The sequence below is a fragment of the Dyella sp. 01L423 genome (assembly GCF_056399945.1).
In genome coordinates, this window is record NZ_JBFTSI010000012.1 from 1 (window position 1) to 41,498 (window position 41,498).

The window sequence follows — 41,498 nt, forward strand, 5'->3', positions numbered from 1 at the left end:
GCGCTTGCATTTATTGGACATTCAATCGTCCGTCGCAAGACGCCCACACAAGTCACCTGCGCACACTGTCAAAGATCTCAATCACTTACCGAACGTTGCCGTTTCGGCGTTGGAACATTTCGTTCCGAGTGAGCCGCTCATCTTACATCGTTTTCCCTGTCCGTCAACACCTTCAGCGAAGAATTTTTGCTGTCGTTGTTGCCGTTGGAAGACGCTGCCAGCGGCGGGGAGGCGAATAATAGGCAGGCACCCCACCTTTGACAAGCAATTTTTGAAATTATTTTTGATGTTTCGCGTAAGACGTTGTTCTCACGCGAAACTCTGTTGATCGACGCATCGCGATGACGTTGCGTCACCGCGATCAACTCACGCTTGCGTCAACAACACGCGAGCGAAGTTGCGCTTGCCGATCTGCAAAACCCCTTCAAAACCCGGCAAAAACACGCGTTGCGCATCTTCGACAACTTCTGCATCGATGCGCACGGCGCGTTCCTTGAGTTTGCGATTCGCTTCGCCGTTGCTTGGCGTGAGGCCCGCAGCAGTAAGTAGTGCTGGCAAGCGCAGGCCTTCCGCAGGCACTGCAATTTCAGTGAGCGGCAACAGGCTGGTATCGCCCTCGCCGCGCACGACCGCGTGCCATCCGGCGATCGCCTGTTCCGCGGCGGCGGCGCCGTGGAATCGCGTCGCCAATTCGCGTGCCAATTGCAGCTTAGCGTCACGCGGATTGAGCACGCCGGTTTCCACCTCGTGCTTCATGCGTTTGAGGTCCTCCAGCGAGGTGTCGAAGCTCAGCAGCTCGAACCATCGCCACATCAGCTCGTCGCCGATCTTCAGCGTCTTGGTGACCATGTCGATGGCCGGCTCATTGATGCCGATGTAGTTGCCCAGCGACTTGGACATCTTGTTGACGCCGTCCAGGCCCTCCAGCAGCGGCATCGTGAGCACGATCTGCGGAGGCTGGCCGTGATGCTCCTGCAGCGCGCGGCCCATCAACAGATTGAACTTCTGGTCGGTGCCGCCCAGCTCGACGTCGCATTTGAGAGCGACCGAGTCATAACCCTGCACCAGCGGATACAGGAATTCGTGGATGGCGATGGGCTGCTGGCCGGCGAAGCGCTTGGAGAAGTCGTCGCGCTCGAGCATGCGCGCCACGGTGTGCTGGGCGGCGAGCTTGATCATGTCGGCCGCGGTCATCTGGCCGAACCATTCGGAATTGAAGCGCAGCTCGGTGCGCTCCTTGTCCAGCACCTTAAAGACCTGGTCGGCATAGGTCCGGGCATTGGCCAGCACGTCGTCGCGGGAAAGCGGCTTGCGCGTGACGTTCTTGCCGGTCGGATCGCCGATCATGCCGGTGAAGTCGCCGATCAGGAAAATGACCTGGTGCCCCAGGTCCTGGAACTGGCGCATCTTGTTGAGCAGCACGGTGTGCCCCAGGTGCAGGTCCGGCGCGGTCGGGTCGAAACCGGCCTTGATGCGCAGGGGACGACCGAGCTTCAGGCGGGCGACCAGCTCTTCCTGCTTGATGATTTCGTCGGCGCCGCGCGCGATGGTGGCCAGCGCCTGCTCAAGCTCGTTCATGTATTCCTCAAATTTTCGTTGTCTGGGCGGCACCGGAAAGCTTAGCTTCCCGGCCGGTTCCGTTAAGTGTGCGTTAACCGAAAAGTTATCGCAACCCATTGATGGAAAAGGCGTTGACGCCCTTTACACAGGGCCGCTATGGTACGCGGCAATTAGAAATGTAGTACCTGGGGAACACCGGGCATGGGTGAGAGAAACGAGAACGCGCGCGCTGCGCGCAAACAGGCTATGCGTCGAAAGGCGCAGCAGCGTCATTCTCATTTTTACGAGCGGTGTTCCCATTGGTCCTTCGGTTGCCACGGTGAGGCCGAGCCCATCCGCTGGCATCGCGAACGCTGGATCCTCGCTGGCACCGCCCTCCTTATTACGGCCGTTTCCGGCTTCCTGATTCCTGCCTGGGCCAGCGCCATGCGCCCGGACACCATTTCGACCGCGCACGCCGTGCTGCCGCTGGAACTGCCCAAGGCCGTCCCGGTCACCGCCCAGGCACCGACTGTGGAAGATTGGCACATCGTGCAGGTCCAGCCCGGCCAGACCTTGTCGGATCTGTTCCAGAGCCAGGGCCTGAGCCTTACCGATGTACAGCATGTGGTGGATCAGTCGGGCGATGCCAAGGCGCTGCATCACATCAGCCCCGGCCAGGAATTCGACTTTCTGCTCGACAGCGACGGCAGCCTCAAGGGCATCCGCTTCGACAAGGACGAATCCAACCGCACCACCATGCGCTTCGAGGCCGACAAGGCCACCATCACCGCGGAAGCGCGCGAAGTGGAACATCGCGAGCACGTGGCCCACGGCAGCATCGACAGCTCGCTGTTTGCCGCCGGCTCCAAGGCGGGCATGAGCAACCAGATGGTGCTCAAGCTGGCCGAGCTCTTCAAATACGACATCGACTTCGTGCAGGACCTGCGCGAAGGCGACAGCTTTACCGTAATTTACGACGACGTGTACCGCGACGGCGCCTATCTGCATGAAGGCGACATCGTGGCGGCGGAGTTCGTGAACCAGGGCGAGCGCTACACCGCCTACCGCTTCAAGAAGGAAGACGGCAGCTACGGCTGGTTCAGTGAGGACGGCCGCCCGATCCAGAAGTCGTTCCTGCGCATTCCGGTGGACTTCACCCGTATCTCCTCGCAGTTCAGCGCGGCTCGCATGCATCCGGTCCTCGGCCTGATGCGCGCCCACCAGGGCGTGGACTATGCCGCGCCCACTGGCACGCCGATCCATGCGGCCGGCGACGGCGTGATCAAGTTCAAGGGCTGGATGAACGGCTACGGCAATTTCGTGATCGTGCAGCACAACGGCTCGATCAGCACGGCCTACGGACACATGTCGAAGTTCGCCAATGAAAAGGTGGGCCAGCATGTGGGCCAGGGCGAAGTGATCGGCTATGTGGGCATGACCGGTCTGGCCACCGGGCCGCATCTGCACTACGAATTCCGCGTCAATAATGTGCAGCGCGATCCGCAGAAGGTCACCCTGCCCAAGCCGGAACCGCTGCCGGGCGCGCAGCTGGCCAAGTTCAAGTCGCAGGTGGTGCAGCCGCAGCTGGCCCGCCTGAAGACGCTGGACGCCAATATGAAGCTGGCCAAGGCCAGCGGCACCAAGCGCAACGACGACTGATCCCGTGGATGACTCGAAGGCGCTTTACCTTGGCCTGATCTCGGGCACCAGCGCCGACGGCATCGATGCCGCGCTGGTGAGTTTCGACAACGACAGGCCGCAGCTGGTCGATGCGCTGGCCCATCCGTGGCCGGACGAATTACGCACGCGACTGCTGGCTGTAGCGCAGGACGAAACACGGCTCGACCTGGATGCCTATGGGCGCCTCGATGTCGCGATCGGACAATGTTTCGCCGAGGCGGCTCAACAGCTCTTGGCCCGCAACGCCACGCATGCTCCGCGGGTGCGCGCCATCGGTTCGCACGGGCAGACTTTGCGGCATCGCCCGGCCGGCGAGTTTCCTTTCACGCTCCAGGCGGGTGATCCGTCGGTGATCGCCGAACGCTGCGGCATCGATGTGGTGGCCGATTTCCGCCGTGCCGACGTGGCTGCCGGCGGACAGGGCGCGCCGCTATTGCCCGCGGTCCACGCCATGCTGCTGGGTCGCGCTGATGGCGTGCGCGTGGTGCTCAATCTGGGTGGCATCGCCAACATCACCGTGCTCGATCCAGCCGGCAAGGTGTTCGGTTTCGATACCGGCCCGGCCAACGGACTGATGGACGCCTGGCATCAGCGCCATCGCGGCACGGCGTACGACGCCAACGGCGCTTTCGCGGCTTCGGGTCGCGTGGACGAGGCGCTGCTCGGTGCATTGGTCGCCGATCCTTATTTCGCGCTGCCGCCGCCCAAGAGCACCGGACGCGAACACTTCCATCTCGCCTGGCTGGAACAACATGCCGGCGTGACGGCGCTACCGCCTGCCGATGTGCAGGCCACGCTGCTGGAGCTTTCGGCCCGCAGCATCGCCGAGGCCATCGAACGCCATGCGCCAGCCGCCGTCGACGTGCTGGCCTGCGGCGGTGGCGTGCACAACGCCGTACTGATGGGGCGGCTGGGGCAGCTGCTGGGTACGCGCATGCTGGCCAGCACCGCCGTTCATGGCGTGGATCCGGACTATCTGGAAGCCACGGCGTTTGCGTGGCTCGCGCGCCAACGTCTGCTGGGCTTGCCGGGGAATCTTCCCGCGGTCACCGGGGCGCGGGGTCCACGCGTGCTCGGTGCGGTCTATCCCGCACCGCGCTGATCAGAAGCTGTCGTCGCCCAATACGCTGTGCGCCTGCGCCAACGCTGCCGTTGGAGCGCGGGAAAGGGCTTGCACGGCTTCCTGGAAGGCGGCCTTTTCCTTGGCGTCCCACTGACCGCCCAGGGTGGTCAGGTCGCCGGGATCGAGCATGGTTTCGGCGAACACATTGGATGAGGCCATGCCAAGGCCATGGCGCAGTGCATGCAGCACCACGTCATTGATCGACCACTGCCTTTCCTTGGCGAGCGTCTTGATGCGCTCGGCCATAAGGTTGTCGATATGGCGTATGACGAGGTCCGGCACGGACGCTTCCTCCGACAGTCATAAGCCCCCTGTGACTTCATCTTGTCACAGGGTCAAGGGCGAGACTATCGACCGCTTGGCTGATTCACACGCTGGCTTTCTCTTCCAGCGCGGGCGCCTGATCGCCGGGGCGATCCTTGCTGTAGCGCGGCCACAGGTAGGTGAACAGCAGCGTGGCAGGAACGATGGAGATCACGGTCAACACGAAATACCCGCCATAACCCGTGGTCATGGCGATGCCGCCGGCGAAGAAGCCCAGCACCTTGCCGGGTAGATTGACCATGGAACTGAGCAGGGCGTACTGCGTCGCCGTGTGTTCGCGGCTCACCAGCGAGGAAAGATAGGCCACGATCGGCGGACCCAGCACGCCGAGAGTGAAGTTCTCCACCGAAATGACGACCGTCAGCACCGCCAGGTTGCCGGGGTGCGCGATCAGCCACAGATAGCCCAGGTTGCTGGCGCCCGCCAACACCATCGACACCCCCAGGCTACGCCACGCGCCCCAGCGCGCCACGGCTGCACCGCCGACGAAGACACCCACGATGCCAATCCACACGCCCCACAGCTTGGTGATCGTGCCGATCTGCGTCTGGGTGAACCCCATGTCCAGATAGAACGGGCCCATCACGCCGCCCACCGTCGCCTGTTCGGGGATCTTGAACAGCAGGATGAAAAGCAAAGTGATGCTCGCCAACGCCCAGCCATAGCGTCGGAAGAAATCCGCGAAGGGATCGATCACGCTCAGCTGCATCGCTGCACGCCAGCTGGGCGGCGTTGTCCGCACCACATCGGGTTCGCGCGCAAACAGCGTGGCCAAAATAGGGATCAGCATGGCCAACGCGAACACGCTATAGATGACGGGCCAATCCAGATGGTCGGCCAGAATCAGCGCGCCGGCGCCGGTGACGATGAGCGCGATGCGGTAGCCCAGCGAATAGGTAGCCACCAACGCACCCTGGGTGGCCGTTGGCGCGATCTCGATGCGATAGGCATCGACCGCGATGTCCTGGGTGGCGCCGAAGAATGCGACGACCAGGGTCGCCGCCACGAACAAAGGCAATTGCGACGGCGTCAACTGGGCCATCGCCAGCAGACCGCCCATCACGGCGAACTGAGCCAGCAACAGCCAGCTGCGCCGCTGGCCCAGACGCCCCAATGCGCCAGGCAGTCTTACGTGGTCCAGCAACGGAGCCCACAGGAACTTGAGCGCGTAGAACATCCCCGCGCTCGCGATCATGGTGATTTCCTTCAGCACGATGCCATGCTTTCGCAGCCAGATGGCAACGGTGTAGGACACCAGCAGGAACGGCAGGCCCGAGGAAAAGCCCAGCAGGAACATCGTCCACGCAGCGGGCTGGGTAAACGCATGCCATACCGCGAGCTTCTGCTTTTTGGGCGGCGCCGCCTCAGTCGGCATAGTCGACCGTATACGGCGCGTGGTCCGAGAACCAGGAATCACGGTACACCGAGCAGTGCTTCAGGCGATCGCGCAGGCCGGGCGTGACCAGCTGGTAGTCGATGCGCCAACCCACGTTGTTGGCCCGCGCGTTGCCGCGGTTGGACCACCACGTATAGTCCTCGCCCTTGGGATGCAGCGTGCGGTAGCTGTCGACCCAGCCGTGCTTGTCGACCAGGTCGTTGAGCCATGCGCGCTCTTCGGGCAGGCAGCCGGAATTCTTCTGGTTGGACTTCCAGTTCTTGATGTCCAACTCGCTGCGCACGATATTCCAGTCACCGCACAGCACGTAGTCGCGGCCGCTCTTCATCCATTTGTCGAAGATCGGTGCGATCCACTCCATCGCCTTGAACTTGAACTGCTGGCGCTCGTCGCCCGACGAACCCGATGGCACGTAAAGCGACACCACGCTCAGGTTGCCGAAGCGAGCTTCGATGTAGCGCCCTTCGTTGTCGAAGGCGTCCCAGCCCAGCTCGGTGAGCACCGCATCGGGTTCGCGCTTGGCGTAGATGGCCACGCCGCTATAGCCCTTCTTGCTGCTGGCATCGCGATAAAAGCAATGGTGGCCGTCGGGACGGAACATGGCATCGGAGAGCTGGTCTTCCTGCGCCTTGGTCTCCTGCAGGCAGACCACATCGGCCTTTTGCTTGCGTAGCCATTCGAACACGCCCTTGGTACCGGCGGAACGGATGCCGTTGGCGTTGAGACTGATGATGCGCATATAAGGTGCCCGGGCTCGCGAGGGATGCGCCATCATAGCAACCATGTCCGATCGTCCCGATATCCGCGTCGTGCCTGCCGACGCTACGCGCTACCCGACGTTGCTGCAGCTTCAGGTGCACGAGCCGCAGCGCGATTTCGTCGGCCCTATTGCCGTGTCGCTGGCCGATGCGCTGCTGTGCGAAGGCAGCGAAGCCATGGCGATCCTGCACAACGACGAGCCGATCGGCTTTTATCGCATCGAGAAGAAGGCCCGGAGCATCGCGGACATGGATTTCGATGAGCCCACCCTGGGCCTGCGCTCGTTCTTCATCGACGCCCGGTGGCAGGGCCAGGGCCTGGGCACGCTCGCGCTGGCTGCGGTGATGCGCGATCTCGCGCAACGCCATCCTGGGACACGCAACCTCGTGCTCACCGTCAACGTCCGCAACACATCGGCGCTTGCACTGTATCGTCGCGCCGGCTTCCGGGAGACCGGCGGGCTGTACCATGGCGGGCGTTCCGGGCCTCAGCACGTGATGCTGGGCGCCCTGCCCCTTTGAATCCGAACGAGAGAAAGCTGCCGTGCACGACTACCAGCGCGAATTCATCGAACTCACCCTGCAGCGCGACGTGCTGCGCTTCGGCGAGTTCACCCTGAAGTCCGGCCGCCAGAGCCCGTATTTCTTCAATATGGGCCGCATCGATTCGGGCGCCGCGCTGGCCCAGCTGGGTCGCGCCTACGCTGCCGCGGTGGTGAATTCCGGCATCGAGGTGGACATGCTGTTTGGTCCGGCCTACAAGGGCATTGCGCTGGCCGCAGCCACCGCGATCGCCCTGGCCGACCAGCACGGTCGCGACCTGCCCTGGGCGTACAACCGCAAGGAAGCCAAGGATCACGGCGAAGGCGGAGTGCTGGTCGGCGCTCCGCTGAAGGGGCGTGTGCTGATCGTGGACGACGTGATGACGGCGGGCACCGCCGTACGCGAGTCCTTGGCACTGATCCGGGCGCAGGGCGCCACGCCGGCGGGCGTGCTGATCGCGCTCGACCGCCAGGAGCGCGGCCAGGGCGAGCTGTCTGCCGCGCAGGAAGTCACGGCCGACTACGGCATTCCGGTGATTGCCATCACCAGTCTCGGCGACGTACTGGCCTACGCTGGCGGCCACCCGGACCTGGCCGCGGAGCACGCCCGCCTGGTGTCTTATCGCGAACGCTACGGCGTGAACGCCTGAATCGCGGGCAGTTGGCGAAGCCGGTCACACCGCATGCAGGGACATCGTGCCAACGTCATGGTGTCACGATGTCGCCCGCTATACTTCCGCCTACAAGGGGGAATTCCATGCGTAAAATAGCTTTCGTCATCGCGTTGCTCGCGCTGACCACCGTCGTGCAGGCACAGAACAAGGCGCAAACCTATCGCTATCGCTGGAAGGACGCGGCCGGGCTGCCGCACTACAGCGACAGCCTCACTGCCGATGCCATGAAGTTCGGCTACGAATTGGTCAACGATCGCGGCCTCGTCGTGCAGCACGTCGACCGCCAGCTCACCCCAGAGGAGCGTGCCGCCGCCCAGAAGGTCGCGGAACAGCAGGCGGCGGTGGATCGCGCCGCCGAACAACGCAAACGCAGCGACGCGCAGATGCTCGCGGCCTACCCCACCGAGGCGGCCTACAAGACATCCCAGCAGGAAAACCTCGACAGCATGGATCAGCAGATCGCGACCACGCGCTCCAATCTGCGCAGCCAGGAAAAGGCGCTGACCGATCTGTTGACGCGAGCAGGCGATGCCGAGCGCGCCAAGCAGCCGGTGCCAAAATATCTTGGCGACAGTATTGCCAAGCAGCGCGACGTGGTGGCACATCAACGCGATACGCTGGAACACCAGCAGAACGCCCGCGATGCCCAAGTGCAGAAGAACGCGCAGGATCTGGTGCATTACCGCGAACTCAAGGCCGCCGAGGCCAAGGGCCTGTAATCCCCGATCTGCCAAAAAGCCCCGGGCATGCCGGGGCTTTTTTTTCTCAGAACGGCAGCTTGAGTGACGGATCGACCGCCAGCAGCTGCGCGCGAAAGACTTTCTTGATGCGTGCGAGCGCGGCCTCGTTGTCCGCGTCGAAGCGCAGCACGAGGGTCGGCGTGGTGTTGGAGGCACGCACCAGGCCCCAGCCATCGGACCAGTCCGCACGCACCCCATCGATGGTGGTGAGCGTGGCGTCGCCCATCAATGCCTTCTGGCGGAAAGCATCGATGAAGCGGTAGTTCTCGCCTTCGCCCATCTCCACCTTCAGCTCCGGCGTGGACACGCCCTTGGGGCAGGTGGCAAACAGCTCCTCCGGCGTGCGCTCTTCCAGATCGCCGGCAAGGATTTCCATCAGGCGCGCGCCGGCATAAATGCCATCGTCAAAGCCGTACCAGCGCTCCTTGAAGAAGAAGTGGCCGCTCATTTCGCCAGCCAGCTCCGCGCCCGTGTCGCGCATCTTGGCCTTGATCAGCGAATGGCCGCTGCGCCACATCATCGGACTGCCGCCGGCGTCCAGGATCACGCCCTTGAGATGGCCGGTGCACTTCACGTCGTAGATGACCGTGGCCCCCGGCTGGCGGGACAGCACGTCGCGTGCGAACAGCATCAGCGTGCGGTCGGGGAAGATGATCTCGCCATCCTTGGTGACCACGCCAAGACGGTCGCCGTCACCATCGAATGCGATGCCCAGATCCGCGCCGGTCTGCTTCACCGCGAAGATCAGGTCTTCCAGGTTGTGCGGATCGGACGGGTCGGGATGATGATTGGGGAACGTGCCGTCGACGTCGCAGTAGAGCGGAATGACCTCGCAGCCAATGCCCTCCAGCACCTGCGGCGCCACCGCGCCGGCGATGCCGTTGCCGCTGTCGATCACTACCTTCAGGCGGCGCTCGGCTTGCACGTCTGAAGTGATCCGGTCGATGTAGTCGGGGATCACATCGATATGGCGAAGATTGCCCTTGCCGCCGCGCTCCAGCTGGTTGCCGACGATGCGCTGATAGAGATCCTGGATGGCGCCTTCGGACAAGGTCTCGCCACCGACCACAATCTTGAAGCCGTTGTAGTCGGGCGGGTTGTGGCTCCCGGTCACTGCCACACCGCAACCCGTGTTGAAGCGGTAGGCGGCGTAATAAACCACCGGCGTCGGGACTGTGCCCAGCTCGATGACGTCGATGCCCGCTTCGCGCAAGCCGTCGCACAGGGCACTCGCCAGTTCCGGGCCCGACAGGCGGCCATCGCGCCCGACCACGATTTCCGGCAGACCTTTCTCGTGCATCACCGTGCCGATGGCCTGGCCCAGCAGACGAGCCACTTCCTTGGTCAGCGACTTGCCGACCACGCCACGCACGTCGTACGCACGGAAGATCACTGGGTCGACGGTGACCGGCGCGGGCTGGGCGGGCTTGGGCGCTGCGATGCGTGCGGGTGCCACAGGCGTTTCCGCGGCCTGTTCGGCTTCAAGCAGATCCGACAACACCGGCTCCGATGTGTCGTTGCGGACGCGGCGAGTCCCGAGTCGATCGCGCATCCAGATCAAATAGACGCCACCGGCCAGGCACAGCAGTCCGAGCAGGGCTGCCAGCGGCCATACACGGGGCATCACGATAAAAGCCGAGGGCAAGGCAGCAAGCACGCTGAAGGTGCTTCCTTCGACTGGTCTGCCACTCGCTTCGCGTTCGGCCGAGCCGTTGCCCGCAGCCAGCAGACGCAGGTCACCGCGGTCATCGCCTTGGCGCAATTCCAGTCGTCCGCTCCCCGTGGGGATAGATTCAAAGCGCTCCTGCAGCGGAGCGAACGGCAGTGCCACCCAGGTCCACGCCTGCGGGTGCGCCGCCGGCCCCACCGGAACCACCAGCGCTAGTACGCGCATGCCTTGGGCATCAGGCACCGACTGGGCCAGGGGCTTGCCGTCGGCGGTTTGCGCCGTCATCAGTTGAGCTGCCTTGCCGTAGCCGAACACGCGATAGTTCGCGTGCACCACTTCGTCGAGGCCGCCGCTGTAAACATCCACCGCCAGCGCGTGGGGAATGAGCTGACGCAGTTCAGTGGCGGCCTGCGCTGGATCGGCCACGATCGCAGCCGGGTCCAGCGAGTGGACCGCCGCTTCCACGCGACCGCGCTCGCTGGCGATGTCCGCTGCCAGGGCGTCCGCTGCCTGCTTCTGGGCAGCGTGCACGCGCTCGACGACATTGCCTTCGTCGAAGATCTGCCAACCCTGCCAGAGGCAGAACAAACCGCCGAGCACCAGCAAGGTGCCCGCGGCGAATGGCAGCAGCCGGCGTCCGTCGATGGATCCGGCAAAACTTCGGCTACCGACGTTGAAAATGTTGGCCATGTCCTGTCCCCGCACAGGCGATCTGGTCGCTTCCCATGCGAGCGCAAGCGCCCGCACCACTTTGCACTCAGTTGACCCCGGTCGAACCGAACCCACCCTCGCCACGCTGCGACGGCGCAAACTCCTGCACCACCTTCAGCCGTGCCTGCGCCACCGGCACCAGCAACAGTTGAGCGATGCGATCGCCCACCTCGATGGTGTAAGGCTGCGTGCCGCGGTTCCAGCATGAAATCATCAGCGGGCCCTGGTAATCGGCGTCGATCACGCCCACCAGGTTGCCCATCACCAAGCCGTGCTTATGGCCCAGGCCCGAGCGCGGCACGATCAGCGCGCACCAGCCCGGATCACCGATATGGATGGCCATGCCGCTGGGCACCAGCACGCTGTCGCCCGGCTGCAGGGTCAGCGGTGCCTCGATGGCGGCGCGCAAGTCCATGCCGGCGCTGCCGATGGTTGCGGCTTGCGGCAAGGGAATGGAATCTCCCAGGCGCGGATCGAGGATCTTCAGCTCGACGTCGACTCCGTTGCCGCCCGTCACTGGCGCACCGCCCGGTAACGCTCGGCCACCTTGGCCACCAGCTGGCGTGCCAGTTCCGTCTTGGAAGCGCGCGGCAGTTCGATGGCCCCGTCGGGACCGTAGAGCATAAGGGCGTTGTCGGCGGCTTCGAATCCGAGGCCACCGCCCACCTGGTTGGCGGCAATCATGTCCAATCCTTTGCGCTTGAGTTTGTCTTGCGCGTATCGCTCCACATCATGCGTTTCCGCGGCGAATCCGACCAAGAAGGGGCGCACGGTTTGCGCAGCCAGCGTGGCGAGGATGTCCGGATTCTCGGCCAGACGCAGTTCCAGGGGCGCGCCGTCGTGCTTTTTCAGCTTGTGATCGGCCACCTCGGCCGGCCGGTAGTCACCCACCGCCGCAGCGGCGATATAGATGTCCGCGCCGGCGCAGGCAGTCACCACCGCGTCGCGCATCTGCTCGGCGCTGCGCACGTCGATACGGCGCGTCATGCCAGGCGGCGTCGCCATGCTCACGGGGCCGGCCACCAGGGTCACCGCCGCACCGGCTTGCGCGGCCGCTTCGGCCACGGCGAAGCCCATGCGGCCGGAACTGCGGTTGCCGATGAAACGCACCGGATCGATGTCTTCATACGTAGGACCGGCGCTCACCACCACTTTCAGCCCGCGCAGAACTTGTGCGCTGAAGGAGCTGACGATCGCTTCGCGCAGCTCCAACGGTTCCAGCATGCGACCCGAGCCTATGTCACCGCAGGCCTGGTCGCCCGATGCGGGGCCGAGGATATGCACGCCGCGCTGGCGCAGTATTTCCACATTGGCCTGCACCGCCGGATGCGCCCACATCTGCTGGTTCATGGCGGGCGCGACATACAGCGGCGCGGCGCTGGCCAGGCAGACGGTGGTGAGCAGATCGTTCGCCATGCCATGGGCGAGGCGGGCAATCAGGTCGGCGCTCGCCGGCGCGATGATGATGCGCTCGGCCCAGCGGGCCAGCTCGATATGGCCCATCGCTGCTTCGGCCGCGGCATCCCACAGGCTGGTGCGCACCGGCTGGCCGGACAGCGCCTGAAAGGTGGTTGCACTGACGAAGTGTGCCGCGTTCTCGGTCATCACCACGCGGACCTCGGCGTCGAGGTCGCCCAGGCGACGGACCAGCTCGCAGGATTTATAGGCAGCGATGCCGCCGGACACGCCCAGCAGGATGCGGCGTTGGGCAAGACTCATGTGATTGGGCCTGACTACCGTTTGGGGCGGTAGCTTACCGGAATCATTCGTCCTGCTCGGTAAAAGTGAAGCGGGCGGCTGATCACCGCCCGCCATGCGCTCAAGCCGTCACGCGCGGATGGAGGATGTCATCCAGACCGATGCGGCGCAGCAGCTCCGCACGGACACGATCGGCCACGCCGTTGACGATCTCGGCGCCATCCTCTGAGGGATCGATGTGTACGCGGAACGGGCGCTTGCCGAAGGGCTTGTCCACCACCTCGACGATGGCCCGGGCGACGGCTTCCGGGTCGGCATCGGCAGGTTCCAGCGAGGCGAGTCCCTTGAAGGCGACTTCGCTGAAATCGGCGGTGGGACCTTCCGCGTAGATCCTGGCAACCGCCTCATCCGCCGGCGCGCCGGCATGGGCGAAGTGGTTGGTGCCCTTGGTAAAGGCGCCGGGCACGACGATGGACGTCTCGATGCCCCAGCGCGCCAGCTCGCCGGCATAGCTCACCGCCAACGAATCCATGCCCGCTTTCGCGGCAAAATAAGGTGCCAGATACGGCGGCGTGCCGCCGCGTACGCTACTGGAAGACACCCACACCACCAGCCCGCGCCCCTGCTTGCGCAATTGCGGGAGGGCGGCGCGGTTCACACGCTGCGTGCTCAGCACATTGGTGTCGTAGAGCTGGGCGAACTGTTCCGGCAGGAAGGCTTCGGCCGGACCGTAGGACATGTGCCCCGCATTGTGGATCACCACGTCGAGTTGCTGATGCTCAGCCACGATCTGGGCGATGGCGGCATCCACCGAGGGTTGTGAGGCCACGTCCATCTCGATGGCGCGCAAGTCCACGCCCTGTTCCTGCGCATAGCGCCGCATGTCGGCTACGCGATCCGCGTTGCGACCAGCCGTTTCGCGCATGCCGGCGTAGACGGTGTGACCCGCATGGGCCAGCGCGCGGGCGCTCATCAGGCCGAAACCGCTCGACGCGCCGGTGATGACAATGACGTACTTCATGATGCGTTCTCCAGAAGGGTGGCGATGCGATTAAGCGGAATCAGACAAGACCGCCGTTGGCACGCAGTACCTGGCCGTTGACCCAGCTGCCGTCGGGGCCGGCGAGGAAGGACACGACGCTGGCGATGTCATCGGGCGTGCCCAGGCGCTCTAGCGGCGCGGCCTTGGCGAGCTGGTCGATCTGTTCCTGCGTCTTGCCCTTGAGGAACAAATCAGTGGCCGTCGGACCCGGCGCTACCGCATTGACGGTGATGGCCCGGCCGCGCAGCTCTTTGGACAGCACGTGCGTCATCGCTTCCACGGCGGCCTTGGTGGCCACATAGACGCCGTAGTTGGGGAAATTGAGCCCCACCACGCTGGTGGAGAAATTGACGATGCGACCACCCTGGCGCAGGCGCTTGCCCGCTTCGCGCAGCGTGTTGAAGCTGCCCTTGAGGTTGATCGCAATGGTGCGATCGAACAGCGCGTCGTCGGTATCGCTGAGCGGCGCCAGCTGCATGATGCCGGCGTTGTTGACCAGCACATCGACGCCGCCGAACGCGGTCTCGGCCGCATCGAACATCCGGCGCACCGCCACCGGATCGGCCACATCGGCCTGTGCGGTCAGCGCATGGCCGCCGGCATTTTCGATCTTGCGGGCCAGCGCCTCGGCGGAAGCGGCATCGCCGGCGTAGTTGATGACGACCGTAAAGCCGTCGCGGGCCAGACGTTCGGCCACGGCCGCGCCGATACCACGGGAAGCGCCAGTGACGATGGCGACTTTGGAAGCTTGTGCAGACATGGGGAGCATCCTTTGGAAGGGGCCGACTGCTTGTCGGGGTGAGCAAAGGATGGTCTTTTCCGTCCGCCGGATAATCTGCTTAAATCCGTCATCATCATTCGGATAGAGCGAACAGTGGACAAGGTCGACGCCATGCGCCTGTTCGCCCGCATCGTGGAGCGCCGCAGCTTCACCTTGGCCGCGCAGGACCTGGAACTGCCGCGCTCGACCGTCACCGAGGTGGTCAAACGGCTGGAAACCCGGCTGGGCGTGCGACTGCTCGAACGCACCACCCGGCAGGTGCGGGCCACACTGGACGGCGAGGCCTATTACCAGCGCTGCCTGAGCATCCTGGCCGAGATCGAGGAAGCCGAAGCCGCCTTTACGGGGGCACGTCCGAGCGGCCTGTTGCGGGTGGATGTGCACAGCGTGCTGGCCCGGCATTTCATGCTCCCGGGACTGCCCAGGTTTCTCGAGCGCTATCCGGACATCCAGCTGCGCATCGGCGAGGGCGACCGCTACGTCGACCTCGTCCGTGAAGGGGTGGATTGCGTCCTGCGCGTGGGCAAGCCCACCGACAGCAGCATGATCGGCCGTCAGATCGCCACCCTAGTGGAAGGCACCTACGCGAGCCCGGAATATCTGGAACGCCATGGCACGCCGACATCGCCCGATGATCTGGACGGGCACCAGATGGTGGCCTTCGTGTCCTCCGCCTCCGGTAGTGCGCTGCCGCTGGAATTCTGCGTGGATGGCGCCGTGCGCGAACGCCTGTTGCCCCATGCCGTGAGCGTGGCGGGCGCGGAAATGTACGTGGCCACCGCCAGACTTGGCCTGGGCCTGATCCAGGTGCCCTGCTATCGCGTCCAGGACGACCTCGCCCGCGGCACCCTGGTGGAAGTGCTGGCGCGATGCCCGCCCACACCGTCGCCGGTCTATGTGCTGTATCCGCAGAACCGCCAGCTCTCACCGCGCGTGCGGGTCTTCATCGACTGGTTGAGCGGCGAATTCGCAGCCCGGTTTCCACCAGCAATCTGACGCGCCGTCGGCGCGCATGCCCACGTGCGCTCCGCTGGGCGCTGATGTCCACGCTTGTTATCGGGCGGCAGGCTGACCCGATGAGCATCCATCAATGGCCTGAGGGCGAACGCCCACGAGAAAAACTCCTGGCGCGCGGCTGCGGCGCCTTGTCCGACGCCGAGCTGATCGCCGTACTGCTGGGCAGCGGCGTGGTCGGCAAAGATGCCATCGCACTGGCCCGAGAACTGCTGGTGGTCAGCGGAGGCTTGGCTGCCTGCTCACCGATCCGGGCGACACCTTGCGCCTGCGCGGTATCGGCCCAGCCAAGCGTGCCCGCCTGATCGCAGCCCTCGAACTGGCAAGGCGCACGCTGGCGGAGCAGCTCACCGATCGCCGGCCGCTGGGCAACCCACGCGAAAGCGGCAGCTACCTCAGCGCCAAGCTGCGGCACCTACCTTACGAGGTATTTGGCTGCCTGTTCCTGGACAATCGCCACCGAGTGCTGGCATTCGAAGAACTTTTCCGCGGCACTATCGACAGCGCCAACGTGCATCCACGAGAGGTAGTGCGCGCCTGCCTGCGCCACAACGCCTCGGCCGTGATCCTTGCCCACAACCATCCCAGCGGCGTCGCCGAACCGAGCGCGGCCGATCGCACCATTACCCGGCAACTGCGGGACGCGCTCGAGCTGGTCGGCGTGCGGGTGCTTGATCATCTGGTGATCGGCAGTGGCGAGCCGGTGTCGATGGCGATGCTGGGGTTGATCTAGCCGCGGAGGCGCCGCGCCGACTTAGGTCAAAACTTTCCCGACGCTCAAAAAAAACAACGGCGCGGGGGGAGATCCGCGCCGTATGGCCGTCTTGTGGGGAGAAAGGAGAGTAACGGCGTGCTCCTGCCCCTGTCGGCGGGGAGGTGCCTGAGGGACGAGAGATAGTGTGGCGCCGCCGCATGACAGGGCCGTTACGTGGATCGAGACAAATGCATGAGACCGGCACGAATGATTCGTCCTGTGACTTATGCACATTTGGCCTGAGACGGCACTTTCCGTTCACATTCTCTTGAACCCCGCAGAAGTGCATTGCAATAATCTGATTTAGTTGAATATTTTTTGTGACGGTGACATTTCTGTCGGGAAAACCCTGCGATAGCTCTTGCGCCAGCGAACATTCCCCACAGAGTTATCCACAGACTTCCCCACCGCATCGCAGCACGGCGGCGCGCGACGCGGGAGCCGGCTCGACCGGCCCTGGTCTGATAGGATTAGGGGTTCCATCGCCGTCAGACACTTACCGTGAAAGAACAGCTGCGCGAACTGCTGCTGCAGGCCATCCGTACCCTGCAGAATGAGGCCACCCTGCCCGCCGACCTCGAAGTGCCCCACTTCGTGATCGAGCGTACGCGCAGCCGCGATCATGGTGACTTTGCCGCCAACGCGGCGATGCTGCTGGCCAAGCCGGCCCGCACCAAGCCGCGCGAGCTAGCCGAAAAGCTGGTCGCGGCGCTGCCGGCCAATGGGCTGGTGGGCAAGGTCGAGATTGCCGGCCCGGGCTTCATCAATTTCTTCCTGGCGCCGGGCGCCTACCACGCCGAAGTGGGCCAAGTGCTCGCCGAGGGCAACGCCTACGGCCGCAGCAACACCGGCAAGGGCGTGACGGCCGGCGTGGAATTCGTCTCCGCCAATCCGACCGGCCCGCTGCACGTGGGCCACGGCCGTAACGCCGTGCTGGGCGACTGCATCGCCCGCGTGCTCGACGCCACCGGCTGGAAGGTGAGGCGGGAGTTCTACTACAACGACGCCGGCGTGCAGATCCACAATCTGGCCGTGTCGACCCAGGCGCGCGTGCGCGGCCTGACGCCGGACGACGCCGGCTGGCCGGAAGACGGCTACCGCGGCGACTACATCGCCGACGTGGCGAAGTCCTACCTCAACGGCGACACGGTCGAAGTGGAAGGCCATGCGGTCACCGGCGCCAAGGATCCTGACGATCTAGAAGCGATCCGTCACTTTGCCGTGGCCTACCTGCGCCGCGAGCAGAACCTGGACCTTGCGGCGTTCGGCGTCGGCTTCGACGTCTACTACCTCGAGTCCTCGCTCTACAACGACGGCAAGGTCGAAGAGACCGTGCGCGAGCTGGTCGCCCACGGCCATACCTACGAGGACGGCGGCGCGCTGTGGCTGCGCTCCACCGACTACGGTGACGACAAAGACCGCGTGATGCGCAAGTCCGACGGCACCTACACCTATTTCGTGCCGGACGTGGCCTACCACATGACCAAGTGGCAGCGCGGCTACGTGAACGCGGTAACCGTGCTGGGTTCCGATCACCACGGCTCGCTGGCGCGCGTGAAGGCGGGCCTGCAGGCGCTGGACACCGGTATTCCCAAGGGTTACCCGAACTACGTGCTGTACCAGATGGTGACAGTGATGCGCGGCGGCGAAGAGGTGAAACTCTCCAAGCGCGCCGGCAGCTACCTCACCCTGCGCGACCTCATCGAAGAAGCCGGCCGCGACGCGACCCGCTACTTCCTGATCGCGCGCAAGGCCGATTCGCAGCTGGTGTTCGACATTGACCTGGCCCGCTCGCAGAGCAACGACAACCCGGTGTACTACATCCAGTACGCCCACGCCCGCGTCTGCCGCGTGCTGGAAGAGCTGGCCGAGCGTGGCCTGCCGCCGGTGGACGCGAAGGCCAGCGTCGCCCAGCTGTCGCGGCTGGACACCGAACACGAGCAGGCGCTGTTCACCGAGCTGTCGCGCTACGCCGAAGTGGTGGAGGCGGCTGCGGCCAATCTGGAACCTCACCTGATCGCGCAATATCTGCGCGAACTCGCCGGCTCGCTTCACAGTTACTATCACGAGCACAAATGGATCGTGGACGACGCCGAGTTGCGCAATGCGCGCATCACGCTGGTGCTCGCCACGCGCCAGGTCATACGCAACGGTTTGGATTTGCTGGGACTCAGTGCCCCGGAGAAGATGTAAATGGCAGCACGCAAGGGCAAGGGTCGACAGGCCGTCCGCAATAACAGCGGTGGCATGCCGGGCTGGGGTTGGGCGGTTATCGGCATCCTGATCGGTGCCGTGCTGATGTTCGCCATGCGCGGCCATCTGCCGATGGCGCCGCGCGCCGGCGACGGCCCGCAACCCAATGCCCAGGCCACGGCGCAGCGCGGCAGCGATGCCGGCGCCGCCGGCACGGAATCCACCTCCGCCACCGATGCCGCGCCCGCCGCGAAGAAGCCGCAATACGACTTCTACTCGGTGTTGTCGGAGAAGGAAGTGCGCATCCCCGATGCGGTGATCAGCGCGCAGGCCAAGGCCGAACAGCAGCAGAAGCAGCAAGCTGCCCAGCAGGCGGCCGCGCAGCAGCAGGCTCAGGCCGCTGCGCAGAAGCCGGCGCCGGGTCCGGCCGCCGTCGCCGAAGCCATCACGCCTGCGCCGGAATCCGCGGTGCATGCACCGGCGCCCGCGCCGACTGCGGCAGCTGCTCCAGCCGCCAGTGGTTACCTGCTGCAGGTCGGCGCCTTCCCCAGCCCGTCCGATGCCGAAACGCTGAAGGCCAAGCTCGCCATGCAGGGCTTCGTCGCCAACGTGTCGCCGGTGAACGTCAACGGCCAGACCTACAACCGGGTACGCCTGGGTCCGTTCCATTCGGCCACCGAGTTGGAATCGGCCAAGCAGCGTTTGACCTCGGCGGGGATCAACGCGATTGCGCTGAAGGAAGGCAGATAAGCCTGATCTTGCAACGCAGCCAAAAAAAGCCGCGCAATGAGCGGCTTTTTTTATGTGCGTGTATTTGTGGGAGCGCACCCAGTGCGCGACGGTCTCGATACAACGTGGCGCCGTCGCGCACAGGGTGCGCTCCCACAGTCGTCCTAATCAGCCCTTACGCTTGAGCCTGATCAAACCAGAAATGTCGTCATCGCCATGGCCCTGCTTCATCAGCTCGGCATAGTCGGCGAGCGAGCGTTCGATCACGCTGCGGTTGGTGCCGGCTTTCTCGGCGATACCGCGGACGATGCCCAGGTCCTTGTGCAACAGGCCCAGCTTGAAGCCGACACTGAATTCGTTGCGCAGCATGGTGGCGCCGCGCTTTTCGAGGAACCAGTTGCCGGCCGCGCCTGCGCCTAGCGTGGGAAGCAGACGCTCCGGATCGAGACCGAGCGCTTCGGCCAGGGCGAGGCCTTCGCAGACGCCCTGGGCAATGCCTGCCACGAGCACCTGGTTGACTGCCTTGGTGGCTTGGCCGGCGCCAACGTCGCCCAGGTGGGTGACGCGCAAGGCATACGCTTCCAGCACCGGGCGCGCACGTTCGAGCACGTCGGCCGCGCCGCCGACCATCACGGAAAGCTTGCCGTTCTTTGCACCTTCCACGCCGCCCGATACCGGTGCGTCGAGGAATTGCGCGCCAACGGTGGCCAGCTTGGCGGCGGCTTGCTTGGCCGTATCGGGCGCCACGGTGGAGTGATCCACCACGATTGCGCCCTTCCTCAGATGCGGCAGGAGTGCATCGACCGTGGAGAGCACGTCGGCATCGGCGGTGACGCATAGCGCGATCACATCGCACTGTGCCGCGATCTCCGCCAGCGACGGCGCGAGGACGCCAAGCTCCTTGGCCACCGCATCGGCATTGGCCTGGGTGCGGCTGGCGACCGCGTGCAACAGGCCGTGGGCTTTCAGATGACCGGCCATCGGCGTGCCCATGGCGCCGAGTCCGATGAATGCTGCCTTGAGACTCATGAGTGTTCCTGGGTTTTCAATCTTCGCAGTGTACGTCGTGCGTAATGAAGGGGTGTTCGGGCGTTGGTCGTTCGAACCACTCCGGTTCGTCGAGCGTGCACAACATGTCGTCCATGCCGCTGGTCCAGTGCAGCCGCATGCTGTCGACGCTGAACTCGTAATCCTTGTAGTGCCCTTCGTACGGCTTGTTTCGGTAGATGAGGTGGAACAGGTTGATCAGCGCACCACTGGCGTGGACCTCGGCCTGTTTGTAGGCGAGATGGTTGCGTTGGTCTTCCGGCACCAGCTTCATCAGATCGTGAAGTATGCGTTGTTGGCGCTGCCGCTGCGCCATGTATTCGGTGATGAGTCGCGTGCGGCTGGAATACTGGATGTCCTTGGAACGCGTGGTGACTTCGGCGAGGTCGCGCGGCAGTTCGCCGCGAGCGCTCCACAGATCCACCTGGAAAACCAGCGAATCGCGACAGGCCGGATCCGATAGCACCTTGTACAACGGCGTGTTGGACACCATGCCGCCATCCCAGTAGAACTCGCCGTCGACTTCGATGGCCGGGAACCCGGGAGGCAGCGCACCCGACGCCATGAAATGCTCGACGCGCAAACTCCCTTCGGTGTTGTCGAAGTAGGCAAAATTGCCGGTACGTATGTTGACGGCGCCCACCGAGACACGCATCGATGTCTTGTGATTGATGCGGTCGAAATCGACCAGGCGTTCCAGCGTGGTCTTCAACGGCGCCGTGTCGTACCAGCTCGCCGAGGCAGGCGATGCCCGCCACGGCATCAAGGGAAACGGGCGCGGCGTGAAGAAGCCGGGTTGTCCCTCGGTCAATGCGCGCAGCGCGGCCAGGCCGCTCAGGCCGTTTTGCCAGGGAAGTTCCCATGCGGCCGGGTCCAGCGGTGGCGTGAACCAGGCGGGGAACAACTGCGGCCGGGTAATGCTCTCCCAGAACTCGCGCAGGCGTTCCACTCGGTGTTCCGGCGCGTTGCCGGCGATGATCGCCGCGTTCAATGCACCAATGGAGATGCCCGCGACCCAGTTCGGATGCAGGCCCGCCTGGTCCAAGGCCTCATAGACACCGGCCTGATAGGCACCCAGCGCGCCACCACCCTGCAGCACCAGCGCGATCGTCTGGTACTTCTGGTGGTGCTCCTGCAGCAGGTTGAGCGCGGCAGTCTTGTCGCTCGCGGATTTCTTTCGGACGTCCATACGAATAAGCCTCGACTCACTCGGCCAGATAATCGTGTACCACGGTGCCCAGGTCGAGCGTCAGGTCCGTGATGAAGTGCAGGGCCGATTCCACCTTCAATACCGGCAGGTCGGCCACCGGCGCCAACGCATGCGGATGCAGCTCCAGCGAACCGGGCCCAGTCCATGCGCCCTTGAGCGTCACGTTGGTGGTGAAGTAGCGGACCAGTTCGCAGATGCGCGGCGTGCCGTCCACATGCGGGATGATCTTAAGCAGATAGTTGGGCGCCGCCAACGAGGCCAGCACGGCCTGATGGTCGGCCTCGCGGTGCTTGAAGCCCATGGTGGCCTTGGCTACGCGCACCTTGCCGTAATCGAGTGTGCCGACCAGCGTGTCGATCTCGGTGTCCAGCTGCGGGCTGGCCAGTTTTTTCGGAAAGCCCCACAGCTCGCGCCCGCCGGCGATCGGCGGGTGGTCATTCAAATACATCGAATGCACGTAGCCGCCATGCTGGCCCTGGAAGCTGACCGGGATCACCTGTCCCGATTCGGTGTAATCGCCGAATCCAGTGGAATCCGGCATGCGGATGAATTCGTACTTGACCAGCGGCTCGGTGACTTCCAGCGGCTCGGGCACCACCGCGCGCAAGGCGTCCAGGTCGGTGCGATAAGTGATGACAAGGAATTCGCGATTGACGAAACGATAAGGACCCACGGGAAACGCGGGGCTCGTCAACGGCATGGCGAAAGCATTGGCTTTCACGTCGGCAATCTTCATGGCAAGGCTCCGGACAGATCGCCACGCGCGGCTCTTGGCGGCGCGTGGCGCAGTATCGACCCACTGCATTGGCGCCCGCCCGGCGTAACCGGGAGGGTCACCGCGATTACTGCATGTACCAGCCGTGGCTGACCACGATCGATTGTCCCGTGAGCGCGGCCGACGGGAAGCTGGCCAGATACAGCGCGGTCTGCGCGATGTCTTCCACCGTGGTGAAGACGCCGTCGACGGTGTCCTTGAGCATCACGTTCTTGATCACCTCGCCTTCGCTGATGCCCAGCTCTTTCGCCTGCTCGGGGATCTGCTTTTCTACCAGCGGGGTGCGTACGAAGCCCGGGCAGATCACGTGCGAGCGCACGTTGTGCGAGGCGCCTTCCTTTGCCAGCGTGCGCGCCAGGCCCAGCAGGCCGTGCTTGGCGGTGACGTAGGCGGACTTGAGCTTGGAGGCTTCGTGCGAATGCACCGAGCCCATGTAGATGACGGTGCCACCGCGGTCGTCCTTGTACATGTGCTTGAGCGCGGCCTTGGTGGTGAGGAAACCGCCATCGAGATGGATGGCCAGCATCTTTTTCCAGTCGGCGAAGGCGAACTGCTCGATCGGATTGATGATCTGCACGCCAGCGTTGGAAATGAGAATGTCCAGATGGCCAAACGCAGCAACCACTTTGTCGGTGCCGGCGTTGACGGCGTCTTCGCTGGTCACGTCCATCGCAATGCCGATGGCCTTGCCGCCCGCCGCATTGATCTCGTTGGCCGCTGCATCGGCCGCTTGCTGGTTGATGTCGGCGATGCCGACCGCCGCACCATTCTTCGCGTAAAGCTCGGCGATTGCCTTGCCTAGCCCACTGGCCGCGCCAGTGATGAGTGCCACCTTGCCGTCGAGACTTGCCATAACCACTCCTGTCGATGGGGAACGGGGAAAGCAGAAACGGTTGTCAGGCTGGAAGCCTGTGCCGCTTGGAACGACACAGGCTGTCACAGCTCAAGGGTGCTCATCCATGCGACGAATGGACAGCTTGAAACGCGGATTCACCCGTTCGTCATTCCTGCGAGGAGCTTCACAACAGCGAAGCTGGTCAAGCAGGAATCCAGTGACTTGCGCGCGCCGCAGAAGAGGCGCTGGATCCCTGCTTTCGCAGGGATGACGAACGTGGAGCTGTCTGCGTCCTATCGCCTCAGCGCACACCTTCCGACAGATAGGTATAGCCGGTGAGACCTTCATTCAATGTGACAAACAACTGCTCCGCTGCAGCGCCTTCGACACCGGCCGCCGCGATACGTTCGCGATAGCTGCGTCGCAGGGCTTCCAGGTCGTAGCCGACGTAGTCGAGCATCAGGTCGGTGGTGTCCCCGCGGCGCTTGTGCGCGAAAACATACGAATCGCCATCGACGCGCACGTTCACTGCGTCGGTGTCGCCGAACAGGTTGTGAATGTCGCCCAGCGTTTCCTGGTATGCACCGACCATGAAGATGCCGAGGCGATAGCTCTCGTCTTCCTTCAGTGCGTGCAGCGGCAGGCTGACGTCTACGCCTTCGGCATCGACGTAGTCATCGATGCGGCCATCGGAATCGCAGGTGAGATCGACGATCACGCCGCGGCGCGTAGGCTCCTCGTCCAGTCGCGCGATCGGCGCGATCGGGAAGATCTGGTCGATGGCCCAGATGTCCGGTACCGATTCGAATACCGAGAAATTGGCGAAGTACTTGTCGACCAGCTTCTCGTCCAGTTCATCCATGGCCTGGCGATGCGAACGCTCCGCCGGCAGCAGGCGCGTGCGCACGGCATTGGCGATGGCGTAATACATGTCGTCCAAATGCGCGCGGTGTTCGAGGTTCAGCTGGCCCAACGCGTACAAGGTCTGGCCTTCGGCGAGATGGTGCTGGGCTTCATGGAACAGTTCCAGCGCGGGACGCGTGTCGAGCTCGGCCCAGGTTTCGCGCAGGCGGCGCAGCACGGCAGGTTCGTGGTCGTGCGCGTCAGGGATATTGCCCTCGGGCACCGGCTCCACCTCGGTCACGTTCACTACCATCACGGCATGGTGCGCGGTCATCGCGCGGCCGGCCTCAGTGATGATGTGCGGCGCGGGCAGGTTTTCTTCCGCCACCGCTTCGGCGAGCGACTGCACGATGGTGGAGGCGTACTGTTCGATCGAGTAGTTGATCGAATTGTGGCTGCGCGAACGCGAGCCTTCGTAATCCACGCCCAGGCCGCCGCCGACGTCGACGATGTCCAGCGGCACGCCCATGCGCTTCAGTTCCACGAAGTAGCGCGTGGCTTCGCGCATGCCGTTGGCGATGTCACGCACGTTGGAAATCTGCGAGCCCATGTGGAAGTGCTGCAGCTTCAGCGTGTGCTTGAGCTGGGCCTGGTCCAGGCGTTCCACCAGGGTGAGCACCTGGCTGGGCGACAGGCCGAACTTGCCCTTGTCGCCGCCGGTGTTTTGCCACTTGCCGGCGCCAATGGAAGCCAGTCGCACGCGTACGCCGAGCAGGGGCTCGACGTTGAGCGCCTTCGCTTCGGTGAACACGTGATCGAGTTCGGAAAGTTTTTCGATCACGATGTGCACGCGCAGGCCCAGCTTGAGGCCGATCAGCGCGAGACGGATGTATTCGCGATCCTTGTAGCCATTGCAGATCACGATGCTGCCCGGGCGCGCCATCGCCAGCACCGCCATCAGCTCGGGCTTGGAGCCGGCTTCGAGGCCAAAGCCATGTTCGCCCGCGGCCACCAGCTCACCGGCCACGCCGCGCTGCTGGTTCACCTTGATCGGATAGACGGCCGTATACCCGCCCGTGTAGTTCCATTCGCCGATGGCCTTGGCGAAGGCCTCCCGCAAGCGCTTCAAACGATCGGCGAGGATGTCGGGGAAACGCACGAGCAGCGGCAGGCGCAGGCCTTCCGAACGAGCGCGATCCACGATCGCCGGCAGCGAAAGCGCCGGGCCGGTGGCGCCCTTGGGACGCATCACGATATGGCCGGCTTCGTTGATGTCGACGTAGCCGTCGCCCCAGTGCGGGACGGCGTAGGTATGACGGGCAGCGTCGATGTTCCAGTGCTTCGACATGGAGGGTTCCTTATGCAACGGGCGTGTAACACCCTGAACATGTCGTCGCAGCGGCGAGCCTTGACGAAACAAAGTCAGCCGGGCCGGAAGCCTCGCACGCCGCGGGGCCGCGGCTGACTCGTAAAAAGGCCGGCCATCCAAGCCGTCATTCCAGCGAAAGCTGGAATCCAGTGCCTTTGGGCACCCTGCGAAAGTCGCTGGATCCCAGCTTTCGCTGGGATGACGACCATTCCGGTCGGCGCTTCTTTAGAACCGCCAGCAGCTTGGCGCGACGGTTCGGACGGCTATTGTAACGGGCTCTTGTGACAATGTCCGATCACCCGGGACCGCCTCTGCGACCCCGTTCGGCTACAATTACGGATTCTTTGAATCCATCTTTTCGTCAGGAACATCCCCATGTCGCAGCATCCCAGCTGGTTCACCGAAGCCCACCAGGCCTCCGGCTCCTCCATCGGCTACCGCGTGGAGAAGCTGCTGCACGCCGAGAAAACGCCGTTCCAGACCATCGAGATCTACCAGACCACCGACTGGGGCAACCTGATGGTGATCGACGGCTGCGTGATGCTGACCAGCCGCGACAATTTCCTCTATCACGAAATGATGACGCACCCGGCCCTGTTCACCCATGCGCGCGCCAAGCGCGTGGTGATCATCGGCGGCGGCGACTGCGGCACGCTGCGTGAAGTGCTCAAGCACGAGGAAGTGGAGCACGCCGTCCAGGTGGAAATCGACGAGCGCGTGACGCGCCTGGCCGAGCAGTATTTCCCGGAGCTGTGCGAGTCCAACAACGATCCGCGCGCCGAGCTGCTGTTCATCGACGGCATCAAGTACATGGCCGAAGCCGAGCCCGAATCGCTCGACCTGATCATCGTGGACTCGACCGATCCGGTCGGCCCGGCTGAGGGCCTGTTCAACGCGGCCTTCTACAGCAGCTGCTACAAGGCCCTGCGCCACGGCGGCATCCTGGTGCAGCAGTCCGAGTCGCCGATCGCGCACCTGGAACTGATCAAGTCCATGCGCTCGGCCATGCGCACCGCCGGCTTCAGCGCCGTGAAGACCCTGCCGTTCCCGCAGCCGTGCTACCCCACCGGCTGGTGGAGCTGCACCATGGTCCGCAAGGGCGGCGATCTGGCCGGCTTCCGCGAGCGCGGCGCGCTGAGCAAGAACTTCCCGACCCGCTACTACAACGCCGATATCCACAAGGCGGCGCTGGCCCAGCCGGAATTCATGCGCGAAGCGCTGGGCGAATAAGTTCTACCGGTTCCCCGAACCCGGTGCGGCAACGCACCGGGTTTTTTCGTTTCTGGGCCCTGCTCAGAACAGGGTCTGGCGCGCCTTGGGCATGAATACCAGCACCAGCGTGGCCAGCGGCCCGAGCACCAGGGACAGCAGGAACCACAGCAGGCCGCTGCGGTTCTTGCCCTGGGCGAGGCCCGCATTGATCAACGCCAGCGTGCCCCAGCCCACGAACCAGGGCGCCGCACGGCCGTCGGCCAAAAAGGAAATATCGTTCACGTGGTTTTCTCCTGTGCTGCGCAGGATGACGTATCACCCCGGGGCGTCGCGAAGCGGCCATGCTAGCAAGCTGGGACGCATTCTCCCGCCCATCGCGTCCAGCGGATCAGGCGAGCTTAATCCTTGGACGTTATCCTGATTGTTGGCTCAGTGTAAGGACTACTCGATGCTTGGACGGCGCTTTTTCACCTTTGCCCTGCTGCTGGCCGCGGCTTCCGGCCCGGTTTTGGCGGCCAAGGCCCCCGCAAAAACGCCGCCCGCCGCCACGGATGCCTCGTCGCCCGCCCGCCGCCAGGCCCTGCTGCAATACCAGAAGGACCTGGTCAGCGTGACCGCCCCGCAGGCCGACCCTATCCCGCTGATGGGCGCCGCCCTGCTTGCCCGGCCCCTGTCCGACCAGCCCGATTTCAACAGCTACCACACCCTGATCGACCGGGCTGCTGCCGCGCAGGGCGCCGGTCCGGAGATCAGCTGGGCCCGCCTGAGCGACTGCGACGCCAAGGCCTCGGACTGCCCCAATGCCGACGCGCTGGCCAAACTGGTGCAGCAGGCGCCGGACAATGCGGCCGTGTGGCTGCTCAAGCTGGGCCAGGACCTGCGCGACGGCAAGAACGACGACGCCCGCCAGGACTTGGCCAAGGCTGCCGCGGCCAAGGTTTATGACGATTACGCCGGGGCGACGCTGAAGGCGTTGTCGAGCACGGTAACCGTGCTGCCGCCGCCCACCAACGTGGTGGGACCGCTGTCGGCCACCAATGGCGCCGACGTGCAGCTGACCCTGGTATTCGGTCTGGCCGAAGGCCAGCCGCAGCCTGCCCTCCAGGCCACCGCGCGCCTTTGCGAAGAGAACGCCGACAAACCCCAGATCAAGGCGGATTGCCTGACCCTGGGCAAGCTACTGGAATGGGGCTCCAGCCCGCTGGCCCGTTCCCTGGGGCTGCACCTGCGCGAGGTATTGGCCGAGGATGCCTCCCAGCAGGAAGACGCCAAGCGCCTGCGCCGCAACCTGGTGTGGCAGGTGCAGAGCTTCTCCCAGCTCTCCGTACGCGCCAAGGGCGATACGGCCGTGGCCCAGCATCTGCTCAAGCTCGCCCGTTCTGGCGGCACCCAGATGAGCTTGGTGCTCACCGCCCTGCATGACTACAACATGCCCGTCGACGCGCCGTCCGACTGGGAGCCGGGCAAGGCCGGCTGATCGCCACGCCGATCCAGGCAACGCCAGCCCCGCCGAACGACACTCACTGCTTGCATCCGCGCCCCGGCCATCGTGTAGGCTGGGGCCCGGCTTGGACACTGGGGCGGCATCATGCTGACGGTACTGGTAGCAAGCAGCAAAGGCGGTTGTGGCAAGAGCACGCTGGTCACGCAATTGGCCTCGCACTGGGCGCAGGATGGCAAGCACACCGCCATCGTCGACGCCGACCGGCAGAAGTCGGGATTCCGCTGGGCAGCCAATCGCCCGGACAACGTCCCCGGCGTTCTGGCCGTGGAAGGCGGCCGCCGCTCGATGGAGAAACTCCCTCCCGACACGCAGCGCGTACTCATCGATACGCCGGCCGGCTCGCAGGAAAAAGACCTGGAGCCCTATCTGGAGAAAGCCGACATCGTGCTGGTGCCGGTGCTGCCGTCAACCTTTGACCTCGATGCCACGTTCGGCTTTCTCGAGGAACTCAAGCAGATCAATCGCGTCAAACGAGGCAAGTTGCCGGTCGGCCTGGTCGGCAACCGCCTCAAGCCGTGGACCAACGCCAGCCAGGACGCCATGTCGCAGCTGTCCGAGCAGGCGCCGTTTCCGCTGGTGGCGCAGTTGCGTGACAGCCAGGCCTATGTGCTGCTGACGGCGCTGGGCAAGGGGATCTTCGATTACGGGTCGGAAAACGTGCGTAGCCATCAGGAGGACTGGAAACATCTGCTCCGCTGGATCAAGCGCCAGCACTGATTGGGCTAACCGTGATCCGGTGCGGCCAAACGGTGCTCTGTTCTGCTCAGCGAGGGTGGCATGATGTCCAGCAAGTCGGCGAGGTGGGAGGCGCGGCGTGGCGCAGGCGGTTGGCCTGGGCCGGTCGAGCATCGCGACCCGCGGGCCAACGGAAGCAGTGGCCCAGTCACTGCGTAGTACAGCGTATTCCCAGGAGCCAACCATGCACGAACTCATCCTGTTGCGTCACGCCGAAGCTCAGCCGGCTCCCACCGGCGGCGACGACCACAGCCGGCGCCTGAGCGGACGCGGGGAGCAGGAAGCCAAGGCCGCCGGCAAATGGCTGGCATCGCACGGCGTGAAGCCCGACCGCGTGCTGTGTTCGCCCTCCGAACGTACGCGTGCCACGGCGGCGCTGGCGCTGTCCGCCTACCCCTACGTCCCGGTCACCGAGTTTGCCGACGACATCTACGACGCCACGCCCGGCGAACTGCTGGCCCTGCTGGACCAGCACGGCGATGCCGGCACGGTGGTCCTGGTCGGCCACAATCCCGGCATCGAACGGCTAGTGGCGCTGCTGGTCGAAGGCCGTTCCGACGAATTCCGCGGCATGCCGCCCGCGGCCCTGGCGGTGCTTCATCTCGATGGCGCACTTGAACCCGGCAACGCCCGCCTGGATGCTTTCTGGTCCCCATGAGTTTGCCGTACGTCAGCTGCTGTCTTGTGCTGTTGTTGCTCACCCTGCTGCCGGCACAAGCAGCGGATTACCGCATTGATCCCGCCCGCTCGCACGCCGATTTCGGCGTGAAGCTGTTCTGGCTGACCCAGCTCAACGGCCGCTTCCAGGAGATCGACGGCGACGTCACGCTCAGCAGCCTGCATGACACCGCCGTCGTCGACGCCCATATCACGGTGGAGAGCATCCACATGAACTCCGACCGCATCCGCCGCTGGGTGCTGGCGCCGGAGTTTTTCGATGCGTCGCGTTTTCCTTCGATCCATTTCGTGTCCGAACCGATCTCGCTCGCCATGCTGGAAAAAGGCGGCGACCTAGATGGCGAGCTGACCATGCGCGGCGTCACCAAGCCTGCGCATTTCGAGGTACTGCCCTCGCACTGCCCGCTCGACTTGCCGCAGCAATGCGTGATCTCGGTGCGCGGCACCATCCAGCGCAGCGATTTCGGCATGAGCAACCACCGCACGGCCATTTCGGACCAGGTGCAACTGGGCATGATGATTAGTCTGGATTACGCCGCGCGTTCAGCCAACACTGACTGAGTACGCCGCGGTCTCCCGTATCATCGCGGCATGCGCCAACGCTGGATCGCCGTCTCCTTTGTGCTTGTAGCGATCCTGATCCTGTCGGGATGCAGCGTCTCGCCCTCGCGCATCCGGCGCGCCGACGACGCCGTCGCCGCGGGCGTGGAGCGCCAGCTCAATTGCGGCCATCCCGATCATTGCGCCATCGCTTCGCCGCTGCTCGATGCCGCGCACCAGGCGATCAGCGATTCCACGCCTGATGAGCCGGTGCATGTGGTCACCCTGCTCAACGACAGCGAGGCGGCGATGGTGGCGCGCCTCAACCTGATCCGCGCCGCCCAGCACAGCATCGATGTGCAGACCTACATCTGGGACCAGGACGATGCCGGCCAACTGGTGCTGGACGAACTGATCAAGGCCGCGCGCCGCGGCGTGAAGGTGCGCATCCTGGCTGACCAGTTGTTCTCCTTCGGCGACCCCGTGCTGCTGGAACGGCTGGCCACGGTGCACGAGAACCTCCAGGTGCGCCTGTACAACCCGACGTTCCATGAGGCGCAGACTTCGGTCGTGGAATTCAGCGCCAGCATCGTGTGCTGCTTCATGACGTTCAACCAGCGCATGCACAACAAGCTGCTGCTGGTGGACGACGCGATCGGCATCACCGGTGGTCGCAACTACCAGGACCGCTATTTCGACTGGGACGACGACTTCGATTATGTCGATCGCGACGTGATGGTGGGCGGGCCGGCCGCACGCGAAATGGCCTCGAGCTTTGACACCTTCTGGAACCACAAGCGCTCCACGCCGCTCACTCACTTGCGCGACGTCAACCGCTACCTGCTTGACGACATCCATCCTGGCCCCCTGCCGGGCCCGCACTACGCGCATCCGCAGCGCGTGGCGCGCGTGGTGGAGGAAGCCGGCGATGCCGACTGGATCGACGACGTGCTGGTGTCCGACACCTTGCGCACTGGCCGTGTCGATTACTTCAGCGATCTCCCGGCGAAGACCGACGAACCCGGCAAGCGCAGCGCCCACGAGTTCACCACGCATCTCATGCGCATGGTCGGGTCGGCGCAGCACGAGGTGGTGTTGCAGACGCCGTACCTAGTGATGAGCGATCGGGCCAAGGCGATCTTCGAACGACTGCATCAGGGCGACTCGCCGCCGCGCATCGTGGTGTCGACCAACTCCCTCGCTTCAACCGATGCCTTCGCGGTGTATGCGCTCTCGTACAAGCACCGCAAGCGTTACCTCAAGGATTTCGGTTTCGAGATCTACGAGATGAAGCCGCATGCGGCAGGCCCGGCCGAAGACAACGCCGATGCGGCCGCCGACGAAGGCCCGCAGCCGGCCGCGCAAGGCGGCGCGCAGGTGCGCCATCGGGTCGGCACGGAGCGCGGCCTGCTCGGCAGTCGCAGCAGCGCGCGGCGCAACCGTCCGGCGCCGCTGACCACGACCGGTCGCCGCTTCGGCCTGCACGCCAAGTCGCTGGTGGTCGACGACGACTTCGCCATGGTCGGCTCGCACAATTTCGATCCCCGCTCGGACCACTACAACACCGAAGCGGGCGTGATCGTTTACGACGCCCGCTTTGCCAGCGAATTGCGCGACAGCATCCTGCGCGATACGCAGCCGGAGAATGCATGGGTGATCGCCAAGCGCGAGCAGAGCAGCCTGAGCATGGCGATCGGCGATTTCTCCGCCAGCCTACCGATCTTCGACCTGTGGCCGTACCGCTACGCCACCAGCTATGACCTCAAGGCCGGTTGCATACCGATGCGGCCGAGCGACCCGGCCTTTCTCAGCTGCTACACGCCGGTGGGCGATTTCCCCGATGTCGATGTGTCGCCGAAGTTGATCTATACGCGGCTGATTACGGCGTTTGGTGCGGGCGTGCAGGGCGTGCTGTAGCGTCGGTCTTTACCTGTGGGAGCGCACCCTGTGCGCGACAACCCCACTACGAGGCAACCATCGATGCCGCAGTCGCGCACAGGGTGCGCTCCCACAAGGGGCGGCGTTGCCTGGACTTGTCGATACACGCCCGAAAACAGCGTGCAGGGCGTGCTGCAACCCGGAACCTCTTTTTTGTAGGAGCGCACCCTGTGCGCGACAACCCCACCGCGCGGCGAACATCGAGGCCGCGGTCGCGCACAGGGTGCGCTCCTACAAGGTTGGCGATGCCGGGGTGTCGTCGAAGCGCATGACCAATTGCCCGATCAGGCCGTTGGGATGATCGCCGGGTACGGCGAAGCGCCAGTTCGTCGCCGTGCGCAGAGCTCGATCGTCGAGCCCTGCGTTGCCGCTGGATTCGGCGACCGCAGCGTGGCCCACGCGACCTTCGCCATCGATGGTGAGCTGCAACACCACGCGCCCGCTGATGAAGACAGCCCGCTTCAGCCATGGCGTCGCCAGCGGCGGCATATCGACAGGTGTGAGCGTGGGCAGATCGTCGGCGGTTCGTGCGGCGGCGGTCAGCAGACGCGTACGCGCCATGGCCGTGGGAGCTAGGGGTTCACGCGCGGCCGGTGCGCGCGCATGACGACGCAACACCCGGCGGACTTTGTCGTTGCGGGCAGACGATGCGCCCGTTGGGCCCTGCCAGTCGCCGGTGAACGTGCTGAGCCATGCCGTACCCGCCACGCCGATCGCCAGCGCGAGCAGGCTCAGGCTGACGGTGGTGCGCAGTCGAAACATCGCGATGAGCGGGCCGAGCGGATCGCTCAGCGTTCGAGGATGGCGGTGACGCCCATGCCGCCGGCGGTGCAGATGGAGATCAGACCGCGCCCCGAACCTTTTTGCTCGAGCAGCTTGGCCAGCGTGGCGACGACACGCGCACCGGTGGCCGCAAACGGATGACCGGCGGCGAGGCTGGAACCGTTGACGTTGAGCTTGGCCGGATCGATCGCGCCCAGCGGCTGGTCGAGGCCGAGACGGTTCTTGCAGTACTCCGCGCTTTCCCACGCACGCAGCGTGCACAGCACCTGGGCGGCGAACGCCTCGTGGATTTCGTAGAAGTCGAAGTCCTGCAGGCTGAGTCCATGGCGCGCCAGCATGCGCGGCACGGCCACGGTGGGCGCCATCAGCAGGCCTTCGCCATGCACGAAATCGACCGCGGCCACTTCCGCATCGCGGAACCACGCCTGTACGGTCAGGCCGCGCTTGCTTGCCCACTCCTCGGTGCCCAGCAGCACAGCGGCGGCGCCATCGGACAGACCCGTGGAATTGCCTGCGGTGAGCGTGCCATGCCCGGAGCTCTTGTCGAACGCCGGTTTGAGCGAGCCGAGTTTCTCCAGCGTGCTATCCGGACGCAGGAAACCGTCGCGCTTCAAGCCGCGGAACGGCACCACCAGATCCTCGAAGAAGCCGGCGTCATAAGCCGCGGCGAGCTTGCGGTGGCTGTCCAGCGCCAGCTGATCCTGCGCCTGGCGCGCGATGTGCCACTCCTTGGCCATCTTCTCGCAGTGGTCGCCCATCGACATGCCAGTGCGCGGCTCGGCCACGCCGGGGAACGCCGGCTTGAGTTCCTTCAGCGAAAAACCTTGCGTGGCAGTGCGCAGCTTTTCCTGCCAGGTCTTGGCGCGATTGACCGCCAGCAGCCGCTTGCGCAGGCGCTCGCCCAGCACGATGGGGACGTCGCTGGTGGTATCCGAGCCGCCCGCAATGCCCGCTTCGATCTGCCCGGTGGCGATCTTGTTGGCGATGATGATGGCGTTGTCCAGCGAGGTTCCGCAGGCGCGGGCCGTGGTAATGCCGGGCGTGGTGGGCGCCAGTCCCGAGGACAGCACCGCTTCGCGCGCCAGGTTCCATTCCGAAGCGTGCTTGATCACCGCGCCCATGGCCACTTCGCCCAGCTCCACGCCGTGCAGGCCATAGCGTTCCACCAGGGCCCCAAGCACTTTGACCGACATGCCGAAGTTGCCGACGTCGGTGTAGGCGGTGTTATTGCGGCAGAACGGGATACGTACACCGCCGATCACACCGACGCGCTTGAGCGTGTTTTCCATGGCTGGAACAGTCCGAAGAGCCGAGTCGTCAAGGCTAACCCGCCCCGGCATGCCAAGAAAGTCCAAAATGCCTCAAATGCTAGAATCCAGTTCTTTGCTGTTCGGGTTCGTCAACCGTGGAAGCACAAACACTCGTCGCCCTCCCCGTGGTCCTCGCGCTGGAGCTCTCCGCGGGTGACTCGCCCTCGCACCGTACGCTGAGCCGCGATGAGGCCGCCGAACTGGCCGCGCTGGTCGCCGCCGACCTGCATACGCTGGTACCCCAGGTGGACGAGGCCCGCCTCGCCCTGGCCGGCGCCTTGTTCGACGCGGTGGAACTGCTGCGCCCGGGCTTCCCGGTGTGGACCACGCTGGACGAGCTCGCCCGCCGCGTGCCGCGCGGTCATCTGGAGAACGTGGTGGCCTTCGGCACCCACGAGGGCCACATGCCTGCCCAGCCGCTCGAACCGGAGGCCGCCTTCGCCGATGGCCCGATGCGCCTGCTGCCGATTTCGCTGCTGGCACCCGAGGCGCTGGCCGAGAGTCTCTCGGAAAAGCTTGAAGTGGAACTGGTGGGCCGCGGTGAAGCCGGCGCCCGGACGGCGGACTGGTTGATGCGCACGTTTGGCGTGCAGCTCGAACACGCGCGCTATCTGAGCCGCAACGACCTGCTCGCGCTCACCTGCGTGCAGTACGAACACGTGAACCTCGCACCGCTATGGAGCCTGCTCGAGGCCGCCCTGCTGACGCCTTATCGCGATGAAAGCACGCTGAGTGCGCGCGGCCTGGCGCTGCGCTATCACCAGGGCAAGGTCGAAGTGCAATCGCCTGCCGACTGGTTGCGCAGCCAGCCGATGGATCCGAATCAGCGCGCCCATGATTTCGCCGGTGCGGTATTCGAACTGCGCCAATACGCCGCACTGCTCGATGCGCATCACGTGCCGCTGGTGTTTGCCGATGGCGAGCCCGGCTCGGGCTACTTGCTCGAAACCTTCGGTAGTGCCGATGCCGGTTACGACGCACCGATGCTTTATGCGCACGAAGCACCCGGTCTCGGTGTGGTGGCGGTGACGCTGGCGCAGCGTGGCGACGGCGGCCGTGCCCGCGTGCTGGCGCACGGCTATCCGCTGCATCCCAAGGCCTTGGGTCCGCTGGTGACCGAGTTGGCGCAGCGCCATAGTGTGTCCGCCGATTTGCATGCGCTGGGCTGCATCCTGCTCGACGCCGATGGCCAGCTCGGCGCTCCCGCCCAGGCCTTGCACTGAACGCTGGCGCATTGGAGTTCAGCAAGGACCCTGCACAGCCGGCCTCAGTTGGCGCATGATGCGCTGACAAGGCGCGGGGGGTGCGCCAGCGGGCCGAACCGAAGATGCGCGAAACCGATCACGAGTTCGTCCCAGCAGGAGGCGAGGCACATTGGCCCGCCCACGTGCTGGATGGCGCGCCCGCTCTGATCACCTATGTGGATCGCGATCGGCGTTTTCGATTCGTCAACGCCACCCATCGCACCTGGCTGGGTATCGATCCTGCACGCATGATGGGCCGCACCGTCGACGAAGTCATCGGCATGTGGAATCTGGAACGCGCCGGCGCCTGTCTTGAACAAGCCCTGGCCGGCGAGCCTGCCGTCTACGAAGGCGAACTGTTTGCCGGCGCCGCGCGCTGCTATGTGCACGGCAACTTCCAGCCGGACGTGGACGACGAGGGCCACGTGCGCGGCGTGTTCACCGTGTTCACCGACATCACCGCGCGACATGCGCTGGAACTGCAGCTGCGCGAAAGCGAGCAGCGCTTCTTCGGTGCGTTCCAGCATGCACCAATCGGCATGGCGCTGGTCACCACCGAAGGCCAGATGCTCCGCGTCAACGCCGCGCTGTGCGACATGCTGGGCTATAGCGAACAGGAACTGCTGACGCGCGCCCTGCCCGACCTAACCCACGTCGACGACCTGCCCGCCTCGCGCGAACTGTCCCTCTCACTACGGGAGGGCCGGCGCGAGACGTATCAATTGGAGAAGCGCTACATCCACCGCGACGGTCATGTGGTGTACGTGCTGCTCAGCGTTTCGCTGGTGCGTGCGATCAATGGCGAGCCGTATCACGCTGTCGCGCAAATCCTCGACATCAGCCAGCGCAAGTCCTATGAGGAAGCCCTGTTCCGCGAACGCGAGCTGGCCGAAGTGACCTTGCGTTCCATCGGCGACGCGGTGATCACCACGGATCTGCGGCATTGCGTGACCTCGCTCAACCCGATCGCCGAGGCGATGACCGGATGGAGCCAGGCCGAAGCGGTCGGCAAGCCGATGAGCGAAGTGTTCCGCCTGATCGACAGCCGCACGCGCGAACCACTGCACAGCCCTCTGCTCGACGCCATCACGCGCGACGCCATCGTGGAACTGAAAGGCAATGCGGTGCTGCTGCATCGCAATGGCTTCGAAACGCCGATCGAAGATTCCGCCGCATCGATCCACGACCATGCCGGCAGCGTGATCGGCGGCGTGCTGGTGTTCCACGACGTGAGCGAAACGCGCGCGCTGGCGCTGAAGATGGCGCACCTGGCGCAGCACGACACGCTCACCGGCCTGCCCAACCGCAGCCTGCTGCAGTCGCGGCTGGAACAGGTGCTGGCAGCCGCGGTGCGCCGTCATGACGAAGCCGCGCTGCTGCATATCGACATCGACCACTTCAAGCTGATCAACGACGCGCTCGGCCACACGGCCGGCGACGATCTGCTGCGTGCGTTTGCCGCGCACCTGCGCCATCACCTGCGCAACGAAGACACCGTCAGCCGCATCGGCGGCGATGAGTTCGTGGTGCTGCTTTCGCACGTGGACGGCCGCTCCGGCGCGAGCCAGCTGTGCGAGAAGCTTATGCGCCTGTGGCAGGCCTCGCCGGCCAGCAAGATGGGAGAGTTCAACATCACCTATAGCGTGGGCATCAGCGTTTATCCCGACGATGCCCTCGATGCCGAAGCGATGCTGCGCAACGCCGACATCGCCATGTACGAAGTGAAGATGAAGGGTCGCAACGACTATCGCTTCTTCACCTCGCAGATGAGCGAGCTGCCGGCGGCGCGCCTGCGCATCGAGCAGGATCTGCGCAAGGCGCTCAAGCGCGGCGACCTGCATCTGCACTACCAGCCCAAGGTCGATGCGCGCACCGGCGTCATCGTCGGCGCCGAGGCGCTGTTGCGCTGGCAGGTGGAAGGCCGCGACGTGTACATGCCGGACCAGTTCATCCCGGTGGCGGAAGAAAGCGGCCTGATCGTGCCCATCGGCGAATGGGTGATCCGCCAGGCCTGTCGCCAGGCCGGTGCGTGGCATCGCGCCGGCAGGCCCATCGTGGTGGCGGTGAACGTCGCCGCGCCGCAGTTCCAGCACCCCGGTTTTCACGCCACGCTCAAGAGCGCGCTGGAAGACGCGCAGCTGCCGCCATCGCTGATCGAGCTGGAGCTGACCGAGCGCATGGTGATGTCCGCCGGCGACCAGAGCCGGGCGCTGATGCAGGGCATCAAGGATCTTGGCGTCAGCCTGGCGCTGGACGACTTCGGCACCGGCTATTGCAGCCTGTCCTACCTGAAGTATTTCCCCATCGACGCACTGAAGATCGACCGCACCTTCGTGCGCGACATCGCCACCGATGCGGACAATGCCGCCATCACCGACGCCATCATCACCATGGCGCGCGGCCTGGACATGAGCGTGGTGGCGGAAGGCGTGGAGACCGCGGCGCAAGCGGAACATCTGCGCCGCGCCGGCTGCTCACTGCTGCAGGGCTTCCTGTTCGGCACCGCGATACCGCCAGAGCAGTTCAGCCAACAACTGCTGCCCGCCTAAACCACACCGCGCCCCTTGTAGGAGCGCACCCTGTGCGCGACCAGCCCCTCAAAACTCCGCTTCATACATAAAGTAATGACACCGCTCCATGCCCAGCCCCGCATAGGTGCGCTGCGCCCGCTGATTCTCCGTCTCCACATACAAACGCAAACCGACAGCGCCAGCCTGCCCCGCACGCTGCTTCGCATCGTCGTAAAGGCTGCGAAACACCCCTTCCCTTCGCGCCGATTCCACCACGTAGACGCTCTGGATCCACCAGAAATCACCCGCGCGCCAGTCGCTCCATTCGTAGGTCACCAACAGGCAACCGACCGGCTCGCCGGCGCGTTCGGCCACCAGGTAAAACCCGCGCCGCGGTTCGTCGAACACCGCCGTCACGCCACGCCCGATCACGGCCGGCGATAGCGCTTTCTGCTCGGTTTCCCACGCCATGGCCGTATTCCACTGCGCAATGTGCGCGATGTCGTCGCGGCTGGCGATGCGTATCTCGATGCTCATGCGGGATCTCTCACGGCTTGGCGGGCCCGCGCGTGCGTAACGCGCCGAGCTTGCGGGTCAAGGTATTGCGGCCAACGCCGAGCGCGGCGGCCGCGTGCTGGCGATGGCCTTCGTGCGCTTCGAGCGCAACTTGCAGCAAGGTCTGGTCGAGCGCTGCCCGGGCACGCGTGTGGATGTCGACCTCGCCATCGGCCAAGGCTTGCGTCACCCATTCGCGCAAGGCATCGGTCCAGCCGCCGGCCGAACTGTTCGCGGCGCCCGCCCCCAGATCCGAGGGAAGAATCTCGTTGCCCGGCGCAATCACCGCCAGCCGACGGCACAGGTTTTCCAGCTCGCGTACGTTGCCCGGAAAATCGCGTTGCGCCACTGCCTTGAGCGCAGCCTTGGAGAAGCGCTTGGGCGCGAGATGCAGTTCCTGTGCGGCACTGGCGAGGAAGTGCCGCGCCAGCAGCGGGATATCGGTGCGGCGCTGGCGCAACGGCGGCAGTTCGATGCGCACCACATCAAGGCGATGCTTCAGGTCGGCGCGGAACTGACCGGCGGCGACACGCGCATCCAGGTCCTGGTGGGTGGCGGCGATGATGCGCACGTTGCCGCGTATCAACTCGCGGCCACCCACGCGATAGAACTCGCCGCCCGCCAGGACGCGCAGCAGACGCGTCTGCAGAGCCAGCGGCATATCGCCGATTTCATCGAGAAACAGCGTGCCGCCTTCGGCCTGCTCGAAGCGACCGGCATGGCGGCGCGTGGCGCCAGTGAAGGCACCTGCCTCGTGGCCGAACAATTCGCTTTCCAACAGTTCGCTGGGAATCGCCGCCGTGTTGAGCGCCACGAAAGGCTTGCCGCGGCGCGCGCTTTCGTCATGCAGCGCACGCGCCACCAGTTCCTTGCCGGTGCCGGTTTCGCCGGTGATCAGCACGTTGAGATCGCTCGCTGCCACGCGACCGATCAGGCGAAACACTTCGCGCATGGCCGGGCTATCGCCCAGCAAGGCATGGGTTGGCGCGGGTGTCGTTTCGGGCGCCGTCGCCGCGGTTGGCAGATCGGCCAGCGCACGTTGTACGGCAGCGACCGCCTGATCGAGATCGAACGGCTTGGCCAGATAGTCCACGGCGCCAGCGCGATAGGCCGCCGCCGTGGTCGCCACATCGGTAAAAGCGCTCATCACGATCACCGGGCCCAAGCCTTGTGCCTTCAGCGCGGCGATCAGGGCCAGACCACCCTCGCCCGGCATACGTACGTCGGTGAGCAACAAGGCGGGCGAGGACGAGCGCAGTGCTTCGCGTACGGCCTCCGCGTCGCCAAACTCGCGCACGTTGAGGCCGGCGTCGCGCAGCGCTTCGGCGAGCACGAAGCGCACGCCGCGATCATCGTCCGCAATCCAGATCTCGTGGGCTGATTCAGTCATGCGCGTGCCCCATGGGCAGATAAAGAGAGAACGTGGTTTCGCCTGTGCGATCCACATGGCGCAGCTCGCCACCGTGTTCACGCGCGATCTCCCGCGCAAGCGCCAGACCAAGCCCACTGCCATCGGCGCGACCGGACACCAGCGGTTCGAACAAGGTATCGCGCAGATGCTCGGGTACGCCCGGGCCGTCATCGACCACATCGACGCGCAGCGCCATGCGGGCCATGCGTTCGCCCAGCCGTACCGATGGTTCGGCGCGCGTGCGGAACAACACGGTTTTCGCGCCCGCTTCAACGGCGTTGCGCGCCAGGTTGAGCAGCAACTGCAACAGGCGGTCGGCGTCGCCGTAGATATCCGGCAGGCTCGGGTCGTAGTCGTGGCGAAGCGTCGGAGGCGAGGGCTCGGCCAAGAGCAGGTCGCCGAGGCGCTCGAGTTGCAGGTGGATATTTACGTCGCCCAATTGCGCAGCCGCGCCGTCATGGTGCAACAGACGATTGGCCAGGGCGGCCAGCCGATCGGCTTCGGCAATCACCAGGCCGGCAAGGCTACGCAGCTGTTCGTCCTCGACCCGCCGCTGCAGCAACTGCGCCGCGCCGCGCAAACCGGCCAGAGGATTCTTCACTTCATGCGCAAACCCGCGCAACGTGGCTGAGAGCGGCGTGCCCGAGGGCGCAGGCGGTGCCAGTGCATGCACTTCGAGCAACAGCTCGCCGCTGGCGAGGCGCTGCATCGACACATCGACCCGCGCCATCTCGCCGCGCGCCGACGGTATGTCGATGCCGCGCAACTGATGCGGCGAGGGCTCCTGCAAGGCACGCTCGGCCTGCGCCATCCACTCCGGCCGATGCAACAACACCGCCAGCGATTGCCCCACGGCGCTGCGCGGACCGATATCCAGCAGCTCCGCCAAAGCCGGATTCACCCATAGCAGGCGCAGCCGCGCATCCGCCAGCGCCATCCCGGTCGCCAACGGCTCCGCCCACCCACGCGCTACCGTATCGTTCATTGCACCATCATGGACAATGCGCCGGCTTGGTGCAATGCCGCATGGGGGTGGTCGGATCGTGAGGTTGCCGGTGTTCTCAGGCCCATAGTTTGTGCAGGTCTTACAAACTTTGGCGTTTGGACCTTGAACAAACTATGCCTTTTGATTTCTTGCGCAAAAGCCCTGTAAATCAGGGTGTTACCAACCCTTTCAGGCATGCGTTTTGAGCCAAAAACGTGCAACAAGGCCCTCCGGGAGGCCGGAAAATACGCTTCAGGAGGTCTATACGCCTGGGCCTTCGGCCCAACCAATGCACCGTTCCCCAAGCAAAAGTTAATCGCTAAAAGGGCGGCATACTTCATCTTTGCATAGACGTTTCCGCATAAAAAACCCCGCGCTAAGCGGGGCTCTTCCAGGCTTCTATTAGCTCGCGAATTCTCTTTTGCGGAAGACTTCTGTTTCTTGGAAATCTACTGAGCGCCTCGTCCATCACACCTCTATCAAGGCAGCCGACAAATTGTTGATTTCCGCCGAAAACTGAGCCGGGCTTTTCATCGAAAAGTGAGCCACCCGTTTGTGCGTCAGGTTAGCTCAGGTGATAGATGAAGGTGAGGTTTAGCGCTCCTTTCCGGTGTCCGTAACGTGGTTCCTGAAGCGGTAACTGT

General features: G+C 64.7%; 36 protein-coding genes and 1 pseudogene. 17 read left to right on the forward strand and 20 right to left on the reverse strand.

Translation table 11 applies throughout. The features are described from left to right. Nucleotides 1-366 precede the first annotated feature (366 nt). Entirely contained in the window at nt 367-1,578 is a 1,212-nt protein-coding gene (gene tyrS, locus AC1DMY_RS20395; protein WP_477166684.1) for a tyrosine--tRNA ligase, read from the reverse strand. A 183-nt stretch (nt 1,579-1,761) separates the two neighbouring features. Between tyrS and AC1DMY_RS20400 the strand changes: the two genes are divergently transcribed. Further along, nucleotides 1,762-3,201, forward strand: a complete 1,440-nt coding sequence (locus tag AC1DMY_RS20400) for an OapA family protein (protein WP_477166685.1) — start codon at nt 1,762-1,764, stop codon at nt 3,199-3,201. A 4-nt stretch (nt 3,202-3,205) separates the two neighbouring features. After that, nucleotides 3,206-4,324 carry an anhydro-N-acetylmuramic acid kinase gene (locus AC1DMY_RS20405; RefSeq protein WP_477166686.1) on the forward strand — a complete coding sequence of 373 codons (1,119 nt, stop codon included), beginning with the start codon at nt 3,206-3,208 and terminating at the stop codon, nt 4,322-4,324. Here AC1DMY_RS20405 and AC1DMY_RS20410 read toward each other — a convergent pair whose 3' ends face one another. From AC1DMY_RS20410 to AC1DMY_RS20420, 3 genes are all read right to left on the reverse strand, one after another. Further along, nucleotides 4,325-4,627 carry a hypothetical protein gene (locus AC1DMY_RS20410; protein ID WP_477166687.1) on the reverse strand — a complete coding sequence of 101 codons (303 nt, stop codon included), beginning with the start codon at nt 4,625-4,627 and terminating at the stop codon, nt 4,325-4,327. A gap of 85 nt (nt 4,628-4,712) precedes the next feature. Beyond that, on the reverse strand, nt 4,713-6,044 hold the full coding sequence (locus AC1DMY_RS20415) for an AmpG family muropeptide MFS transporter (protein WP_477166688.1): 1,332 nt from the start codon (nt 6,042-6,044) through the stop codon (nt 4,713-4,715). Continuing rightward, the gene (locus AC1DMY_RS20420) at nt 6,034-6,804 is read right to left on the reverse strand and encodes an exodeoxyribonuclease III (RefSeq protein WP_477166689.1); all 771 of its coding nucleotides are present in this window, start codon (nt 6,802-6,804) and stop codon (nt 6,034-6,036) included. Before AC1DMY_RS20420 ends, AC1DMY_RS20415 begins: the two co-directional genes overlap by 11 nt. Nucleotides 6,805-6,847: 43 nt before the next feature. Here AC1DMY_RS20420 and AC1DMY_RS20425 point away from each other — a divergent pair, with 43 nt between their 5' ends. The 3 genes from AC1DMY_RS20425 to AC1DMY_RS20435 all read left to right on the forward strand — a co-directional run bounded on the left by AC1DMY_RS20425 (nt 6,848) and on the right by AC1DMY_RS20435 (nt 8,758). Continuing rightward, a complete protein-coding gene (locus AC1DMY_RS20425) occupies nt 6,848-7,345 on the forward strand; it encodes a GNAT family N-acetyltransferase (protein ID WP_477166690.1) in 498 nt (165 codons plus the stop codon). Between the two features lie 22 nt (nt 7,346-7,367). Continuing rightward, nucleotides 7,368-8,015 (forward strand): orotate phosphoribosyltransferase, encoded by a 648-nt coding sequence (pyrE, locus tag AC1DMY_RS20430; RefSeq protein WP_477166691.1) that lies wholly within the window; start codon nt 7,368-7,370, stop codon nt 8,013-8,015. Nucleotides 8,016-8,122: 107 nt separating this feature from the next. Further along, nucleotides 8,123-8,758, forward strand: coding sequence for a DUF4124 domain-containing protein (locus AC1DMY_RS20435; protein WP_477166692.1), 636 nt, complete (start codon nt 8,123-8,125; stop codon nt 8,756-8,758). 46 nt (nt 8,759-8,804) lie between these two features. On the opposite strand, the gene AC1DMY_RS20440 is transcribed toward AC1DMY_RS20435, so the two are convergent. The 5 genes from AC1DMY_RS20440 to AC1DMY_RS20460 form a co-directional block, all read right to left on the reverse strand. Beyond that, complete coding sequence (locus tag AC1DMY_RS20440) at nt 8,805-11,138, reverse strand: phosphomannomutase/phosphoglucomutase (protein ID WP_477166693.1); 2,334 nt, start codon at nt 11,136-11,138, stop codon at nt 8,805-8,807. A gap of 67 nt (nt 11,139-11,205) precedes the next feature. Then, nucleotides 11,206-11,676, reverse strand: a complete 471-nt coding sequence (gene dut / locus AC1DMY_RS20445; protein ID WP_477166694.1) for a dUTP diphosphatase — start codon at nt 11,674-11,676, stop codon at nt 11,206-11,208. Next, nucleotides 11,673-12,878 (reverse strand): bifunctional phosphopantothenoylcysteine decarboxylase/phosphopantothenate--cysteine ligase CoaBC, encoded by a 1,206-nt coding sequence (coaBC, locus tag AC1DMY_RS20450; RefSeq protein ID WP_477166695.1) that lies wholly within the window; start codon nt 12,876-12,878, stop codon nt 11,673-11,675. The genes dut and coaBC overlap by 4 nt, the downstream gene beginning before the upstream one ends. Before the next feature lie 100 nt (nt 12,879-12,978). Continuing rightward, on the reverse strand, nt 12,979-13,878 hold the full coding sequence (locus AC1DMY_RS20455) for an SDR family oxidoreductase (RefSeq protein WP_477166696.1): 900 nt from the start codon (nt 13,876-13,878) through the stop codon (nt 12,979-12,981). Nucleotides 13,879-13,918: 40 nt separating this feature from the next. Further along, nucleotides 13,919-14,659: an SDR family oxidoreductase gene (locus tag AC1DMY_RS20460; protein ID WP_477166697.1), complete on the reverse strand. Its 741-nt coding sequence runs from the start codon at nt 14,657-14,659 to the stop codon at nt 13,919-13,921. A 114-nt stretch (nt 14,660-14,773) separates the two neighbouring features. Between AC1DMY_RS20460 and AC1DMY_RS20465 the strand changes: the two genes are divergently transcribed. From AC1DMY_RS20465 to AC1DMY_RS20480, 4 genes and pseudogenes are all read left to right on the forward strand, one after another. Continuing rightward, a complete protein-coding gene (locus AC1DMY_RS20465; RefSeq protein WP_477166698.1) occupies nt 14,774-15,676 on the forward strand; it encodes a LysR family transcriptional regulator in 903 nt (300 codons plus the stop codon). 80 nt (nt 15,677-15,756) lie between these two features. Beyond that, nucleotides 15,757-16,427, forward strand: a pseudogene (radC, locus tag AC1DMY_RS20470) (RadC family protein). Between the two features lie 522 nt (nt 16,428-16,949). After that, the gene (gene argS / locus AC1DMY_RS20475; RefSeq protein WP_477166699.1) at nt 16,950-18,641 is read left to right on the forward strand and encodes an arginine--tRNA ligase; all 1,692 of its coding nucleotides are present in this window, start codon (nt 16,950-16,952) and stop codon (nt 18,639-18,641) included. Beyond that, nucleotides 18,642-19,391 carry an SPOR domain-containing protein gene (locus AC1DMY_RS20480; protein WP_477166700.1) on the forward strand — a complete coding sequence of 250 codons (750 nt, stop codon included), beginning with the start codon at nt 18,642-18,644 and terminating at the stop codon, nt 19,389-19,391. Nucleotides 19,392-19,538: 147 nt separating this feature from the next. On the opposite strand, the gene AC1DMY_RS20485 is transcribed toward AC1DMY_RS20480, so the two are convergent. From AC1DMY_RS20485 to speA, 5 genes are all read right to left on the reverse strand, one after another. Next, nucleotides 19,539-20,399, reverse strand: coding sequence for an NAD(P)-dependent oxidoreductase (locus AC1DMY_RS20485; protein WP_477166701.1), 861 nt, complete (start codon nt 20,397-20,399; stop codon nt 19,539-19,541). Nucleotides 20,400-20,415: 16 nt separating this feature from the next. Next, entirely contained in the window at nt 20,416-21,606 is a 1,191-nt protein-coding gene (locus tag AC1DMY_RS20490) for a DUF3734 domain-containing protein (RefSeq protein WP_477166702.1), read from the reverse strand. A 16-nt stretch (nt 21,607-21,622) separates the two neighbouring features. Beyond that, nucleotides 21,623-22,363: an acetoacetate decarboxylase gene (locus tag AC1DMY_RS20495; protein ID WP_046971978.1), complete on the reverse strand. Its 741-nt coding sequence runs from the start codon at nt 22,361-22,363 to the stop codon at nt 21,623-21,625. Nucleotides 22,364-22,469: 106 nt separating this feature from the next. Continuing rightward, nucleotides 22,470-23,255, reverse strand: a complete 786-nt coding sequence (locus AC1DMY_RS20500) for a 3-hydroxybutyrate dehydrogenase (protein WP_477166703.1) — start codon at nt 23,253-23,255, stop codon at nt 22,470-22,472. Nucleotides 23,256-23,538: 283 nt separating this feature from the next. Beyond that, on the reverse strand, nt 23,539-25,428 hold the full coding sequence (gene speA, locus AC1DMY_RS20505; protein WP_477166704.1) for a biosynthetic arginine decarboxylase: 1,890 nt from the start codon (nt 25,426-25,428) through the stop codon (nt 23,539-23,541). Between the two features lie 396 nt (nt 25,429-25,824). Between speA and speE the strand changes: the two genes are divergently transcribed. Then, on the forward strand, nt 25,825-26,679 hold the full coding sequence (speE, locus tag AC1DMY_RS20510) for a polyamine aminopropyltransferase (RefSeq protein WP_477166705.1): 855 nt from the start codon (nt 25,825-25,827) through the stop codon (nt 26,677-26,679). 63 nt (nt 26,680-26,742) lie between these two features. Here speE and AC1DMY_RS20515 read toward each other — a convergent pair whose 3' ends face one another. Beyond that, nucleotides 26,743-26,943 carry an antitermination protein NusB gene (locus AC1DMY_RS20515; RefSeq protein ID WP_477166706.1) on the reverse strand — a complete coding sequence of 67 codons (201 nt, stop codon included), beginning with the start codon at nt 26,941-26,943 and terminating at the stop codon, nt 26,743-26,745. Between the two features lie 166 nt (nt 26,944-27,109). On the opposite strand from AC1DMY_RS20515, the gene AC1DMY_RS20520 reads away from it, so the two are divergent. From AC1DMY_RS20520 to AC1DMY_RS20540, 5 genes are all read left to right on the forward strand, one after another. Beyond that, nucleotides 27,110-28,138: a hypothetical protein gene (locus AC1DMY_RS20520; RefSeq protein WP_477166707.1), complete on the forward strand. Its 1,029-nt coding sequence runs from the start codon at nt 27,110-27,112 to the stop codon at nt 28,136-28,138. A gap of 111 nt (nt 28,139-28,249) precedes the next feature. Then, entirely contained in the window at nt 28,250-28,882 is a 633-nt protein-coding gene (locus AC1DMY_RS20525; RefSeq protein WP_046971972.1) for a ParA family protein, read from the forward strand. Nucleotides 28,883-29,084: 202 nt separating this feature from the next. Next, a complete protein-coding gene (locus tag AC1DMY_RS20530; protein WP_477166708.1) occupies nt 29,085-29,558 on the forward strand; it encodes a SixA phosphatase family protein in 474 nt (157 codons plus the stop codon). After that, nucleotides 29,555-30,139, forward strand: a complete 585-nt coding sequence (locus AC1DMY_RS20535) for a YceI family protein (RefSeq protein WP_441601706.1) — start codon at nt 29,555-29,557, stop codon at nt 30,137-30,139. Before AC1DMY_RS20530 ends, AC1DMY_RS20535 begins: the two co-directional genes overlap by 4 nt. A 30-nt stretch (nt 30,140-30,169) precedes the next feature. Then, entirely contained in the window at nt 30,170-32,035 is a 1,866-nt protein-coding gene (locus AC1DMY_RS20540; protein WP_477166709.1) for a phospholipase D-like domain-containing protein, read from the forward strand. 252 nt (nt 32,036-32,287) lie between these two features. Here AC1DMY_RS20540 and AC1DMY_RS20545 read toward each other — a convergent pair whose 3' ends face one another. Continuing rightward, entirely contained in the window at nt 32,288-32,818 is a 531-nt protein-coding gene (locus AC1DMY_RS20545; protein WP_477166710.1) for an energy transducer TonB, read from the reverse strand. A gap of 26 nt (nt 32,819-32,844) precedes the next feature. Beyond that, nucleotides 32,845-34,128, reverse strand: a complete 1,284-nt coding sequence (locus AC1DMY_RS20550) for an acetyl-CoA C-acetyltransferase (protein ID WP_477166711.1) — start codon at nt 34,126-34,128, stop codon at nt 32,845-32,847. Between the two features lie 116 nt (nt 34,129-34,244). On the opposite strand from AC1DMY_RS20550, the gene AC1DMY_RS20555 reads away from it, so the two are divergent. Together AC1DMY_RS20555 and AC1DMY_RS20560 are read left to right on the forward strand one after the other, a co-directional pair. Then, the gene (locus tag AC1DMY_RS20555) at nt 34,245-35,372 is read left to right on the forward strand and encodes a hypothetical protein (RefSeq protein ID WP_477166712.1); all 1,128 of its coding nucleotides are present in this window, start codon (nt 34,245-34,247) and stop codon (nt 35,370-35,372) included. A 104-nt stretch (nt 35,373-35,476) separates the two neighbouring features. Beyond that, complete coding sequence (locus AC1DMY_RS20560) at nt 35,477-37,942, forward strand: sensor domain-containing protein (protein WP_477166713.1); 2,466 nt, start codon at nt 35,477-35,479, stop codon at nt 37,940-37,942. Between the two features lie 48 nt (nt 37,943-37,990). On the opposite strand, the gene AC1DMY_RS20565 is transcribed toward AC1DMY_RS20560, so the two are convergent. Genes AC1DMY_RS20565 through AC1DMY_RS20575 form a run of 3 tightly spaced genes read right to left on the reverse strand, consistent with a single transcriptional unit; the run spans nt 37,991 to nt 40,854 of the window. After that, on the reverse strand, nt 37,991-38,440 hold the full coding sequence (locus AC1DMY_RS20565; protein ID WP_477166714.1) for an N-acetyltransferase family protein: 450 nt from the start codon (nt 38,438-38,440) through the stop codon (nt 37,991-37,993). A gap of 10 nt (nt 38,441-38,450) precedes the next feature. Then, nucleotides 38,451-39,848 (reverse strand): nitrogen regulation protein NR(I), encoded by a 1,398-nt coding sequence (ntrC, locus tag AC1DMY_RS20570; RefSeq protein ID WP_477166715.1) that lies wholly within the window; start codon nt 39,846-39,848, stop codon nt 38,451-38,453. Next, the gene (locus AC1DMY_RS20575) at nt 39,841-40,854 is read right to left on the reverse strand and encodes a two-component system sensor histidine kinase NtrB (protein ID WP_477166716.1); all 1,014 of its coding nucleotides are present in this window, start codon (nt 40,852-40,854) and stop codon (nt 39,841-39,843) included. Before AC1DMY_RS20575 ends, ntrC begins: the two co-directional genes overlap by 8 nt. Nucleotides 40,855-41,498 lie beyond the last annotated feature (644 nt).

What these genes read in the sequence shown, in the direction of transcription:
- tyrS (WP_477166684.1), bottom strand. Translation starts at nt 1,578, where the DNA reads ATGAACGAGCTTGAGCAGGCGCTGGCCACCATCGCGCGCGGCGCCGAC.
- AC1DMY_RS20400 (WP_477166685.1), top strand. Translation starts at nt 1,762, where the DNA reads ATGGGTGAGAGAAACGAGAACGCGCGCGCTGCGCGCAAACAGGCTATG.
- AC1DMY_RS20415 (WP_477166688.1), bottom strand. Translation starts at nt 6,044, where the DNA reads ATGCCGACTGAGGCGGCGCCGCCCAAAAAGCAGAAGCTCGCGGTATGG.
- AC1DMY_RS20420 (WP_477166689.1), bottom strand. Translation starts at nt 6,804, where the DNA reads ATGCGCATCATCAGTCTCAACGCCAACGGCATCCGTTCCGCCGGTACC.
- AC1DMY_RS20425 (WP_477166690.1), top strand. Translation starts at nt 6,848, where the DNA reads ATGTCCGATCGTCCCGATATCCGCGTCGTGCCTGCCGACGCTACGCGC.
- AC1DMY_RS20435 (WP_477166692.1), top strand. Translation starts at nt 8,123, where the DNA reads ATGCGTAAAATAGCTTTCGTCATCGCGTTGCTCGCGCTGACCACCGTC.
- AC1DMY_RS20440 (WP_477166693.1), bottom strand. Translation starts at nt 11,138, where the DNA reads ATGGCCAACATTTTCAACGTCGGTAGCCGAAGTTTTGCCGGATCCATC.
- coaBC (WP_477166695.1), bottom strand. Translation starts at nt 12,878, where the DNA reads ATGAGTCTTGCCCAACGCCGCATCCTGCTGGGCGTGTCCGGCGGCATC.
- AC1DMY_RS20455 (WP_477166696.1), bottom strand. Translation starts at nt 13,878, where the DNA reads ATGAAGTACGTCATTGTCATCACCGGCGCGTCGAGCGGTTTCGGCCTG.
- AC1DMY_RS20460 (WP_477166697.1), bottom strand. Translation starts at nt 14,659, where the DNA reads ATGTCTGCACAAGCTTCCAAAGTCGCCATCGTCACTGGCGCTTCCCGT.
- AC1DMY_RS20480 (WP_477166700.1), top strand. Translation starts at nt 18,642, where the DNA reads ATGGCAGCACGCAAGGGCAAGGGTCGACAGGCCGTCCGCAATAACAGC.
- AC1DMY_RS20485 (WP_477166701.1), bottom strand. Translation starts at nt 20,399, where the DNA reads ATGAGTCTCAAGGCAGCATTCATCGGACTCGGCGCCATGGGCACGCCG.
- AC1DMY_RS20490 (WP_477166702.1), bottom strand. Translation starts at nt 21,606, where the DNA reads ATGGACGTCCGAAAGAAATCCGCGAGCGACAAGACTGCCGCGCTCAAC.
- AC1DMY_RS20495 (WP_046971978.1), bottom strand. Translation starts at nt 22,363, where the DNA reads ATGAAGATTGCCGACGTGAAAGCCAATGCTTTCGCCATGCCGTTGACG.
- AC1DMY_RS20500 (WP_477166703.1), bottom strand. Translation starts at nt 23,255, where the DNA reads ATGGCAAGTCTCGACGGCAAGGTGGCACTCATCACTGGCGCGGCCAGT.
- speA (WP_477166704.1), bottom strand. Translation starts at nt 25,428, where the DNA reads ATGTCGAAGCACTGGAACATCGACGCTGCCCGTCATACCTACGCCGTC.
- speE (WP_477166705.1), top strand. Translation starts at nt 25,825, where the DNA reads ATGTCGCAGCATCCCAGCTGGTTCACCGAAGCCCACCAGGCCTCCGGC.
- AC1DMY_RS20520 (WP_477166707.1), top strand. Translation starts at nt 27,110, where the DNA reads ATGCTTGGACGGCGCTTTTTCACCTTTGCCCTGCTGCTGGCCGCGGCT.
- AC1DMY_RS20525 (WP_046971972.1), top strand. Translation starts at nt 28,250, where the DNA reads ATGCTGACGGTACTGGTAGCAAGCAGCAAAGGCGGTTGTGGCAAGAGC.
- AC1DMY_RS20530 (WP_477166708.1), top strand. Translation starts at nt 29,085, where the DNA reads ATGCACGAACTCATCCTGTTGCGTCACGCCGAAGCTCAGCCGGCTCCC.
- AC1DMY_RS20535 (WP_441601706.1), top strand. Translation starts at nt 29,555, where the DNA reads ATGAGTTTGCCGTACGTCAGCTGCTGTCTTGTGCTGTTGTTGCTCACC.
- AC1DMY_RS20540 (WP_477166709.1), top strand. Translation starts at nt 30,170, where the DNA reads ATGCGCCAACGCTGGATCGCCGTCTCCTTTGTGCTTGTAGCGATCCTG.
- AC1DMY_RS20545 (WP_477166710.1), bottom strand. Translation starts at nt 32,818, where the DNA reads ATGTTTCGACTGCGCACCACCGTCAGCCTGAGCCTGCTCGCGCTGGCG.
- AC1DMY_RS20550 (WP_477166711.1), bottom strand. Translation starts at nt 34,128, where the DNA reads ATGGAAAACACGCTCAAGCGCGTCGGTGTGATCGGCGGTGTACGTATC.
- AC1DMY_RS20560 (WP_477166713.1), top strand. Translation starts at nt 35,477, where the DNA reads ATGCGCGAAACCGATCACGAGTTCGTCCCAGCAGGAGGCGAGGCACAT.
- AC1DMY_RS20565 (WP_477166714.1), bottom strand. Translation starts at nt 38,440, where the DNA reads ATGAGCATCGAGATACGCATCGCCAGCCGCGACGACATCGCGCACATT.
- ntrC (WP_477166715.1), bottom strand. Translation starts at nt 39,848, where the DNA reads ATGACTGAATCAGCCCACGAGATCTGGATTGCGGACGATGATCGCGGC.
- AC1DMY_RS20575 (WP_477166716.1), bottom strand. Translation starts at nt 40,854, where the DNA reads ATGAACGATACGGTAGCGCGTGGGTGGGCGGAGCCGTTGGCGACCGGG.